This is a genomic window from Nocardia sp. alder85J, from assembly GCF_020176955.2.
Taxonomy (GTDB): domain Bacteria; phylum Actinomycetota; class Actinomycetes; order Mycobacteriales; family Mycobacteriaceae; genus Nocardia.
This window is the reverse complement of the sequence record NZ_JAIUCZ020000001.1, coordinates 170,576-227,978: the sequence shown is the minus strand read 5'-3', so window position 1 is coordinate 227,978 and position 57,403 is coordinate 170,576. Positions and strand designations below refer to the sequence as shown.

At 70.0% G+C, this 57,403-nt stretch carries 52 protein-coding genes (2 of these 52 cut by a window edge); 19 read left to right on the top strand and 33 right to left on the bottom strand.

All coding sequences use genetic code 11. The features are described from left to right. From LBW94_RS01020 to LBW94_RS00985, 8 genes are all read left to right on the top strand, one after another. On the top strand, window positions 1-2,571 hold the 3' portion of the coding sequence (locus tag LBW94_RS01020) for a hypothetical protein (RefSeq protein WP_225055858.1). The gene continues 54 nt to the left of window position 1, outside the view; the window shows 2,571 of its 2,625 coding nt (coding positions 55-2,625); its start codon lies beyond the left edge, outside the window; the stop codon is at window positions 2,569-2,571. A 12-nt stretch (window positions 2,572-2,583) separates the two neighbouring features. Continuing rightward, window positions 2,584-4,578, top strand: coding sequence for a hypothetical protein (locus tag LBW94_RS01015; RefSeq protein WP_225055859.1), 1,995 nt, complete (start codon window positions 2,584-2,586; stop codon window positions 4,576-4,578). A 1-nt stretch (window position 4,579) separates the two neighbouring features. Next, window positions 4,580-7,420 (top strand): hypothetical protein, encoded by a 2,841-nt coding sequence (locus LBW94_RS01010; RefSeq protein ID WP_225055860.1) that lies wholly within the window; start codon window positions 4,580-4,582, stop codon window positions 7,418-7,420. Next, window positions 7,417-8,391: a hypothetical protein gene (locus LBW94_RS01005; RefSeq protein WP_225055861.1), complete on the top strand. Its 975-nt coding sequence runs from the start codon at window positions 7,417-7,419 to the stop codon at window positions 8,389-8,391. The genes LBW94_RS01010 and LBW94_RS01005 overlap by 4 nt, the downstream gene beginning before the upstream one ends. Beyond that, window positions 8,388-9,548: a TRAFAC clade GTPase domain-containing protein gene (locus LBW94_RS01000; RefSeq protein ID WP_225055862.1), complete on the top strand. Its 1,161-nt coding sequence runs from the start codon at window positions 8,388-8,390 to the stop codon at window positions 9,546-9,548. The genes LBW94_RS01005 and LBW94_RS01000 overlap by 4 nt, the downstream gene beginning before the upstream one ends. Before the next feature lie 61 nt (window positions 9,549-9,609). Further along, the gene (locus tag LBW94_RS00995) at window positions 9,610-10,077 is read left to right on the top strand and encodes a hypothetical protein (RefSeq protein WP_225055863.1); all 468 of its coding nucleotides are present in this window, start codon (window positions 9,610-9,612) and stop codon (window positions 10,075-10,077) included. Window positions 10,078-10,094: 17 nt separating this feature from the next. Continuing rightward, window positions 10,095-10,733, top strand: coding sequence for a hypothetical protein (locus tag LBW94_RS00990; RefSeq protein ID WP_225055864.1), 639 nt, complete (start codon window positions 10,095-10,097; stop codon window positions 10,731-10,733). Between the two features lie 290 nt (window positions 10,734-11,023). Further along, window positions 11,024-11,296: a helix-turn-helix domain-containing protein gene (locus tag LBW94_RS00985; RefSeq protein WP_225055865.1), complete on the top strand. Its 273-nt coding sequence runs from the start codon at window positions 11,024-11,026 to the stop codon at window positions 11,294-11,296. A gap of 32 nt (window positions 11,297-11,328) precedes the next feature. On the opposite strand, the gene LBW94_RS00980 is transcribed toward LBW94_RS00985, so the two are convergent. After that, window positions 11,329-12,585 carry a TetR/AcrR family transcriptional regulator gene (locus tag LBW94_RS00980; RefSeq protein WP_225055866.1) on the bottom strand — a complete coding sequence of 419 codons (1,257 nt, stop codon included), beginning with the start codon at window positions 12,583-12,585 and terminating at the stop codon, window positions 11,329-11,331. A 266-nt stretch (window positions 12,586-12,851) separates the two neighbouring features. Here LBW94_RS00980 and LBW94_RS00975 point away from each other — a divergent pair, with 266 nt between their 5' ends. Beyond that, window positions 12,852-13,235: a hypothetical protein gene (locus tag LBW94_RS00975; protein WP_266269489.1), complete on the top strand. Its 384-nt coding sequence runs from the start codon at window positions 12,852-12,854 to the stop codon at window positions 13,233-13,235. Between the two features lie 6 nt (window positions 13,236-13,241). On the opposite strand, the gene LBW94_RS00970 is transcribed toward LBW94_RS00975, so the two are convergent. The 4 genes from LBW94_RS00970 to LBW94_RS00955 form a co-directional block, all read right to left on the bottom strand. Further along, complete coding sequence (locus LBW94_RS00970; RefSeq protein ID WP_225055868.1) at window positions 13,242-14,819, bottom strand: serine/threonine-protein kinase; 1,578 nt, start codon at window positions 14,817-14,819, stop codon at window positions 13,242-13,244. Window positions 14,820-14,975: 156 nt separating this feature from the next. Then, a complete protein-coding gene (locus LBW94_RS00965; RefSeq protein ID WP_225055869.1) occupies window positions 14,976-15,536 on the bottom strand; it encodes a YbhB/YbcL family Raf kinase inhibitor-like protein in 561 nt (186 codons plus the stop codon). After that, the gene (locus LBW94_RS00960; RefSeq protein ID WP_225055870.1) at window positions 15,533-16,441 is read right to left on the bottom strand and encodes an alpha/beta fold hydrolase; all 909 of its coding nucleotides are present in this window, start codon (window positions 16,439-16,441) and stop codon (window positions 15,533-15,535) included. The genes LBW94_RS00965 and LBW94_RS00960 overlap by 4 nt, the downstream gene beginning before the upstream one ends. After that, a complete protein-coding gene (locus LBW94_RS00955; RefSeq protein ID WP_225055871.1) occupies window positions 16,438-17,271 on the bottom strand; it encodes an SDR family oxidoreductase in 834 nt (277 codons plus the stop codon). The genes LBW94_RS00960 and LBW94_RS00955 overlap by 4 nt, the downstream gene beginning before the upstream one ends. 299 nt (window positions 17,272-17,570) lie before the next feature. Here LBW94_RS00955 and LBW94_RS00950 point away from each other — a divergent pair, with 299 nt between their 5' ends. Then, window positions 17,571-18,230 carry a class I SAM-dependent methyltransferase family protein gene (locus LBW94_RS00950; RefSeq protein ID WP_225055872.1) on the top strand — a complete coding sequence of 220 codons (660 nt, stop codon included), beginning with the start codon at window positions 17,571-17,573 and terminating at the stop codon, window positions 18,228-18,230. A gap of 61 nt (window positions 18,231-18,291) precedes the next feature. Here LBW94_RS00950 and LBW94_RS00945 read toward each other — a convergent pair whose 3' ends face one another. The 8 genes from LBW94_RS00945 to LBW94_RS00910 form a co-directional block, all read right to left on the bottom strand. Further along, window positions 18,292-21,120, bottom strand: coding sequence for a DUF5682 family protein (locus LBW94_RS00945; protein WP_225055873.1), 2,829 nt, complete (start codon window positions 21,118-21,120; stop codon window positions 18,292-18,294). After that, window positions 21,117-22,235 (bottom strand): ATP-binding protein, encoded by a 1,119-nt coding sequence (locus LBW94_RS00940; RefSeq protein ID WP_225055874.1) that lies wholly within the window; start codon window positions 22,233-22,235, stop codon window positions 21,117-21,119. The genes LBW94_RS00945 and LBW94_RS00940 overlap by 4 nt, the downstream gene beginning before the upstream one ends. A gap of 13 nt (window positions 22,236-22,248) precedes the next feature. After that, a complete protein-coding gene (locus tag LBW94_RS00935) occupies window positions 22,249-23,871 on the bottom strand; it encodes a vWA domain-containing protein (RefSeq protein ID WP_225055875.1) in 1,623 nt (540 codons plus the stop codon). After that, complete coding sequence (locus LBW94_RS00930; protein ID WP_225055877.1) at window positions 23,868-25,244, bottom strand: hypothetical protein; 1,377 nt, start codon at window positions 25,242-25,244, stop codon at window positions 23,868-23,870. Before LBW94_RS00930 ends, LBW94_RS00935 begins: the two co-directional genes overlap by 4 nt. Next, window positions 25,244-25,729, bottom strand: coding sequence for a hypothetical protein (locus tag LBW94_RS00925; protein WP_225055888.1), 486 nt, complete (start codon window positions 25,727-25,729; stop codon window positions 25,244-25,246). Before LBW94_RS00925 ends, LBW94_RS00930 begins: the two co-directional genes overlap by 1 nt. 544 nt (window positions 25,730-26,273) lie before the next feature. After that, entirely contained in the window at window positions 26,274-27,359 is a 1,086-nt protein-coding gene (locus LBW94_RS00920; RefSeq protein ID WP_225055890.1) for a glycosyltransferase, read from the bottom strand. Window positions 27,360-27,500: 141 nt separating this feature from the next. Further along, a complete protein-coding gene (locus LBW94_RS00915; RefSeq protein WP_225055891.1) occupies window positions 27,501-28,088 on the bottom strand; it encodes a glycosyltransferase in 588 nt (195 codons plus the stop codon). After that, on the bottom strand, window positions 28,034-29,680 hold the full coding sequence (locus LBW94_RS00910; protein ID WP_225055893.1) for a fatty acyl-AMP ligase: 1,647 nt from the start codon (window positions 29,678-29,680) through the stop codon (window positions 28,034-28,036). The genes LBW94_RS00915 and LBW94_RS00910 overlap by 55 nt, the downstream gene beginning before the upstream one ends. 185 nt (window positions 29,681-29,865) lie before the next feature. On the opposite strand from LBW94_RS00910, the gene LBW94_RS00905 reads away from it, so the two are divergent. After that, window positions 29,866-31,185 (top strand): cytochrome P450, encoded by a 1,320-nt coding sequence (locus LBW94_RS00905; RefSeq protein WP_225055894.1) that lies wholly within the window; start codon window positions 29,866-29,868, stop codon window positions 31,183-31,185. Between the two features lie 12 nt (window positions 31,186-31,197). Here LBW94_RS00905 and LBW94_RS00900 read toward each other — a convergent pair whose 3' ends face one another. After that, window positions 31,198-32,142 (bottom strand): quinone oxidoreductase family protein, encoded by a 945-nt coding sequence (locus tag LBW94_RS00900; RefSeq protein ID WP_225055896.1) that lies wholly within the window; start codon window positions 32,140-32,142, stop codon window positions 31,198-31,200. Window positions 32,143-32,241: 99 nt separating this feature from the next. Here LBW94_RS00900 and LBW94_RS00895 point away from each other — a divergent pair, with 99 nt between their 5' ends. Then, on the top strand, window positions 32,242-32,685 hold the full coding sequence (locus LBW94_RS00895; RefSeq protein WP_225055898.1) for a MarR family winged helix-turn-helix transcriptional regulator: 444 nt from the start codon (window positions 32,242-32,244) through the stop codon (window positions 32,683-32,685). A gap of 94 nt (window positions 32,686-32,779) precedes the next feature. After that, complete coding sequence (locus LBW94_RS00890) at window positions 32,780-33,781, top strand: DUF2804 family protein (RefSeq protein ID WP_225055899.1); 1,002 nt, start codon at window positions 32,780-32,782, stop codon at window positions 33,779-33,781. A gap of 1 nt (window position 33,782) precedes the next feature. On the opposite strand, the gene LBW94_RS00885 is transcribed toward LBW94_RS00890, so the two are convergent. The 7 genes from LBW94_RS00885 to LBW94_RS00855 all read right to left on the bottom strand — a co-directional run bounded on the left by LBW94_RS00885 (window position 33,783) and on the right by LBW94_RS00855 (window position 40,952). Beyond that, window positions 33,783-34,034: a hypothetical protein gene (locus tag LBW94_RS00885; RefSeq protein WP_225056202.1), complete on the bottom strand. Its 252-nt coding sequence runs from the start codon at window positions 34,032-34,034 to the stop codon at window positions 33,783-33,785. A gap of 176 nt (window positions 34,035-34,210) precedes the next feature. Further along, window positions 34,211-36,151, bottom strand: coding sequence for a sulfate adenylyltransferase subunit CysN (gene cysN, locus LBW94_RS00880; protein ID WP_225055901.1), 1,941 nt, complete (start codon window positions 36,149-36,151; stop codon window positions 34,211-34,213). Beyond that, on the bottom strand, window positions 36,151-37,074 hold the full coding sequence (gene cysD, locus LBW94_RS00875; protein WP_255633895.1) for a sulfate adenylyltransferase subunit CysD: 924 nt from the start codon (window positions 37,072-37,074) through the stop codon (window positions 36,151-36,153). The genes cysN and cysD overlap by 1 nt, the downstream gene beginning before the upstream one ends. Window positions 37,075-37,088: 14 nt before the next feature. Beyond that, on the bottom strand, window positions 37,089-37,859 hold the full coding sequence (locus tag LBW94_RS00870) for an SDR family NAD(P)-dependent oxidoreductase (RefSeq protein ID WP_225055904.1): 771 nt from the start codon (window positions 37,857-37,859) through the stop codon (window positions 37,089-37,091). A 2-nt stretch (window positions 37,860-37,861) separates the two neighbouring features. After that, window positions 37,862-38,932, bottom strand: coding sequence for a hypothetical protein (locus LBW94_RS00865; RefSeq protein WP_225055906.1), 1,071 nt, complete (start codon window positions 38,930-38,932; stop codon window positions 37,862-37,864). A gap of 19 nt (window positions 38,933-38,951) precedes the next feature. Continuing rightward, complete coding sequence (locus LBW94_RS00860; RefSeq protein WP_225055908.1) at window positions 38,952-40,076, bottom strand: sulfotransferase family protein; 1,125 nt, start codon at window positions 40,074-40,076, stop codon at window positions 38,952-38,954. A gap of 3 nt (window positions 40,077-40,079) precedes the next feature. Then, window positions 40,080-40,952 carry an SDR family NAD(P)-dependent oxidoreductase gene (locus tag LBW94_RS00855; RefSeq protein ID WP_225055910.1) on the bottom strand — a complete coding sequence of 291 codons (873 nt, stop codon included), beginning with the start codon at window positions 40,950-40,952 and terminating at the stop codon, window positions 40,080-40,082. Between the two features lie 172 nt (window positions 40,953-41,124). Here LBW94_RS00855 and LBW94_RS00850 point away from each other — a divergent pair, with 172 nt between their 5' ends. After that, window positions 41,125-42,078: a LysR family transcriptional regulator gene (locus tag LBW94_RS00850; protein WP_225055912.1), complete on the top strand. Its 954-nt coding sequence runs from the start codon at window positions 41,125-41,127 to the stop codon at window positions 42,076-42,078. Between the two features lie 154 nt (window positions 42,079-42,232). Here LBW94_RS00850 and LBW94_RS00845 read toward each other — a convergent pair whose 3' ends face one another. Beyond that, window positions 42,233-42,805, bottom strand: a complete 573-nt coding sequence (locus LBW94_RS00845; protein WP_225055914.1) for a dihydrofolate reductase family protein — start codon at window positions 42,803-42,805, stop codon at window positions 42,233-42,235. 174 nt (window positions 42,806-42,979) lie between these two features. Here LBW94_RS00845 and LBW94_RS00840 point away from each other — a divergent pair, with 174 nt between their 5' ends. Together LBW94_RS00840 and LBW94_RS00835 are read left to right on the top strand one after the other, a co-directional pair. Next, complete coding sequence (locus LBW94_RS00840; protein WP_225055915.1) at window positions 42,980-44,509, top strand: acyl-CoA synthetase; 1,530 nt, start codon at window positions 42,980-42,982, stop codon at window positions 44,507-44,509. Window positions 44,510-44,612: 103 nt separating this feature from the next. Then, on the top strand, window positions 44,613-45,332 hold the full coding sequence (locus tag LBW94_RS00835; protein ID WP_225055917.1) for a dienelactone hydrolase family protein: 720 nt from the start codon (window positions 44,613-44,615) through the stop codon (window positions 45,330-45,332). Between the two features lie 4 nt (window positions 45,333-45,336). Here the strand turns inward: LBW94_RS00835 and LBW94_RS00830 are convergent, their stop codons facing one another. The 10 genes from LBW94_RS00830 to LBW94_RS00785 are packed head-to-tail and all read right to left on the bottom strand — an operon-like array spanning window position 45,337 to window position 54,231. Continuing rightward, entirely contained in the window at window positions 45,337-45,969 is a 633-nt protein-coding gene (locus LBW94_RS00830) for a TetR/AcrR family transcriptional regulator (RefSeq protein WP_416276837.1), read from the bottom strand. Between the two features lie 20 nt (window positions 45,970-45,989). Beyond that, window positions 45,990-46,424, bottom strand: coding sequence for a nitroreductase family deazaflavin-dependent oxidoreductase (locus LBW94_RS00825; protein WP_225055919.1), 435 nt, complete (start codon window positions 46,422-46,424; stop codon window positions 45,990-45,992). Between the two features lie 28 nt (window positions 46,425-46,452). Then, window positions 46,453-47,691 carry a cytochrome P450 gene (locus LBW94_RS00820; protein WP_225055921.1) on the bottom strand — a complete coding sequence of 413 codons (1,239 nt, stop codon included), beginning with the start codon at window positions 47,689-47,691 and terminating at the stop codon, window positions 46,453-46,455. Then, window positions 47,688-48,470 carry an SDR family NAD(P)-dependent oxidoreductase gene (locus LBW94_RS00815; protein ID WP_225055923.1) on the bottom strand — a complete coding sequence of 261 codons (783 nt, stop codon included), beginning with the start codon at window positions 48,468-48,470 and terminating at the stop codon, window positions 47,688-47,690. The genes LBW94_RS00820 and LBW94_RS00815 overlap by 4 nt, the downstream gene beginning before the upstream one ends. Window positions 48,471-48,501: 31 nt before the next feature. Further along, complete coding sequence (locus LBW94_RS00810; RefSeq protein WP_225055925.1) at window positions 48,502-48,693, bottom strand: ferredoxin; 192 nt, start codon at window positions 48,691-48,693, stop codon at window positions 48,502-48,504. After that, entirely contained in the window at window positions 48,686-49,927 is a 1,242-nt protein-coding gene (locus tag LBW94_RS00805; RefSeq protein ID WP_225055926.1) for an amidohydrolase family protein, read from the bottom strand. The genes LBW94_RS00810 and LBW94_RS00805 overlap by 8 nt, the downstream gene beginning before the upstream one ends. Then, complete coding sequence (locus LBW94_RS00800) at window positions 49,924-51,393, bottom strand: aldehyde dehydrogenase family protein (protein WP_225055928.1); 1,470 nt, start codon at window positions 51,391-51,393, stop codon at window positions 49,924-49,926. Before LBW94_RS00800 ends, LBW94_RS00805 begins: the two co-directional genes overlap by 4 nt. 17 nt (window positions 51,394-51,410) lie before the next feature. Next, complete coding sequence (locus LBW94_RS00795; RefSeq protein WP_225055930.1) at window positions 51,411-52,610, bottom strand: thiolase C-terminal domain-containing protein; 1,200 nt, start codon at window positions 52,608-52,610, stop codon at window positions 51,411-51,413. Further along, the gene (locus LBW94_RS00790; protein ID WP_225055932.1) at window positions 52,607-53,023 is read right to left on the bottom strand and encodes a Zn-ribbon domain-containing OB-fold protein; all 417 of its coding nucleotides are present in this window, start codon (window positions 53,021-53,023) and stop codon (window positions 52,607-52,609) included. The genes LBW94_RS00795 and LBW94_RS00790 overlap by 4 nt, the downstream gene beginning before the upstream one ends. Then, window positions 53,020-54,231, bottom strand: a complete 1,212-nt coding sequence (locus LBW94_RS00785) for a CaiB/BaiF CoA transferase family protein (RefSeq protein WP_225055934.1) — start codon at window positions 54,229-54,231, stop codon at window positions 53,020-53,022. The genes LBW94_RS00790 and LBW94_RS00785 overlap by 4 nt, the downstream gene beginning before the upstream one ends. A gap of 215 nt (window positions 54,232-54,446) precedes the next feature. On the opposite strand from LBW94_RS00785, the gene LBW94_RS00780 reads away from it, so the two are divergent. The 3 genes from LBW94_RS00780 (at window position 54,447) to LBW94_RS00770 (ending at window position 56,920) form a co-directional block, all read left to right on the top strand. Beyond that, entirely contained in the window at window positions 54,447-55,511 is a 1,065-nt protein-coding gene (locus tag LBW94_RS00780) for a phosphotransferase family protein (protein WP_225055935.1), read from the top strand. Further along, on the top strand, window positions 55,511-56,551 hold the full coding sequence (locus LBW94_RS00775; protein WP_225055937.1) for a phosphotransferase: 1,041 nt from the start codon (window positions 55,511-55,513) through the stop codon (window positions 56,549-56,551). Before LBW94_RS00780 ends, LBW94_RS00775 begins: the two co-directional genes overlap by 1 nt. Before the next feature lie 147 nt (window positions 56,552-56,698). Beyond that, window positions 56,699-56,920, top strand: coding sequence for an ANTAR domain-containing protein (locus LBW94_RS00770; RefSeq protein WP_225055938.1), 222 nt, complete (start codon window positions 56,699-56,701; stop codon window positions 56,918-56,920). Window positions 56,921-56,939: 19 nt separating this feature from the next. Here the strand turns inward: LBW94_RS00770 and LBW94_RS00765 are convergent, their stop codons facing one another. Further along, on the bottom strand, window positions 56,940-57,403 hold the 3' portion of the coding sequence (locus tag LBW94_RS00765; protein WP_225055940.1) for an ABC transporter substrate-binding protein. The gene runs 451 nt beyond the window's last position; the window shows 464 of its 915 coding nt (coding positions 452-915); the start codon falls outside the window, past its right edge; the stop codon is at window positions 56,940-56,942.

The following is a 57,403-nucleotide window of genomic DNA, read 5'->3' as shown; positions in this document are numbered from 1 at the left end:
ACCGATCTGTCGGCGACCGGACTGGTCCGGGACGTGTTCTGGCTCGACCACGGCGAGATCGCGGCGCCGCCCGGCCGGACCCCGGTGCTGCGCCTGCGCGACGGCGCCGGCACCGCGATGCGGCTGGCCGACATGCTGGCCGGTCCCACCCCGGTCGCGCACGTCGCCATGTGTGTGCTGGTCACGACGATGCCCGGGGACGCAATCATCAGCCGGGCCGACGAACTGGCGTTGTCGGCCTACCTCGACGAGCATCGGAATCAGGACGCGGTGTTCGACCGGCTGCGGGTGCTCGTCGCCCACGCCGGCGCCGAACTGCCGCCCGGCGCGCAACCGGCCTTCGCGGGCCGGCACAACTTCGTCGTCGCGCCCGAGGACGCGCACGGCCCCGCGCTCGGGCACGAATCGCTGACGACCGACGATCCGGTGCTGGTGGCCCGGTATGCCACCCCGGTGCTGGTGGGCCTGTGCGGCCTGTGGTCGGTGGTCGACCACAGGCCGCTGGACGGCCTGGACCCCTTGCCCGGCGAGACGCTGCGGGTGGTGCGATCGTTCTATCGTCGGCTCGACTGCGGCGCCGTCTCCGGACAGTTGCGCGGGCGACTGCTCGACGTCAGCGGCCGGACACCGCTGCCGTACAACCGGATCGCTCCGGTGATCTACGTCGGCGACGTGGCCCTGGAGACGCACCGGATGGCCGAACAGCTGTGGGCGAAACACGCCTCGACACTGAAGGGCCCGCGACAGCAACCCGCCGGGCAGCACCGGCCGACGATGATCGGCTGGCGCGAGGTCCTGCGCATGTTCCTGTCCTTCGTCTGGGCGACCCTGCGCAACACCCCGAACGCCTGGCTGCGGCGCTTCGCCGACGAACGCGCCACCACCACCGCCCGGATCATCCAGAACCTCGTCCTCGGCAACGAATCCGCCTATCGGGTGGTCGTCGACGGCAAGACCGCGGACGGGCGCGCGGCGCGGTGGACCGCCTATGCTCCCGCGGCCCGGCAACTCGCCGACGCGCTCGGCGCATCCGGCATGCTGCCGACGGGCCCGATCCCGACATCGGATCTGTCCGCGCTGTGGCGGGATTACGCCTCCGCGGCCCTCACCCTCTGCGACGCCCAGGAACGCTCGGATCGGTTGCCGCCGGCGCAGATCGGGGTCAACCGGGCCATCGTGCCCACCACCGACGACGTGATCCGCGCACCGCAGCGCGCCTTCCGGGTGACCCCGGACGCGCTCGCGGCGGAGGCCGGCATCGCCTCGGTGTCCCCGGCCGACATCCCGGGGATCGTGGCGCTCGCCGAGCGGCTGCGCACCATGACCGTCGACCGCTCGCTCGAGACCGATGCGGCCGATTCCATTGCCGCCCTGGACAAATGGACGGCAAGCCTGCGCCGCACCTTCGGCTGGGCCTTCGGGCGGCGCCTGGACGACGAACTCGGCAACACGATCCTGGAGGTCCGCCGTCTGCTCGCCCGGATCGTCGCGGTGGCCGCCGGGGCCGGGCCGCGCATCGCGACCGGCCGGCAACGGTTGCTGGTCGCGCTGACCTGGTGTACGTCGGTACTGTTCGTCCTCGGGCTCACGGCCGACATCACCGTCGTCGCCACCGGCCGGCTGTCCCTGCGGCGGGGAGCGGAGATCGCGGCGGGCTCCACGATCGTCCTCACCCTGGTGATGCTGATCTCCTTCGTGCTCACCCAGCGGGAGCTGTTCCGGCTGATCAACCGGCTCCGGCAGGACGCCGGCGCCATCGACGTGGACAACCTGAACCTGTGTACCGCGCTGCGGGACGTCGAACGGCTCAGCCAGGCCACGGCCCAGTACCAGTCCTGGTCACAGGTGCTCGGCTCGTTCCTGGCCGACCCGCTCGGCTTCACCGGCGCCCCGGACGAGCGGGCGGCGCGGATCCGCTGGGGGCTGCCCCGCAGTACCGCGGTCGGATCGGCCTGGCCCGACGATCACGAGGTGGACGAGGTGGCCGCGGATCTGCGCGCCACGCTGTTCCGGGTCGGCTGGCTGTCGGCGCCGTGGGCCCGGATCGTCGGGTCGGTCGGCGAACAGCTCGGTCCGGTCGCGCGCGATGTCCGGCGCGATCCGGATCTGATCCAGTCGCTGCCCGGCGCCGGATCGGGCTCGATCCTCGACATCTGGGCACAGCGGATCACCGCCGACGGGGTGCCGGCCTGGGGTTCGGCGGCGATGTGGCGCGACGCGCTGCGCGAGCTCGGCGCCGGCCGCATTCGCGATCGGCTGATCCGTGCGGTCGAGTATTTCGAAAACGGTTCGGCACAACGTGTTTCGGTGGAGCACTTCCGCGCCGGCATCGGCGACGCCGGACCGGCCGCCGCCGGCCACTTCGACAGCGCGCTGTTCACCGACCCGGCCGTGGCCGGATGGCGGAACCGGGTCACCGCCGACTCCCCGTTTACCTTCACCGAGCCGGACCTGGGCTGGATCGCGGTGACCACGCAGTTCAGTGACGGCGTGTCGTTCGACGACCTGACTCTCGGCGGCGGCGAGTCCGCACCGCCGCCGCCTCCGCCCCCGCCGACCCCGATCTTCTGAAGGAGGACCGACGTGACACCCTCCGAGGGCACCATTCTCACCGCTCTCGTCGACTGGCGGGACCAGCAGATCCGCCAGCGCACGCTGGAATCCGGCGTGCTCAAGGACGCCCACCTCAACGGCATCGTGCGCTCCGGCGCGACCACCGTCGACGGTATCGCCACCGAGCTGCCGCAGTCGGCCCAATGGGCCGCGATACCGCTGGCCGATCTCATCGAGCGGTATCGCGGCGCGGCCACCGCACCGGCGCACCCGGTGCTGCCGGAGCCGGACGCCGCCGCGGCCACCGCCGTGGAGCCCGAGCCGGACCACAGCCTGGGTCTCGGGCCCGCCGATTTCCCGGACAACGAGGTCGCCGGGTCCGGGCCGGTCGGCGGGATCGAGATCACCGCGACCCGGGACGGCCAGCGATACCGTTGGGCGGCAACCGAATCCGAGTTCCGAGTGACGATCTACCGGGTCGGCTCCGGCGACGACCGCCGGCCCGAGCGCCCCGACCCGCAGCAGTGCGTCGCGGTCACCACCGCCACCGAGGTCGTCGACCGCGCGCCGCTCGACACGGCCGTGCGGTTCGTGGCGGTGTGGCGGCACGTCGGCGACACGGTCGAGAAGGCCCGCAGCGCTCGTCCGGAGCTGGTGGCGCGGGGGCAGCTCATCGCGCCGGTGCAGGACTTCGAGGTCGAGCCCGACCACGACGTGGTGATCGGGCGCTGGTCGGCGCCGCGGAAGACCACGCGGGTGCGGGTCTACCGTATCCCGCACACCGAACTGGCCGCCGCGGGCGAGAAGCACCGGATCTTCCGCGACGCCGCGAACCTGAACGGCTTCATCGACATCGACGCCGAACCCGGTGTCCGGTACCACTATCGGGCGATCAGCGAGGTCGACGCCGGCGACGGCATCATGCTGTCCGAGCCGGTGCAGACCGAACTCACGCTGGCCGGCGACCTGACCGCGATCGGCGACCTGAGCGCGTCGGCCCGGCACTCCGAGGTCCGATCGGTCCTCGATCTGACCTGGACGACCCCGCCCGGGGGCGAGGTGCACATCTATCGGACCGCGGGCCAACCGCCGCCGGTCCTGCGCGAGAAGGTGCTGCCCGTCGAGAGTCTGGCCAGCGCGACCATCGCCGAGGACGCCCGGCTGTCGGTCACCAACCGGGTCCGCAACCCGATCATGCCCGGCCCGACGGCCACCACGTCGCAGATGTCCACGGTCGTCTGGCCATCGGACTGGATCTTCGTCTATCTCACGCCGGTCACCGTGCGCGACGGCCAAGCCTGCGTCGGCGCCACGGTGACCGCCGTGCGCGGCCCGAAGCTGATGGAGCACGTCCGCGTGATCGAACGCTGCGACGAGCAGGTGGTGACGATGGCGTGGCCGGCCGCGGCCGACGAGATCGAGGTGTACGTGGCGGGCAAGCACATTCCGGTCGACACGGTGCTGACCCAGCGCCCGGCCGGAACCATCGACCGCGACATCTACGTCCGCGACGGCGGGCTGCATCTGCCCGAACCGCTGCCGGCACTGGGCTGCCGGGTCCATCTGGTACCTGTGACCTTCGCCGGCGGTCACCGCATCCTCGGCACGGTGACCAGCGTGGACTATCCCGGACTGCTGCGGGTGGGGTACCGGCTGGAGATCGTCACCATCAAGCGGCGCGAACGCTGGTTGCACATCCAGCTGCTCCCCGAATTCGATCTGCCCTCGGCGCCACCGTTCGCGCTGATCCACCACCCGGACCGCTTGCCGCTGAGCATCGAGGACGGCCGGTGCGTCGAAAGCTATCACTACCTGGGAAATCCGGGCGCCGCACCGGTCCGGCGCATCCATCCCGATCATTTGCAGCGCACCGACCCGCATCTGGTCTGGCGCACACCGCTCGGTGATCTCGGCGGCTTCGTCCGCCTGTTCGCCGATATCCGGCCGGAGGATCGCGGCAGGCTCGCGATCGTCGATCCGCCGGTGCGCACCCTGCGGCTGTCCGGATTCGCCGGGGTGAAATGACATGACGGCCCCGAAGAATCGGCTGGGCCGCCCGGCCGAACCGCACCCGAATCGTTTCGTCCAGCTGACCTACACCTCCTACCAGGCGCCGGCGGCGCCCGGCGCGGTGGGCCGCAGCGGCTGGCAGGTCAAGCAGCAGTCGCCGGACATCACCGAGTCCGAGCGGGCGATGCTCATCGGCTGGGTGGCGACGACGGTGAATCCGGTACAGCCGATCCCGCCGTTGCCGACCGCCGCCGACATCGCCGCACTGCCGCGGCGGTTGTGCTACACCCGGCTCGACGACCGGCGGGCCGTGTACTCGCACGCCGCGCCGGCCGGGACCGATCCCGCCGGACGGCCGGGAAATGTCTTCGCGCACATCGTGTTCGACCGCGCGATCGAGTCGGGGCAGCAGGCGACCGAGCCCGGACCGGAACCCGGTGCACGGCCGATCGACCGGTGGCGTTCACCGGACTGGCTGACGCCGTTCGGTCAGGGCGACATAGCGAATGCCAGGCTCGGCGCGCCGGACCTGCCGCCCCGCCGCGGCGAATTCATCGATCGCGCCGCGGTGCTGCGCTTCCTGCTCGGACCGCAGACCTGGCGGATCCGGGTGCTGCGGGTGCTGCTGGACGCGGTCGAGCAGTCCCTGCGACAGGGTCCCCGCGTGGTGCTCGGGGTCGAGGATCCCGACCGGGCCGCACTGTGGATCGGCGCCGTCAGCTACTTCATGGCCGGAACCACGGCGGCCGCGCTGAACTGGACGACGTTCGAGCGGGCGGCCTCGGTGCCCGCCGCCGTCCGCGGCGGGCAGCACATCATCGCAGTCCCGGTGCAGGATCTGCCCGCGATCGAGGACGACGACCGGCTGATCGTCCTGGACGCGACGTGCGCGGTCGAACCCGGTGAGTACGACCGGACCCCGCACTACACGCAGCGCCGCGTTCCCGTCCCGGTCTCCGAATGGTCGGTGCTCGCCGACACCGTCCTGATGGACTACGACACCGCCGAGGAGGCCCTGCGCTGGATCGATGAGCTCGCGGTCCGCCTGAACCGGCTGGAACTCACGCCGAGCTGGCCGCTGGCGATGGTGGTCGCCGAACGGCTGAAACTGCCCGACGCCGAGGCGGAGGCCAAGCGGGTCGTCGCGCGGGACTGCCCGCAGGCCTTCCAGGACGATCCGAATCTGCTGCGCTCGATTCTCGACATCCTGGTGCCCGATCTCGGCACGTCGGCCGAGGACGCGTGGACCGCGCTGGCCGATCCGGATCTCGTCGGTGCGGCCCGGGACGTGGTCCGCAAGAAATTCGTCGAACGCGCGCTGCGCGAACCGGATTGGCTCGGGCAGCAACAGCGGGTGCTGGATCCGCGATTGGCCGGGACCGTCGGCCACGGGGCCACCGATCTGGGCCGCGCGGCGGTGCGGTGCCTGCGCGAGCTCGCCGAGCGGGCCCCGGTGGACCTCGCCGAGGCGGCGGCCGTGTCCCGCGCGGCGGTGCGCACGGCGGAACTGCTGGTGCACGAGGGTCTGCTCGACGGCGAAACCGATACCGGGACAGCGCGTCTGCTGTCCGAAGTGCTCGATCGCGCCCTGACATCGTTGCTGCGCGATCCCGTCGGCGGTCCCGCCTTCGTCTCGGCCGTCGGGCCGGTCACCGACCACGTGCACATCCGTTATCTGCTGCCCGCCGCGGTACCGAACACGCCGACGGACCGCCCACTCGGACAACGGTTCACCGCCGAGGTGGCCGACTGGCTGCGGAGAAAGGCGACGGTCCGCGTCGAGGATCTGTGGGCGAATCGGGCCCTGATCGAATCGCCGGTGTATCACCTGGTGGCCGACGCGGTCTTCCGGGACATCCGCGCCGACGACGGACGCACCGGGCCGAGGTCCGCCTCGCACACGGTGATCGCGCTGTGCCGGGCACTGTACGAGGAGCAGTCCGGGATCGACTGGGCCGCAGCGGATATCGGCGCCCTGTTCCGTGCGGGGCCGTGGGATGCGGGCACCCTGCTGACAGTGGATCAGCGCTGGCCCGTGCTGCCCACCCGCTTCTTCCTGCCGGCCCTGCTGGCGGCGCGCTCGGAGAGCGAGCTGACCGCGATCGCCACCGTGATCAGGAACCGCGCGGCGAGCGGCGGGCCGGCGCCGCTGCGCGCGACCCCACCGGACGACGTGGCCGACGGCCTCGCCCGGTTGTGGGCGGTACTGGCCACAATCAACTGGTCGCTGGTCGAACCCGAGGACGTCGAGCACCTGCGGCAACTGCTCGACGACTACGGCCGGCGGCCGGAGGTCCACCTGCCCTCGCCGCTGGACACCAACCTGGCGATCACCTATATCTTGTTGCGCGCGGGGGAATTCGACCTCGCGGAGCCGGGCGGTCCCCGGCGGCGCCGGCAGCTTCCGGACGATTCGAGCTACGGCAAGATCCTGGCCGGCGCCGTGTCGAAGGACCCACGGCGGGTCGTCTCGGTGGTACTCACCCTGGTCGGCCACAACCTGCTCGAGGCCTACGAGCTGTGCGCGACGGCCGTGCTGGCCGCGCGCGGACCGCACCAACCCGCGGCGCTGTCCTTCGACGATCCGCTGCGATCGATGCAGATCGACGGCGGCACAACCATTGTGGAACATATCGCGAAACATGTCCTGCGCGACCCGCACTACTGGGGCGCGCCCGCGAATCCGAACGAGCTCGCCGATGCCGTCCGGGACCTGTCGACGGCCCGGCAGCCCGGCGCGGACCCCTACCTCTGGGAGGCCGCCGAGCAGTTCGCCCGGACCTGGCATCCGCAGGCCGGGGATCGGCATGCCGAGTACCGCAGGACATCCGAGACGACGAGGGCGGTGTCCTGGTGACGACCAAGTACTTTCTCGACCGCGGTGGCCGGATCATCCTGCCGCCCGGCCCGTTACGGGTCCGGGCGGAGAGCACCGAGGGTGGCGCCCGGATCGACCTGGTGCGGTCGGACCACACCGCGACCGCGACGGTGACGGTCCGGCCGGGTCAGCTCGACATCCCGGTGATCGATGCGCGGAGTGTGATCGCCACCTTCCCCGTGGCCGGCGCACCGGTGTTCCGCGCGGGTGCGGCGGTCCGGTTGTTCCTCGAAACGGCCGCCGAACCGAACCGCGCCGACGGGCTCCAGGTCGAGGTGGTGCAACAGGATGTCGCCGGACTGTATCGCGCCGAACTCGTCCGGCTCGATCCGTCCGGCGGCGGCATCGAGGTGAGCGTGCACCTGCCGGACGAGCTGAGCCCGGCGGCCCGCACGGCCTGCCACCTCGCCCACGAGATACTGGGCGGCACACCGGGACAGCGGGTGCGGGCGGAGACCGTGGAGGTGGCGATCGATGCCACCGCCTCCATGGCGCCGCGACTGGCCGACGGTTCGGTCGCGACGCTGGTCGATCTGCTCACCGGCGTGGTCAGGGCCGTCGACGGTGAGGTACATCGGGTCCGGATCATCGGCCCCGCAGCGGTATTCGTGCCGACCCGGCCGGTCGCGGAACTCGCCGGCCGGATCGGCGCCCGGATGCGCGAGCTCGGGATGGGGATCGGCCGCACCACCGGGGAGCTGTCGGCGGACCGGGATCGGGAGGTCGTCCTGCTGATCACCGACGCCCCACCCACCGACACCGCGAGGCGCGGACGCGGACTGCGCTACCTGACGCTCACCGCCACCGCCGGAACGGATTTCGCCACCACCACCCGCATCGACCCCGAGCAGCTGACCGCACTGCGCGACATCGGCGAGCCGACGCCCACCCTGCGGGAGATCGTGGATCGGCTGCTCGCCACGCTGACCGTAGAGGAGACCCGACCGTGAGCAAATGCCCGCTGTGTTTCCGGACGCTCCCGCCGGATCGCCTCACCTGGATGGCGACCAGCGGCGAAACCCGTCTCGACGAGATCGCCACCGGCTACTACGGCCCCGAACGGGAGGGGCGCCCGATGATCGAGTCGCGGTGGGACCGGAAGAGCAACGCCTTCATACCTTCCCGTGAGGTCGTGTCGACCCGGCTCGGCACGCCGGTCGAGGAGGTCTGCTCGCAGTGTCACTACCCGATCCCGGCGGGCTGGCGGGACAGCGGCACCACCTGTATCGCCCTGGCCGGTGCGCGCGAGACCGGAAAGACCGTCTACATCGCGGTTCTGGTGAAAACGCTGCAATTGTTCGGTGAGCGGATGAATTGTGTGGTGGAACCGAACGATCGGCGCACCGCCGACACCTATCGGGAGCACTACGAGAAGAAGCTGTATCAGGAACGCACCCTGCTGCCCCCGACCGCCAGCTTCGAGACCGACCGGGTTTTCCCGCGCGACCCGCTGGTCTTCCGGCTCGGCCACGTCGGCGGCCGGAAACAACTGCTGGTGATCCGTGACGTGGCCGGTGAGGACCTCCAGATGAAGGACCGCACCGGAACCGCCTGGGCGGAATTCTTCGGCCACGCCGACGGTGTGATCCACATGTTCGATCCGCTGAAGGTGCCGAGTGTGGCGCACCAGTTGCGTGGTCTCATTCCGCCGCAGGAGGAGCACGACGTGACGCCGCTCGAGGTGTTGCAGCGGGTGCTGGCGATGATCGGCCCGCGGCACGGTCCGAAGGTGGCGGTCGTGCTGTCCAAATTCGATGCCCTGCACGAACTACGGAAGGTGACCGGCACCGAATGGCATGCGATCATGGAGAATCCGGGCGCCGGATTCTCCCGTGACCCGGGTCTACGGCCGGGCTCCTACGACAACGACGACGGCGAATTGATCGACGCGGAAGTCCGCAGCCTGCTGTCGAAGTGCGGGGCCAAATCCATTGTGGACGCGGTCGACCGGCCGCACACCGGCGCGCGGTTGCCCGCGCGATTCTTCGCGGTGTCGGCGCTGGGCGCGCTCCCGTCCGGTCAGCAGGTGCACGCGGCCGGGATATCACCGTTCCGGTGTCTCGACCCCACCCGCTGGATCCTGAGCGGAGCGGGCATATGGAATTGACCGAACCGGCGCCGCGCATCGCCCGCGCCGACCGTGCCGACCGTGCCGACCGGAGGTGCCGGTGATCATCGACATTCTGTATCAGCTCGCCATGATCGCGCTCGTCGCGTGCGGCGGCGCGTTGATCGGCTACTGCCTGAAGCTGGTGCGGAGCGCGGACGAGCCGGCCGCGGAGGAGGATTCGACCGCGGACCGGTATTCGGCGGCCGAGCGCGCCGCCGGTCTCGCCGGCGATCGCGACGGCCTGATCAAGGCGATGATCCGCGCCTACGACCTGAGCGAGAACCCGCAGGCCCGGACCCACATCCAACGCGAATTGCGCAGCGTCGGAGTGGTGCCGATCGACATCCGCCCGCGCGGCCCCCTGGACGAGACCCGGCACATCCCCGTCTCATACCAGCCCACCGGTAACAGCGCCGACGCCGGTCTGATCGCGGTGGAGCACCGGATCGGCTGGCAGAACCACGACCACAAGGTGATCCGCCAGGCCGAGGTGGCGACCTGGGTCGCCGCCGACCACCACCGGTGAGAAACGAGGTAACCGCCATGAACCTGTCCACCCGGGGTATGTCCGGCCAGGCCCGGACGCTCCCGTCCCTCCGCGCCTCGAAACAGGTACGCGGCCGCTGGCCACGGCCCGACGATCTCCCGCTCCTGCCCATGCTCGGGATCGTGGCCGGGGGCGTGACCGTGCTGTCGGCGACCGTCGCGCTGCTGGCTCACACACCCGCCGAGGCCACCGTCGCGGCGCCCACGCTGTCGATCCAGGCTGTGCCGCCCTCGCCGCCGCCTGCCCAGCCTGCCGAGGACCCCACCCGCGGTGTCGATCTGCCGTTCGCGATGATCGACTCCGGCAGCTGCCGAGTGGATGCGGCACCGTCGGGGGCCAAGGCCGTGACCTGCCAAACCACCGACGGCAAGCAACTGACCGCCACCACGTACGCCGACACCGACGCTCTGACCTATGCGAAGCAGCAGAAGTACCCGAACGGCTGGTCGGCGGACACGCCTCCGTTCACCTACACCACCAGCAGCGGCAAGGATGCGAACGACAAACGGCCGGCGCTGCGCTGGACCCAGGACGGCACGACCACCCTCGTGGAGGTCCCGGGCTTTCCCGGACAATCGGAGGCACGCCAGTGGTTCCAGGCCAACGCCTCGAAACTTCAGCTGCAACGCCGATGAGCACAGCACCGCTCGGGCGATCGGAGAGCGAATCTCCGGTGACGAGTCGTCGCCGGGTCCCGGCCGTGCGACCCGCCGCCCTCCCGATCGCCGACCGACCGGTATCCGACGGCGGGACCGCGTCTTTCGGCCCGGCTCGCGAGTCAGCCGAGACTATCCCCTCTCATTCGAGAGCCACCGGTCCGCGTCCCGGAGTGACCCGGCAGACCGGCAGCGATTACATGGTGACCGTTCATGGATGGTTCGTGCGCGAGTTCGGGGCTCCGCATACGGGAGTGAGGGATCGAGTCATGGGGGTCGTCGGCGACCGCTACGGAGACATGCCGAACCGTTACGAGCACCCGGCGCTGAGCCGGCGTGAGACCGAGGTGCTGCTGGCCTGGATCCGCTGCGATTCGAAAACGGATGTGGCCGGGCAGCTGTACATTTCGCTCGGCACGGTGAACACCCACCTGGCCCGGGTGCGGGAGAAGTACGCGGCCGCGGGGCGGCCGGCACCCACCAAGGCGACACTGGTCGCTCGCGCGCTCCAGGACGGGTTGATCACCGTCGACGCGTTGTGAATGCCGGTAGCCGGCGGACGGAGGTCCGCCGGCTACCGGCTGCGCACACCGTCCAGCACCACCCGGGCCACGAAGGACGCGTGCTGCTCCGGCGTCGTCGCGGCGCCGGTGACACACCGCAGCAGCAGCGCGCCGGTCAGCATCGCCGCCACCTCGCCGACCGGCTGATCCGCGGCGAAAAGACCACCGCCGCGGCCTTTTTCGAGCACCGGGACGAGCAGCGCGGCGAAGTCGAGCTCGCGCTCGGGCGCGGCCGAGCCGTCCGGCTCGGCCGGCGCGTCGACCGCCACCAGCGCGGACATGAACGGACGTTGTTCCTCGACCAGCCGGGCGAGGCGTACGAGATGCCGCTCCACCACGGCGAGGGCGTCGTGGCCCAGGGTGATGTCGTCGGCGATGCCCTGGCCGAGCGCCTCGTGAGCGGACTTCAGGGCGCCGACGACCAGGTGCCTCTTGGTCGGGAAGATCCGCAGGGCCGCGTCCAGCGGCACGCCGGCCGCGGCGGCGATCGTATCGATCCCGGCCAGCAGGTAACCGCGCCTGGTGAATTCGTCCCGTCCGGCCGCGAGCAGGGCCGCGCGCGGCTCGCGCGGCAGCCGGGCCGCGGGTGCGGCCGGGGCGGCGATGGCGCTCAGCATGTCGTCGAGGTGCCCGTGCTGCTGCGCGCCGTCGATCGCGCCGCTGAGCACGGCCACCAGCGCATCGGCGACCAGTTCGGCGGTCACCGCCGCGGGCTCGGCCCGGTGGCGAATCACGAATCCGTCCAGCACCGCCGTCACGATCATGCAGAAACTCTTGCTGGTCAACGGCTTTCGCAGGGTGATCCCGCTGTGCTCGAACAGGGTCTCGAAAATCTGGCGGACGAGGTGATCACCACGCCGATAGGAATCGGTCAGGGCTCGCCCGGCCAGGGTATCGCTGGGGCCCAGCGCGGTGGCCAGCAGCCGCCGGGTCTCCAGCCGCGCGTCGAAGATCGCGTCGAACTGGTCCTGTACCAGGGCACGCAGTGCGCGCCGCCGATCACCGTGCACCAGGTGCAACGCGGTCCGCACCGTCTCCCGCAGGTCGGCCGGCGCCGGGGTGGGTGGATCGACGAGCTGCCGCAATACCGCGTCGAGGAAACGCGATTTGGTGGCGAATTTCCGATAGAACGTGGCATGCGAGGTCTCCGCCGCATTGATCACGTCCTCGCTGCGCAGGCCGCCGTCGAGCAACCGGCCCGGTTGTTCGATCATCAGTCGCAGTCCCGTCCGAATCAACTCGGATGTCGTGCGGTCGTCGGTGGACATCGCCTACCCCCGGTGACATATGCGCGAGTGCGCTCCGACCTTTTCGCCGGATACATCCGATGCCGACGGCGTGCCGTTACGTCCGCAGGCGTGAATCCGCCTGCGGGAGAACAGTTCACGAAGCACGCGTACGCGCAATCGGCCGAACGGACGACACGGAACAGGTTCGCCGTCGTGGACAATGGGTGTCCACAATCTCGTATTTCACAAATGCGACAACCGGAGCACAACTGATTATGGCCAAGCAGATCGGATCGTCTCTCACCGTGACCGCGCCGATACCGCGGATCGCGCTGGCGGTGCATCACGCTGTTCATCGGAAGCCGTCCTGGAAGGACCGGAAACTCAAGTACGCCTTGATCATGGGAATCGGCGAGTACTGGTCCAGTGAACGGCTCGCGCCCGCCGATACGCGGCGACTCGACGGCGGCGATCCGGCGCCGCTGTACGACCTGATCGATACGAAGCACGGTTCGGCCATTCATGTCGTCTACCGGGAGGAAGGCGGCGAGAGCCGGGCGGTTTTCGTCTGCCTCGGATTCGATCCGCCGAAGGCCGGGAACCTGTATTCGGAGAAGCTCGCGCGGCGGGTCGTGGATTTTCTCGGGGAGGCCGGCGCGTACGCCAGGGTGGAGCGTTTGAAGATCTGAAGCGGGTCAGCTCAAATGGTCGAGGTTCCGGGCGACGGCCGCCGCGAACTGGTCGGCCAGTTCGTAATCGGGGGCGGACGCGCTGACATAGATGGTCGCCAGCATGTTCCGTGTGCGGAACAGCACCATGGTGGGGTGCAGCGGGCTGTCGGAGGCGGGCTTGGTGTAGGCGAAGGACTCGTCGCCGACGGTGGTGTCGGTGCGGAGCGTGGTGCCGGGATAGCGGCGCGGCTCGTCGCGCATGTCCTGCTTCTCCATCGTGAAGGTGTCCTGCGCCTGGGTGAGGTTGACCAGGCGGATCAGGGTGACCGAGGCGTAGGTGCCGCCGTCGGGGGTGGACCACTGGCAGGCGCTGTGGGTCTGGAACTGGCTGTGCACGGTCGCGCCGAGGATCGTGCCGGCGGCGTCGTCGGTGAACATCGAGCAGGCTTCGGGGTCGGCCATGATGAGCGGGCCCGGGGCGGAGGTGTTGCCGGTCGGCGGCGGGGCTCCCGGGGTCGACGGGGTCGGCGCGGCGGTGTTGTGGTGCCGCGTCTGGATGAGCGCGACGGCGGCGCCGGCCAGCAGCAGTATCGCGACGGCGGCGACCGCGAGGACCGTGACGGCGGTGGTCCGGCGACTGCGCGGGTGCGCGGGGTGGCTGGGTGCCGGCGTCGGGTGGATCCGTGGTGGCATGGGGTGGATCGGCGGTGGTGGGCTGCCCGCGGTGAAGGATTGCAGGAACTCCCGGGCTCGGGGATCGGTCATGCGCTGGTGCGGATCCCGGTGCAGCAGGCCGGTCAGCAGCGGGGTGAGCGGTCCGGCCAGGCGCATCGGATCCGGGTCCGCGCTGATCGTGGCGACCAGGACGGCCAGCATCTCGTCACGCTGGTACGGCGGACGGCCCTCCACGGCATAGTAGAGGGTCGCCCCCAGCGACCACAGGTCCGAGGCAGCCTGCCCCTTCTCTCCGTCGAGGCGTTCCGGCGCGACGTAGCCGGGTGAGCCGGTGATCATGTCGGTGCGGGTCAGCGCCCTCTCACCGGCCATGGTGGCGATGCCGAAGTCGGTGAGGACGACCCGGCCGTCGTGGCACACCAGGACATTCGCCGGTTTGACGTCCCGGTGCAGCACCGCGCCCGCATGGGCCGCGGACAGCCCGTCCAGCAGCGCGAGGCCGATGGACGCGACCATGGGCACCGGCAGCGGACCCTGGTCGGCGACGATCCGGTCCAGGGACCGGCCGTCGACGAATTCCATGACGATCCAAGGGATGCCGTCCTCCACGACGACATCGTGAATGGTGACGATCGACGGATGCGAGCGCAGCCTGGCGGCGGCGCGCGCTTCGCGTAAGGTGCGCTCGTACAACAGCTTTGCCGCTTCGTCGTCGGCCTCCGGTGGGATGCGCACCTGCTTCACCGCGACGGTCTGGTGCAGCAGCAGATCGGTGGCCCGCCACACATCGCCCATGCCGCCGCTGCCCAGCAGCGCGTCGAGCCGATAGCGGCCGGCCAGCACCCGAGGTGACCGCGTCCCCGGCGCGGGCGTCAGGTCGCGAGCTACGAAGTCGTATGCCCGCTCGGGCGCCGAATCTGCTGCCATGGCTCCACTCCCAACTCGTGGCACCGGTGCGCGCCGATGCCATCCGCGCGAGTCTAACGGCACCTGGGTGTCCGCTGTGAAACCGCCGCACCGCTGTTCGCGGGGTGTTGTATCCGGCTGTGGCCCAGCGCTGTTCGCGGGCCTGTGCGCCGATTGTCAGGTGCGGCGGTGGACGCCGTCGAGGCGGCCGCGGGCGCGGACGTCCCGGGCGGCGGCGATGACCCTGCCCGGCGGGACGGCGTCCAGGGCGGTGCGAGGTGACGGGGCGGCGAGAGGGGTGGCCAGGGCGAAGAGTTGGAAGACGTATCGGTGTGGGCCGTGACTTTTCGGCGGCGCCATCCCGAAATAGCCGGTGCCGATGGTCGAGCGGAGCAGATGCACACCGGCGGTGCGGGTTTCGGTGTGCAGTGCGCCGTGGGCGAGGGTCGTCACCGCGGGGTCGAGCAGCGCCAGGCAGTGCACGAACGGGGTGGGCGTGGCAGCGTCCGGATCTTCGATGACCAGCAGCAGTTGCGCGGTGCCGGTCGGCGGCGCGGACCAGGTCAGAGCCGGGGACAGATTGTCGCCGCCGGCGCGGGTGGCGGCGTGCGGGATCGGGATGGTGTGCTCGTGGTCGAAGTCCGGGCTGCGCAGGGTGAGGGTTTCCGCGCCCGCGAGATTCGGGGCGTGCCAGGCGAGGCCGGGTCGGCCGGGTCGCCGGTTCCCGGGCGAAGTCATGCGGTCTCCTGTGCTGGTTCGCTGTCGGTGTGGCTGTGCTGGGTGTTTCGGCGGAGGTGTTCGAGGATCGCGGTGGCATAGGTGTCGTGGACGGCGGCCGGTAGCGAGTGGCCCATGCCGGGGATCTCCACGAGGCGGGCACCGGGGATCAGTCCGGCGAGGTGGCGGCCGTGCGGGGGTGGGTTGATCGGGTCGCGCATGCCCTGGATGACCAGGGCCGGAGTGGTGATGGCGGGCAGGTGCTCACCCCGGCCGTCGAAGCCGGCGCGGAGTTGGGAGTGTGGATGTACCTTTCGGGTATCCGGTTGTCCGGCATGGGTTTCCGCGCGCCGGGCCGCGGCGCGGAGCTCGGATTCGTCGTAGAAGTCCCCGGCCAGGGCGCGCTGGATGGCGTCGGCCGGCGGGGCGGGGCTCGTCGCCAGCCGGGTGAAGTCGGGGTCGGGGGTCGGCAGGCCGTCGAGGGTGGGTTCGCCGGTGAGCGCTCGCTGCCAGTTCCCGAAGAAGTCGATGCCCAGTGCGAAGCAGTTGCTCAGCGTGACCGTGCGCAGGCGTTGCGGGTGATCCAGGGCGAGAAGCTGGGCTGTGCCGCCGCCCATTCCGAAGCCGACCACGTGCGCGGCGTCGATGTCCCAGGTGTCGAGCACAGCGGTGGCGTCGGTGGCAAGGTCGTCGAAAGTGTAGGGGTGGCCGGCGAATTCACGCCGGGTCGAGCGGCCGGTGTCCCGGTAGTCGAGGCGGATCACCTGATATCCGGCGGCGGTGAACCGGTCCGTCAGCGGTTGCGGCCAGGCGGTGGCCGAGGCGGTGTCGCCCGCGAGCAGCAGTATCGCGGGGTCGGTGGGGGCGCCGTGACGGTCGGTCCAGATCTCGATGTCGTCGATGCGGGCGGTGCGCGCTGTGGTCACCGGGACGTCCCGCCGAAATCCGGCGCGTGGTCGGCGGCCCATTCGGTCAGCGGGCGGGCGGGACAGCCGGTGACGGCCGCGACCGTATCGGAGACCGATTCCGGGGTCGCGGTACTTTCCGACCAGATCTCCAGGAGGAAATCTCGGACGAAAGGCGGCACCGTATCGGCCTGCTCGCGGTGCCACTCGGCCGGAGTTATCTCCTGGAATGTCAGGTCGCGGCCGAGGGCGGTGGCGATCGCGGCCAGTTGCTGCGTTTTGGTGAGTGCGCGCGGGCCGGTCAGTGGATATTTCCGGCCCGCGTGGCCCGCGTCGAGCAGGGCGGCGGCGGCCACGTCGGCGATATCGGCTTCGTGGATCGGCGTCTGCGCCGCGGCCGCACAGGGTTCGCGGACGATGCCGGTGGCGCGGATCGCGGGAGCCCAGGTCAGCAGGTTCGTCGCGAACATGCCGGGCCTGAGGTGGGTCCAGGGGACGCCGACGGATTCCACCGCTCGTTCGACCGCGCGGTGGCCGGCGGCATCCGGCGGTTCGGTGTCGGCGCGAATGGACGACAGGGTGACGATGCGGCCTGTTCCGCAGCGCTGCGCCTGGCGGGCCACCGCGGTGGCGGTGGGCGGGTGGGACATCAGGAACAGCGCGTCGGCGCCGGTGAGTGCCGGTGTCAGCGATTCGGGCCGGTCCAGGTCGGCGATGACCACCTCGACGTCGGGCGGGAATTCGGCTGCGGGATTGCGGGTGACGGCTCGCACCCGCCGACCGGCGGCGAGCAATCGGCGCACCACCAACCGGCCGACCGTACCCGTCGCACCGGTCACGGCAATGGTCATCGGATCACCTCTCGATTGCACAGCGGAATCGGAATTGCGGAATCGGTCGCCTCCCAGGACCCGATCGCGATGTCGAAGGTACACGCGAATGCCGCGAAATCAAATAATCCGAAAAATTTGACAACTCGCGGCGAATTTGTTCTGCCGCAATTCTGCGGAGAATTCCGGACTTGACTTCTTCCCGGTTGTGCACTCTCGGCCGGGTGCGCGGAAGGTGTTCCGGCGCAGCATTGTCGGTGGTTCGGATCAGGCGGAGATCAAACATTCCGGGCGGGCGGCGCGGCCGATAGCCTGGCGGGGTGAGCGAACGTGATTGGCATGCGTGGCACGCGGAATACGATCAGCCGGGTAGCCGGCTGGCTCAGCGGCTGATCGCCGTGCAGACGCAGATCCGGGCGGCGCTCGATGCCGCGGCGCCGGGGCCGCTGCGACTGATCAGCCTGTGCGCGGGGCAGGGCCGGGATGTCATCGGGGTGCTGGCCGAGCATCCGCGACGCGGTGATGTCACAGCGCGGCTGGTCGAGCTCGATCCGCGAAATGCGTGGGTGGCACGCGAACTTGCGGCGCAGCACGGATTGGACCGGGTCGAGGTGATCGTGGGGGATGCCGCACTGATCGACCACTACGCCGCGCTGGCTCCGGCGGATCTGGTGATCGCGTGCGGGATCTTCGGCAACATCACCGATGCCGACGTAGCGCGGACCATCGGGTTCACCACCCAGCTGTGCGCCGAGGGCGGCACGGTGGTGTGGACGCGGGGCCGCCGCGAACCCGATCTGGTGCCGCAGGTCTGTGCGTGGTTCGCCGAACACGGTTTCGACCAGGTATGGGTTTCCGATCCGGGGACATCCTTCGCGGTCGGCGCGCATCGGTTCACCGGTACACCGGCGCCACTGGAGGCGGGCGCCACACTGTTCACCTTCGTGGGCTTCGACCGGCTCGACGGAGGAGCCCGGTAGCGATGTCGCCCGGCCCGGCCCCGCACCGGGACAGGTGGGAGGCCGGGCCGGGCGATGCGGGTCAGGGTGCGACGACGGTGGCCGCCAGGGCCGTTGCCGCTCGGGGGAACCGGTGCACGAGGGCCGTGACCGGCGTGTCCAGCGTGTCCGGCGCGGGAGTTGTGTGCTCCCACGTGGTTTCGTGACCCAGCAGGGTGGCCAGGGCGGTGCAGGTGGCCGGGTGGGCGGACAGCAGGGTGGTGACCGGGTCCCGAGGAGCGAGGGCTTCCGGGGCAGGGGGTGGGGCCGCGGCGAGCGACCAGGGTGGGATCCAGGTGTCCAGGGCGGACAGGGTCGCGGGGAAGGTGCGGGCGGCCTCGCGGATCAGGGGTGGGACCAGGTCGGGGGCTTGGCGGCGCAGGGCGGTGATCAGCCCGGGGAGCCACGGGAGCAGGACCGTGTCGGGGAGGGTGCCGAAGGCTTTCGACAGGACTTCCACCACGAAGGGTTTCAGGGTGGGGGCCGGGTCGATCGCTTGCACGAAACCGGTGATGTAGTCCGGGAAGGACGGCAGCACCAGCGGATTCGACAGCATGGCGTCGCAGCGGGCACGGAGGTCGGGCAGCGACAGCAACCCCAGTTGGAAGCGGGCCGCCCACAGCAGGGCCACCTTGGCGGGGGCCTCCGGATGGGATTGCTGCACAGCCAGTTCCAGCTGGGTGTGGTCGCAGCCCAGGGACAGCGCCAGGTTCTCCATGCCGAACAGGAAGCCCAGCATCGCGGTGACCTGCGCGGGGCCGGTGTCGTCGGCGACGAAGGCACTGGGCAGCAGGGTGCAGTAATGCGCGTAGCCGGCGGTGACGAAGCGGGCACACCAGTCCGGCAGACCCGTTGCGGTGGAACGGAAATAGTCCAGCAGACCGCGAATTCTGCGCAGCACCTCCGGGGCGTCGTCGACGCTGCGCTCGGCGGCGAGCAATTCGACCGCGCGCGAACCGAGTTCGTCGGCCAGGCGGACCGAACCCAGGAAGACCAGCGCGTCCTCCACCGCGGCCAGGGCCACGGCGGCCGTGGCGCCGGATTCGTTGACCTCGCGCCGGAGTCGCTGTTCGAGCACCTGCTCGATCGTCACACCCTCGTAGCCGAGTTCGACCAGCGACCGCTGATACTTGCCGAGGCCGAGATCCCAGCTCTCCTGGATCGACTTCTCCCCCAGGCCGCGCGAGCCCATGATCGGGCGGACCGCGTCGGACGGCAGCAGCCGGCGCAGCAGCCACAGCAGGTCCGAGCAGGATGACAAGTGCGGGTCCGAGCGCAGATCGAGCAGGGCCCGTTGCAGGGTGCGTTTCGACAAGTCGAGACCCAGCGGTTGCAGGCGGTCCAGCACATCGCGGGCCAGGGGTGGCAGCGCGGCGTAACCGACCTGGCCGATCCGGTCGCCGCCGAGCAGGATCTCGCACAACCGGCGGACATCGCGGCGGCCGGGCACCCGGTCCTTCTCGATGCAGGTGATCGCCGCGTCCTGGAAGTCGTAGGGCGTGGGGCGGGTGCGGTTGCGCATACCGGCGAGCAGGATCGAGGTCTCGAATACCGCGATGGCGTCGGCGGTGCTGGCCAGGTAGCCGTTGCGGCGGGCCAGCCGGGCGATGTCCACGGACCATTCCAGCAGTTCGGCCTCATCCAGCGGGTCCAGCAGCGGGGGCGTGGACAGGAAGCCGGACAGCCGGTCGGTGGCGGCCGGCGCCACCGGAGCCGGGACGACGGCCTTGGTCTTGGCCGGTTTCGCGCCGCCGGGCTGGCCTGCCAGCCGGAACGACTGGATCTTGCCGCGCCGCAAGCCCTTCGACCAGGTGGCGGCCGCGATCGAGACCGCGCCGCCGGCCAGGCCGAATTGATTCTCGATCGCGGAATGGCTCGACGGGATGAGGCCGTAGTGCCAGACCGTGGCGGTGCGCGGCGTGATCTCGAAGGCCGCCTCCGATTCCAGGCCGAACTGCTCGACCCGGCTGGCGGCGTGCGCCGCACCGCAGACGTACAGGCAACGGTCCGGATCGGTGCCGGTCGCGGCCAGGTGTTCGCGCATGCGGGTCCACATGTACCGCTCGCGGTTCTCGTCGACGGCGGTGCTGCCGCGCCGCAGCCGCCGGAACAGGCTGCCGATCATCACCATCACCTGGCGATAGGTGTCGTAGTCGGCCCCGGCCAGCGGCTGTTCGACGTACTGGTCCCACCACTCCGACCAGTGCCGGACCTTGCCGTGGTGCAGCAGATACTGTTCCAGCTCGTCGAAACGCGGTCGCAGATCACCGATCTCGATACCGACGGAGTCGCCGTGCAGGCCCGTCTCGGGTTCCGGCGCGCCCTCGGGGCGGTCGCCGGGTTCCGGCTGCCGGGCGGGCTCGTCGTCCTCGTCCGGTGACCACTGGAAGACGTGGTCGGTGGACCGGTCGACCAGGACCAGTTCCACGCCCGGCGTGTCCAGGGCGTAGGCGATCGCCTGATATTCCGCGGACGCCTCGGTGATCGGGGCGACGATCGACAGCGGCGCCCACTGCTTCGGGAACCCGTCGATCTCGCTGGCGAAGGCCTGCACCGCGACCGGGAGCGTGCAGTTGCGCAGCTCGTCCAGCAGCGGGCGCAGATCCTCGCACAACTCCAGGTAGATGACGGCGGGCCGCTTCTCGCGCAACCGCCGCACCATCGCCAGCCCGGAGGCGGGCGAATGATGGCACACCGGAAAGATTTCCAGCCGCTGCGACAGCGCCCGGTCGACATCGTCGACCATGCCGGTCAGGATGTCGCCCGCGACGCCGGTGGCGGCGAAGGCGGACGCCGCATCGGCCAATTGGTCGCGCAGCGCCGCGAAGGTGGGCGCCGCCGCGGGTGCGGTCACCTCGTCGGAGACGGTCACGACAACCTCGCGATCGCCGCCCGGCCGCCCTCGAGGAATTCCTTCCAGTCCGCGCCACCGGACTTGGTCTTGGTGCGCGGCTCCACCACACCGTGGAGGTATTTGTTCAGGATGGCCAGATCCTCGGGCTGCCGCCGGGCCAGCGACCCGACCAGCGATCCGGCCAGGGTCTCCGCCCGCAACTGCCGATCACCGAAGAACTGGCTGTGCAGGATGGCGTCCTCCAGCACGCCGATCTGCTCCGCGGTGGACAGGGCCGACTCCAGCTTGTCGTCGTCGGCGCTCGCGGCGGCCGCCGCGGCCCGCAGGTCGGCGAAGCTGTCCAGCAGGATGTCCAGCAGCGTCGGCGGCAGCTCCAGTTCGATGCTGTGCCGGCGCAACAGTTCCGAGGTGCGGAACCGCACGATCTCCGCCTCGCTGCGCTTGTTGGACACCACCGGGATGCGCACGAAGTTGAACCGGCGCTTCAGCGCCGAGGACAGATCGTTCACGCCGCGGTCGCGACTGTTGGCGGTCGCGATGATCGAGAAGCCGGGCTGCGCGAAGACGACGTTGTCGTCGTCCAGTTCCGGGATGGAGACGTACTTCTCCGACAGGATGGAGATCAGCGCGTCCTGGACGTCGCTGGTGGAACGGGTGAGCTCCTCGAAGCGGCCGATGACGCCCTGCTCCATCGCGGTCATGATCGGGGACGGGATCATCGACTCGCGCGACTGGCCCTTGGCGATGACCATCGAGATGTTCCACGAATACTTGATGTGGTCCTCGGTGGTGCCCGCGGTGCCCTGCACCACCAGCGTCGAGTTGCGGCTGATGGCCGCGGACAACAACTCCGCGAGCCAGCTCTTGCCGGTGCCGGGGTCGCCGATCAGCAGCAGGCCGCGGTCCGAGGCCAGGGTGACGATGCTGCGCTCGACGAAACTCCGGTCGCCGAACCACTTCTGCTCGACCGGGCGGTCCAGCCCGTCGGCGCGCTCGGAGCCGAGGACGAACAGCCGCACCATCTTCGGACTCAGCCGCCAGGCGAACGGCTTCGGGCCGTCGTCGACGGACTCCAGCCAGTCCAGTTCCTCGGCATACTTGACTTCGGCGGGGGCGCGCAGGATTTCGGTCATGATCGCTGGTCTCCTAGTCGAGAAAGTTCTTGAGTTCGTCCACGAGTTTCTGGATGCGCCCCGAGATGACGGGGGTGCCCAGGGCCTTGAACCGCTCGCGGAACCACGGGTTGACGCTCTGCTGGTTGGAGCTGTTGACCGAGCCGACCGGGATCAGCTTGACCCCGGACCGGTGCACCGCCTCCATGCTCTGGAACAGCGGTTGCGAGCGGTCGAACTCGTAGAAGTCCGAGATCCACACCAGCACGGTATTTCTCGGATCGGTGATCTTCGGCTGGGCCATGGCCATCGCGACCGGACCGTCGTTGCCGCCGCCCAGATTGGTGCGCAACAGCACCTCGAACGGGTCGTGCACCCACGGGGTGAGATCCAGGGCCCGGGTGTCGTAGGCGATGAGGTGCACGTCCACCTTGGGCAGGCCGGCGAAGATCGAGGCGAGGATCGTGCAGTTGACCATGGAATCGGTCATCGAGCCGGACTGGTCGACCACCACGATCATCCGGGCGGGCGTGGTGCGCTTCGCGGAATGCTTGTAGTACAGGCGGTCCACATAGAGGCGCTGGTCCTCCGGATTCCAGTTGGGCAGGTTCTTCCAGATCGTGCGGTCGGTGTCGAGGTTGCGCAGGATCCGCTTCGGCGGCACCGAACGGTCGACGGTACCCACGCTGGACTGTTGCACCTGGGTGCGCAGCACCTGCGCGACCTCCTCGACATAACGCCGGATCAGCGCCTTGGCGTTGGCCAGCGCCACGCCGGACAGATTGTGCTTGTCCCGCAACAACTGTTCGACCAGCGACATGCTCGGGGTCAGCTGGGCGGCCAGCCGCGGATCGGCCAGCACCTCGCGCAACCGCATCCGGCCGACCAGCCCGGATTCCAGCTCACCGAGGACGCCGCGCACCGCGCCGCAGCCCTCCGGGCCGAGCGCGCGCCGCAACCAGTTCGCGTCGGCCTGCCAGCCGGACAGCTGCTCGGCGCTCACCGCGCCGGAACCGGTGGCGAAGATGTTCAGCAGCAGCTTCGACGCCAGTGCGGCGGTGCGCACATCGCGCGCCTCCGCACCCGTGCGCGCCAGGTCGGATGAACTCGAATCATCGTGTTCGGCAATCGATTCCGGTAGGCCGGATGCGGAGCCACCGGAGTCCCGAGCGCCGGAATCGCGCTCGTCGGACTCTCCGGCATCGGCATCGTCGGACTCCACGGCACCCGAATATTGTTCGCCGGAGCCTCCCCCGACGGGAGCGGACGCACCGACGGCCGCAGCGACGTGACCGGATGTGTCGAGGTCAGCGCCGGAGTCGGGCTCGGCGGAGTCCGGATCGGCAGCGGAAGGCGTTGCCGTAGCGCCGGTTTCCGCTTGCTCCCCCTCGGGCTCGCCGGTCAGGTCGAGGCTCTCGAATTCGGCGGCGAGGTTCGGAAACCGTTGCACCACATTGTCGATCGAGACGCTCCGGTCGAGGACGACCAGCGGCAGGTCGATGTCCTTGACGATCGCGGCGCTCGCCGACTCCAGCGCCGGTTGCGGATCGTCGGCGAAGATACCGGCCAGCAGGCGCCAGTACAGCACCTGGCGGCGGGCCTCGTGGTTGGGCCCGTCGGGGCGCGCATCGGCGGGGGACGAAGAGACGGTACTCATTTGCGCAGCAGCCTTCCCGCTCGTTCCCGCAGCACGGTGATCGAGTCGCCCGATTTCGCTTGCGCCTTCGCCACTTTCGGGTCGGTGGGGCCCATCGCCCAGTCGCCGCCGTGAATGGTGACCAGATCGCCCTTGAGCTTGCGGCGCACCGCCAGCGGGCGCAGCGACCATTCGCCCGCATCCCAGCGCAGCAGCCCGAGGCAGGCGGCCGAGGTGGACACCGCCGCGGGCGTGAGCGGACCCGACGCGGGCAACCGGTCCAGTTCGAGCCGCAGGGAACGGTCGTCGAGCCGCAGGAAGCCGTCCGTGACGCGGTAGCCCTCCAGGAACACCGGCTCGGCGATGTGCACCGGATCGCGATCCAGCGGCGGGACCGCCGGGGCGACGGCCTGCGCGAGTTGCACGGCGGCGGTGGCGAAGGGGTCGGCCGGGGCGCCGGCACTCGCGCGGTCGTCGTGCCACCACAGGTCGCCACCGGCGGTGAGGGGCATATCGGTGATGTCGAGGGCGCGATGTTCGGCCAGCGCCGCCAGCAGGTGCGGATGGCCGCTGAGCAACTGCCAGACGGCCGGGCCGACGATGGTGTCGACCTTCGCCGCGCCGATACTGGCCCGCACCCGGCGGGGTGCGGCGCCCGCGGATTCCAGCACGGCATATACCTGCACCTGCACCGCGGTGCCGTGCTCGTGGACGTCCGCACCCAGGATCAGCAGCCGTCCGGATACCGGCTCGGCCTCGAATTCCGCACTGCGCCAGGACAACAGCAGCGCCCGAGACCAGAGATCGGCCCAGCGCCGGGCGGGCACCCGCGGCAGCGCGACGATCGGTTCGCAGGCCCGCAGCTCGGCGGCCAGCCCATCGAGCAGCACCGCGGGACGGCGCAGCGCCGGCACTGCCAGCAATGCCTCCACCGCGCGGTCCGCCGACGCCATCAGATCGTCGTCGACACCGCACCAGCCGGCGATGGCGACCTCGGCCAGCCAGGCCCGGCAGCCGTCGACCGCGGCGAGTTCGGCGGGACCCTCGTCCGGCCGCTCCCACCCGGCGCGGGTGCGGCCCAGCGCCGTGTCGAGCCGATCCAGCAGCGCATCGTGCACCGCGCCGTTGACCGCCGCCCGCGCGGCCGCCAGGGTCGTCAACCGCTCGCATCCCACCACACCGGTGCCGAGATCGGCCACGGCCGCGGCCACCGGAGCGCCCAGCGGCGAGCCGGCGACCGCCGCGGCCAGCGCGTGCAATGCCGCCGACTGCTGCTCCCCCACCCGGGCGAAACCGTCCACCAGGGCATCGTCGAAATCGGCGACCACCTGCTGCGCCTCGGTGATGCCTTCGGGCGCGCCGTCCAGCAGGGCGGCCAGTTGTACTCCCAGCATCAGCGACCCACCCCCGCCGGGAACCACTGCAACTCGGGAATCGGCGTGCTGGTGCCGGGCAGCTCCAGATACGTCAGATGCCGCAGGAACCGGGCGAACACCGCCGCGGCAGGAGCCGGGTCACGAGTTCCGTTGAGGCTCTGTGCGATTCCGCTGCCCTCGGGTACCTCGACCCGCAGGTACCGGGCGACCCGCTCCTGCCCGTACTGCAACACCGCCTCGTCGATCAGAGCGTGCAGATGTTTGCACCCGTAGCCGCCGGTGAGACCACCGCAGGGCCGGTTGTTGTTGGTGCTGCAACTCAATCCGTGCGCACCCGCCGTGATCGAGGCGACGTACACCCGGGCGATGTCGGACCCACTGGAGACCACCCCCTGTAGTCGGCCGTCGGCGAGCTCCACGAAGGGCACCTTCGCCAGTTTGCGCGGCGCGGCCGGCGCCACCATCGGCTGCGCGGCCACGCGCGCCGGATCAAGCGTATCCACTTGAGTGTCAATAGATTTCGAGACCACCTCTAGCCTCCCGTTCGGTCGCGATGGGAACAACATAGGTCATCGCACCGACAAGTTCGGCACGGGGTCGCACCGACCGGTCTCCCGGCGATCCGAGCAGCCCGAACGGCGCAGGTGGAACCACCGGGCGGACCGCACCGATTCCGGCAGCACTCGGTCACAGCGGCAGCGGCACGGCCGGATCACTTGTGCCGGGCCGCCGCAGCGCCGACGCACCAGAGTCCGTGACAGGACACTGCGATCACCGGCTCGACGACTACTCGACTTCCGCTACTCGACCCGACCGGATGGCCAACCGATTCGGAACTCGATCCGGGTCCGGCCGACCGGATGGAGACCTCAGCGCATCGAGCCGCACGAGCCGCGCCTGATCCAGCACCCTGTGTCCCGAGGGGCTGAACCGGACCGTGGCTGTGACCCCGGCGTCCGGCGCGCCGCCGCAGCAGGTGCTCACGGCAACCGCACACCGAACGCTCTGCCCGAGGCGGCAATCGCAGCATCCGAGGCGGCGGAACCGTCACTCCGCCGGTCGGCCGAGCGCCGCTCGGTAGACGCCGATCATGCGATTCAGATGCCGGGACTGGCGCGGCTCGTCCCGCAGCGGCGCCAGTTCCGCGCGGAGGGCGTCGATGCGCGGCCGGTCGCGCACCAGGTCCAGCAGGGCCACCGCGAAGGCCCCGATCGAGCGGTCGGACGCGCGGATACCGCCCGCCGGGACGGTTTCGGTGAGATCGGCGTCGCAATGGAGGACGGGCAGGCCCACGGCGAGGGCCTCCAGCAGCACCATGCCCTGGGTGTCGCAGTCCGAGGTGAGCAGCAGGTCGGCGGTGCGCATGGCGCGCAGGCAGTCGGCCTGGGTGACCTCGCCGTGCAGGCGGATGCGATCGGCGGCGCCGTGCCGGGCGATCAGCTCGCGGGCCCGGTCGAGCAGCGGGCCGGTGCCGTAGATGTCCAGGGTGCAGCCGGCGAGGCGCTGCACCAGTTCGATCGCCTCCAGCGGACGTTTCTCCGCGGACAACCGGCCGCACCAGACCAGGCGCAGGGGGCCGGGGCCGTTCGCCGGGCGCACCTCGCCGTCACCCAGGATGTCGTCCAGCATCCGGTCGTCGATACCGTTGGACACCACGTCGATCGGCGTGCGCACGCCGTGTTCGGACAGGCGCCGGGCGAAGTGCCGCGACGGCGCGACGACCCGGTCCGCCGCCGCCGCGTGCGCGAGCAGCGGTCGCCACGCGAGGCGAGTGGTCGGGCCGTCGGCGGCGGTGGGCGGCGCCGTGGGGCCGGACAGGTACCAGCCGTGCAGCAGGCGCATCGTGAGTGCACTGAGATACGGTGCGGGCGAGTACTTTTCGATGACGATATCGTCGCGGCTCTGCAAGGTCTGGACCAGCGGCAGGCCGTGTCGCGCGGCGGCGCGGACCCCGGCGATTCCGCAGCCGTAGGTGGTCAGCGCGTGGACGACGTCGACCGGGCCGTGAGCGGCGAACGCGGTGTCGATCGCGCGGCGGGTTCGACCGGGTCGGCAGCGCGATCGGCAAGCCGTTCGCCATCTTGAACGGACTCGCTTGCAGCACAATCGAATCCGAGTCGCCGGAAACGGCATACGGAGCGGGAGCGCTGAAGACGGTCACACGATGGCCCGCGCACCGCAGGCCGTCGCGCAGGGCGCGCAGGGCGGTCTGCGCGCCGCCGAGGGTGTCGGGGTGGAAGTCGCTGAACAGCGCGACGTGCACGGGTTCGGCGCTCACACCGACGACGCCACGACGAGCCGTTCGATCGCGTCGGCGGCGGCGTGCACACCGTTCTCGGTGGCGGCGCGATCACCCAATTCGCTTGCGCGGCGCAGGGATTCGGGGGCGAGTGCCCGGGTCAGCGCCGTGAACAGCCGGTCCTCGGTCAGCTTCGGGTAGGGGAAGTCGTCGCCGATGCCCAGTGCGGAAATCCGCCAGCCGTAGAAGAACTGGTCGCTGTGCACACCGATCACCACGGCGGGCAGGCCCGCTCGCAGCACGTCCTGGGTGTTGCCGCTGCCCCCGTGATGCACCACCGCGCGGCAGCGCGGCAGCACCCGGTCGTAGTCGAACGAGTTCACCAGGTACAGGCGGCGGTCGTGCCCGGCGCCCGGGGGCACCCCCTCGCCACGCATGGTGACCAGTGCCCGCGCGCCCAGCCGGGTACACACCGCGGCGATCAGGGCACAGCAGGCGGCCGGGTCGAGCACGGGCATTCCGGTCATGCAGAAGTAGATCGGCGCTTCGCCCTCGTCGAGCCAGGCCGTCAGCGCCGGGTCGACGGCCTGTTCGCCCCACGCCGCCCGCAACCGCTGCGGCATGACCGGCGCACCGACCACCGACGAACGTTCCGGCCAGTCCGCGGGTTTCGGCAACAGGATCGGACCGGTTCGGCCGCCACCTCCTCGCGCACCTCGGCCACCACGACCGGTTGTTCCCCGCCGACGCCGAAATCCACCGAGAACGCCGCCACACATCCGGCCCGGACCGCCGGATGCGCGGACTCGGCGGTCAGCTCGAGATCCTGCGGATAGTGGTTGCGGCCGTCGACGATCAGCAGATCCTTCTGCCGACCGGTGACGAAAAGCTCTCCACCGGACAGGAATCCGAGATCACCGGTGCGCAGGTAGCGGCGGTCGTCACCGGGCAGGGTGGCGCCGAAGGTCGCCGCGGTGGCCGCCTCGTCGCGGAAATAGCCCGCCGCGACGCTGTTTCCGGCCACCCAGATCTCGCCCTCCACGCCCTCGGCGCGGGCCGTGCCGTGCTCCGGGTCGGCGATCGCGACCGTGATGCCCGCCGGTGGCCGCCCGACGCCGACCAGTTCCGCGCTGCGCGCCCGGTCGCCGACGAGGTAGCGGCCGGGTATCTCGAGGCGGGTGGGCGCGGCCGTGGTGTCCGCGGCCGTCACCATCAGGGTCGCCTCGGCCAGTCCGTACACCGGTTGCATGGCGCGCGCGGCGAATCCGGCGGCGGCGAAGGTCTCGGTGAACCGCGCGATCGTGGTGGCGCGCACCGGTTCGGCGCCGTTGAACGCGACCTGCCAGCGGCTCAGGTCCAGGCCGTGCAGTTGCTCCGGCGCAATGCGGCGCAGGCACAGTTCGTAGGCGAAGTTCGGGCCGCCGCTGGTGTGCGCGCCGGAGGCCGCGATCGCCCGCAGCCAGCGCTCGGGCCGTTGCAGGAAGTGCAGCGGCGACATCAGCACCGAATGCCCGCCCAGGTACACCGTGTGCAGGACCGGTGCGATGAGACCCATGTCGTGGTACATCGGCAGCCAGCTCGCGAACAGGGCACCGTCGCGGGACTCGAGGACCGCCGGATCGTGGCCCAGCCCGGCGGCGATGACCGCCTGGTTGTGCAGCAGATTCGCGTGGGTGAGCTGCACCCCGCGCGGCGCGCTGGTGGAACCGGAGGTGTACTGGATGAACGCGACCGCGTCCGGCTCCGGATCGTGTGCGCGGAAGGATGTTTCGCGGTCGTCGGGAATCGTGTCGGTGGCCAGCCAGGCGACGCCGGCGAGTTCGGGCAGCTGGGTGCGCCAGGCCGCCGCCTCGTCCACCACCCGCCGCGGGGCCAGCACCAGCTGCACGTCGGCGTGTGTGACCAGCCGCCGCAACCGGTGCAGCGCGCGGCTCTCCCACTCCGGCACCGGCGCGGGCACCGCGACCACTCCGGCCGCCAGGCAGGCGAAGAACGCCTCGACGAACTCCAGACCGGCGGGATAGAGCAGCAGCGCGCGCTGCGGCGCGACCTCCTGGAGGGCGGCGGCCAGCGCGCGGGTGCGCCGGCCCAGCCGGGCGTAGGTCATCTCCTCGACCGGACCGTCCACCTCGCCGTCGGTCAGGAATCGGTAGGCCGTTGCGGCGGGCTGCGCCTGGACCCGAGCGAACAGCGTGTCGATCAACGTGCCGGCCATACAACAACTTCCCTCGCGCAAAGCCCGTCTCCGGCCGGTCGTCGCGCTCGGGCGGACCCGCGAACCTACCGACCGAACCGCGGGTGTTCGATCTGCTGAGGCAATATACCTGTGCGACAGCCGTTGCCAGCGCCGGTAATTCGAGGGGCATTGCCTGCCGCGACGGTATTCGCGAGGATGTCCGGGTGTCACCCACCGCGATCCCACTGCGGGAGCTGCCCCGAGTACGCCACCGCGACACCAAGCACCTCGGCGGCCTGATCCGCCCCGGCACGCACCGATCCCCGCTGGCGGCGCTCGGCGATCGCTTCGTGGTGGATCCGCCGGGCTTCCCGACCATGCTGGTGACCCGCGACCTGGACGATGTCTGGTCGTTGTTCGCTGCGCGCGAGGACTTTTCGCTGGGCAAGGTGCTGAGCCGGCTGTCCAGCCACGACGAACTGTTCGGCACCCGGACGCTGATCTTCCTCGACGGCGAGGATCATCGCCGCGAGCGGCGGTTGTTCGCGCCCGCATTCCAGCCGCAGGCGGTGCTGGCCTACGAAGACCTGATCGGCGAGGTGGTGGAGCGGGTACTGCCGAGCTGGCCGATCGGGCAGCCGTTCGAATTCCTCAGGGCTGGTTACGATCTCGCTATCGGCGTGTTGCTGGGTGTGGTGTTCGGCACGATGCCGCCGGCCCGGCTGGCCCGGCTGTGCACGGCCGTGGGGCACTGGTTCGAGGCGATCGAGAGTCGCGGCTTCCTCGCGGTCACCTTGCTCACCCCCTTTCTCGGCGGTTACACGCTGCCCTATCTCCCGCTGCGCCGCACGCAGGCGCACGTCGACGCCGTCGTGCTCGAGGAGATCGCCGACCGCCGGGCCACCGGCCGCACCGGCGCCGATGTGCTGTCGCGCTACGTGGGCACCGATTCGGATCGGCACGACGATGCGGGGCTGGCCCGCGACATGCGCGGAATCCTGTTGGGCGCCTATGAGACCACCGCGATGACGCTGGGCTGGATCGCCGCGTTGCTGGCGGGACATCCGGAGGTGATGGCCGAGGTGGACGCGGCCGCCGACGCGGGTGATACCGAACGGCTCGACACCTATCTGGATGCCGTGGTGGCCGAGTCGATGCGGGTGCGGCCCGCCAGTCCGTTCACCGCGCGGCGCGCGGTGCGCGACACGGTGGTCAACGGTGTCGAGATCCCGCGCGGCACCATGGTGATCGTGCCGATCCTGATGATTCACGAATCGCCGCAACACTATCCGGATCCGCTGGCCTTCCGGCCGGAACGCTTCCTCGCGGCGCGGCCGGAGACGCGGACCTGGCTGGCGTTCGGCGGCGGGGTGCATCGGTGCCTCGGAGCGCAGTTCGCACTGCTGGAGGCCCGCGTCATGTTCCGGGCCATCCTGCGGCATCGGCGCATCGATGTCACCCCGGGCTACGTGGAGCCGCCGCGGCGGCTGCACACCGGGATCAGCCCGGCCCACAATGCCCGGATCACCATGCGCCGCCGCTGAATTCGCGGACCGCTACGGGGTCAGCACCAGCCGTTGCGCGGTGTGCGGCGCCTCGGCCCAGGCTTGCTCGACCTCGGCCAGCGGAACCGGCCGGGCGTCGATGTCGAAGGTACCCGCGGTGATCGCCGCGGCGATCACCGGGAGTTCGGCGAGGATCTCGCGGGTGCCGACGGAGCCCTGGCCGCTACCGACCAGTTGCAGGTGCGAGGCCCGCAGTGCCGCCGAGGGAATCGAGGCGGTGGGGCCCGCGACGGAGCCGATCTGAACCCAGGACAACGGCTTTCCGCGATCGGGCCGCGCGGTGACGAGGGCGGCCATCGCGTCGGCGGTGGGTTGTCCCCACAGGTAGTCGAGGACCACGTCGACCTCGGCGGCGGCCGCGGCCAGGCGTTCGTCGTCGCCGAGGGGGACGGTGCCGGTGGCGCCGAGGGCCGGGAGTGCCGCGAGCAGATCGGCATTGCGCGCGGCGGCCACGATCCGGTCGGCGCCGAACATCTTCGCGACCTGGACCGCCATCCGGCCGGCGTTACCGGTGGCGCCCAGGACCAGCACGCTCTGCCCGGGCCGGAATTCGATGCGGCGGCGCAGCGCCACCCAGGACGACATGGCCGGATTCAGCGCCGCGGCGACCGCCACGCAATCGCTGCCCTCCGGCAGCACGACGCTGCGGCGGGTGTCGATGAGGGTCTGCTCGGCCATCGTGCCGAGGGTGGTGTCCGGCAGCAGGAAGTAGCGCAACTGCCCGTCGGCGCCGCGGCCGACGCCGTCGATGCCGGGTACCAGCGGCAACACGCCGGTGCTGGTGTAGTGCGAGCCGTCCGCCTGGGACCGCACCCGGGGGTGCAGTCCGGCGGCGAGCACGTCGACGACCTGTTCGGTGGCACCGGTGGCGATCGGCGCGGGGAAGTCCTGGTAGCGCGGCGGGGTGTGGAATGCGGAGACGACGACGGCCTTCATGGGAGTGCCCTTCGGTGGATACCGGCGAACCGGTCGATTTAGTTGGTACTGCGAACCAAAATAGTTGGCAGTACGAACCAAGTCAAGTAGGCTGGGGGCATGTTCGAACCACTTCCGGACGGCGCCGTCGAGCAGGACGAACTGGTCGACAGCCTGGTACAGGCGGCCTTCGTCACGATGGCGGTGCTGAACAGGGTCGCCGCGGAGCACGATCTGTCGCTGACCCAACTGCGCGTGCTGGGCATCCTGCGGGACCGCCGGGTCGGCGTCACCACGCTGGCCGGTTACCTCGGGCTGGAGAAGTCCACCATGACCGGCCTGGTCGCCCGCGCCGAGAAGCGCGGCCTGCTGCAACGCGCCCCGAACCCCGGCGACGGCCGCGCCGTCGACATCTTCCTCAGCCCGCAGGGCGCCGAACTGGTCGAGCGCGTGCACGGGCAGATCGTGCAGATCCTCGCGCCGCGGACCACCGACCTCACCCCGGCCGAGCAACGCCGGCTGCACTCGCTGCTGCGCCGCACCCTCGATGCCGGACCGTCCTGACCAGCACTCCCCGGCCGTCCTGAGCAGCGCCTGGCGGCCGTCCGCCGCCGCCGGCCCGGCCGATGTGACCGGTACGGGAATGTACAGTGCGGACATGTTCGAACCACACAGTTTGGTGGAAGACGGCGTCCGGCACTACGGGCGGCTGCCCGCGCGGCCGGTCTCGGTGAACCCGCTCGACGAGTTCCGCGGGGCGCGGCGGCTGCTGCGGCGCACCCGGCTCAAGGAGTGGGCCGGATTCACCGTGCTGCATCCGGACATGTACGCGTCGATGATCCTCCAGGACGCGAAATATCTCGCCAGCTCCGAGATCTACGTGCACGATCGGGCCGACGGCGCGCTCTACCAGCACGAGCAGGTGGCGGTGCCGGGTGCGGTGCGGATCGCGGAGCAGTTGATCGGGAGCTCGGTGGCCTTACGCCGCAAGGGATATGCGATCGGCTACGAGTTCGGGACGGATCGCCACCGCATCGAGATCGATATCGCCGCCACCGCCGAGGCGCCGGCGTTCAGCGGGCGGCTGGAACTGCTGCCGAAATCGGCCTCGCCCGCTCTGTCGGTGAGTTCCCGGCTGCCCGGCGGCACCATGTACACGAACAAGGCGCTGTTCCCGATCGAGGGCGCGCTGCGGGTCGGCGAGCGGGAGTTCGTCTTCCGCCCGGACCGCGACCTGGCGATCCTGGACGAGCACAAGTCCGCACTCCCCTACCGCACCACCTGGACCTGGGGCACCTTCGGCGCCTTCGCCGACGGCGTACCGGTGGGCGCGAACTTCGTCGATCGGCCCGAAATACCCGGGCAGCCCGAGGAATCCGGGATCTGGACCCCGGACGCCGCCGCACCGCTGACCGACGTGGATTTCGACTGGGATCCAGCGGCACCGTTGTCGCCGTGGCAGATTCGCTCCGCCGACCGGCGGCTGGACGTCACCTTCACCCCGGAGGGCCGCAAGACCGTGGATCTCCAGCTCGGCGTGCTGGCGATGGACTATTTCCAGGCCTACGGCACCTTCGCGGGCACCCTCGACATCGGTACCCGCACAGTCGATCTCGCCGATGTGCACGGGGTCTGCGAACAGATGCGGGCGCGGTTGTAGGTCAGGACTCGTCCAGCAGCGTGGCGGCCATCCGGCCGACGTAGCCGAGCAGGGTCGCCTCGTCGACGGCGACCGGTTCGCCGGTGCCGATCTTGTCCCGCAGGAAGCCGACCCCGGCGACCAGCGCGGCCAGCAGTTCGGCGCGCAGCGCCGCGTCGGGGCCGGGCAGCCGGGCGGCCAGGACGGTGCCGAAACTGTCCTCGATCCGGTCCCGGATGATCTCGCGCACCGTCTCGTCGTTGGCGGCGGCCAGGTAGCGGGTGATGGTGACTTACCCTGGGCCGGATTTGTCTCGGCGCGCGGCGTTCCGGCCCGCGCCGGTGCCCGGCTACCGCGACTGGCGAAGCCGAGCAGCTACATCCCGGTGGAGCAGATCCGGAAGTTCATGGGCGGCAACCTCGATCGCCGATCACCCGCGCGGCCCGAGCGCTATTGCGGCGGTTGCAGCACGCCGGCCTCCCGCAGGGCGGCGATCACCGAGTCCGCCAGTTCCTGCGGGGTCCGGGTGCCGCCGGAGTCGAGGTGCACCTCCGGCGCGGCCGGCGGCTCGTACGGCGAGTCGATCCCGGTGAAGTTCACCAGTTCGCCGCGACGGGCCTTGGCGTACAGGCCCTTCCGGTCGCGCGCCTCGACCACGGCCAGGGGCGCGTCCACATGCACCTCGAAGAACGTTGCGCCGCCGAGGCGTTCGCGGGCGCGGGCGCGCTCGGCCCGGAACGGCGCGATGAACGAGGCCAGCACGATCAGGCCCGCGTCGGACAGCAGCCGGGCCACCTCCACCACGCGGCGGATGTTCTCCACCCGGTCGGCGTCGGTGAAGCCCAGATCGGCGTTGAGGCCGTGCCGGACGTTGTCGCCGTCGAGCAGGTAGGTGTGGAAACCCTGTTCGTGCAACCGCTTCTCGACCAGGTTCGCGATGGTGGACTTGCCCGCGCCGGACAGTCCGGTGAACCACACCACCGCCGGGCGCTGGCCCTTGCTGCGGGCCCGCGCCTGCTGGTCGACCTCCACCGACTGCCAGTGGATGTTGTGGGCCCGCCGCAGCGCGAAGCGCAGCATGCCGGCCGCGACGGTGTCCTGGGTGAAGCGGTCCAGCAGGATGAAACCGCCGGTGTCGCGGTTGTCGGCGTACGGATCGAACGGGATCGGCCGGTCCAGATGCAGGGTGACCACGCCGATCTCGTTCAGCGCCAGCGTCCGGGCGGCGGTGCGCTCGAGGGTGTTGACGTTGACGGCGTACTTCGGCTGCGCCACCTGCGCGACGGCCGTCGCGGTGCCGAGCTTCAGCAGATAGGTGCGGCCGGGCAGCATCGGCTCCTCGCTCATCCACACCAGATGGGCCTCGAACTGGTCGGCCACCGCGGGTGCGGCCTCGGCGGCGGCGATGACATCGCCACGGCTGATGTCGATCTCATCGGTGAGGGTCAGCGTGACCGACTGATCGGCGACGGCCGCGTCCAGATCGCCGTCGGCGGTGACGATCCGGGCCACCGAACTCTCCCGGCCCGACGGCAGCACCCGCACCCGGTCACCGGGACGGAGGGTGCCACCGGCGATCTGGCCCGCGAAACCACGGAAGTCGAGGTTCGGGCGATTGACCCACTGCACCGGCAGCCGGAACGGGCCGGCGGCGCGGTCGTCGGTGATCGCGACCGTCTCCAGATGCCCGATCAGCGACGGGCCGGTGTACCAGGGGGTGTTCGGGCTCGGTTGCAGGATGTTGTCACCGCGCAGGGCCGACATCGGCACGGCGACAACATTGTTCAGGCCGATGCTCGCCGCGAAGTCGCGATACTCCGCGTCGATCTCGGCGAACCGTTCCCGTGAATAGTCCAGCAGGTCCAGCTTGTTCACCGCCAGCACGATGTGCCGGATGCCGAGCAGCGACACCAGATAGCTGTGGCGGCGGGTCTGGGTCAGCACGCCCTTGCGGGCGTCGACGAGGATCACCGCCAGATCGGCCGTCGACGCCCCGGTGACCATGTTGCGGGTGTACTGCTCGTGGCCCGGGGTGTCGGCCACGATGAACTTGCGCCGTTCGGTGGCGAAGAACCGGTACGCCACGTCGATGGTGATGCCCTGCTCGCGTTCGGCGGCCAGGCCGTCGACCAGCAGCGCGAAATCCAGTTCACCGCCCTGGGTTCCGACGGTTCTCGAATCGCGCTCCAGTTCGGCCAGGTGATCGGAGAACACCATCTTGGAGTCGTAGAGCAGCCGGCCGATCAGGGTGGATTTGCCGTCGTCGACGCTGCCGCAGGTGATGAAGCGCAGCATCGTCTTACGCTCGTGCCGACGCAGGTACTCCTCGATATCGGTCGCGACCAGGGGATCGGTGGCGAGATCCGCGGATTCGGGGGTGGGGTGCGTCATCAGAAGTACCCTTCCTGCTTCTTCTTCTCCATCGAGCCGGTGGAATCGCGGTCGATCACCCGGCCCTGACGCTCGGAACTGGTGGTCAGCAACATCTCCTGCACCACCGCGGGCAGCGTGGTCGCGGTGCTGGCCACCGCGCCGGACAGCGGATAACAACCGAGGGTCCGGAAGCGCACCATGCGCTGCTCCGGAATCTCCCCGGGCAGCAACGGCATTCGCTCGTCGTCGACCATGATCAGCGCGCCGTCGCGCTCCACCACCGGACGCGGTGCGGCGAAGTACAGCTCCACCAGCGGGATCCGCTCCAGGTGCAGGTACTGCCAGATGTCCAGCTCGGTCCAGTTCGACAACGGGAACACCCGCAGGCTCTCGCCGGGCCGCTTGCGGGTGTTGTACAGCCGCCACAGTTCCGGCCGCTGCCGCTTCGGATCCCAGCGGTGCTGCGCCGACCGCAGCGAGAACACCCGCTCCTTGGCGCGGGACTTCTCCTCGTCGCGGCGCGCGCCACCGAAGGCCAGGTCGAACTTGTGCAGATCGAGCGCCTGCTTGAGCCCCTCGGTCTTCCACATCTCGGTGTGCAGCGCCGAGCCGTGCTCGAACGGATTGATCCCGCGCGCCACGCATTCCGGATTCCGGTGCACGATCAGATCCAGATCGTCCGCCGCCGCGATCCGGTCCCGGAAGTCGTACATGGCCCGGAACTTCCACGTGGTGTCCACGTGCAGCAGCGGGAACGGCAGCCGGGACGGATGAAATGCCTTGCGCGCCAGGTGCAACAGCACCGAGCTGTCCTTGCCGATCGAATACAGCAGGACCGGTCGCTCGCTCTCGGCGACCGCCTCCCGCATGATCTGGATGCTCTCCGCCTCCAGCCGTTGCAGGTGGGTCAGGCCGCCGATGCTCGCCGGTGTCGTCGTCATGTCGTCCGTCCCACTCAGTTCCGCAGATGTGCGCCGCCGCCGATGAACCACACCTGTCCGTTGATCCATTCGGCCTCGTCGGACAGCAGGAACGACACCACCGAGGCCAGATCGTCCGGCACGCCGAGCCGGGTGGTGCGGGCCACGGTCAGGAACGACTCCTGTAGCGCCACATCGTTCTGGTGGCGGACCGTCTCCCCCATGACCAGACCCGGCATCACACCGTTGGCCCGAATACCGTTGCGGCCGTAGTTGATCGCAATGTGCCGGGTCAGCTGGTTCACTCCGGCCTTGGACACCCCGTAGGCGACCCGCGACGGGTCACCGCCGACCGAGGTACCCGAGGAGGTGTTCACGATGCCGCCGCCGCCGGCGGCCAGCAGATGCGGCAGCACCGCGCGGACGGTGCGGACGTAGCCGAGCAGGTTGACGTCCAGGGTGCGCTGCCAGATGTCGAACTCGGTGTCCAGCACGGTCTTGTCCCGGCCGATGTTGCCCGGCGACAGATCCGCGCCGACATTGAACAGTCCGTGCACGCCCCCGAATTCGGCGACCGTCCGGTCCACCATGGCCTGCACCGACTTGTCGTCGGCGAGGTCGAATTCCACCGCGATGGCACGGCCACCGGCATCCGCGATCCGCCCGGCGGTCGACTCCGCCCCGGCGATGTTGATGTCGCCGACGGTGACGAGGGCACCCTCCTCCGCCAGCCGGGCCGCCGCGGCGGCCCCGATCCCGGTCGCGCCGCCCGCGACCACGTACACCTTCTCCCGTAATCCGCGCACGGTCAGCCCCGCTCGATCTTGCGCAGCGGATTCGATCGCTCGAGCATCCCGTAGGTCCGCTCGCCGTCCCAGCGATAGCGGACGCCCGCCTGCTGGAGGGCCGGGAAGTCCGAATTCTCCTGCTTCAGCGACTTGATCGAATAGGTGTCGTCGTCGTGGTGCACATCGTGGGTCGACACGACCGTCTCGCCCTCGATCGGAATCACGGTGCCGTCGGGGGTTTCGAGCACCAGTGAGACGTCCTCGCCGAGCGCCTGCAACCGGGTCAGCCACGGCGCCCGCACCACCCGGGCCGGGATCAGCTCGCCGTCTCCGAAGAATACGAAACCCTCGTTGAAGGTCGGCTTTCCGTCGTCGCGGGGCGGATAGGCCATGTAGCCGAACGCTTTTCCGCTCGGGAACACCGCCGACTGCCAGCAGTGGCCCCAGAACTCGGCCAGCCGGCGCACGCCCTGGCGGCGGATCCGCAGCCCGCTGCCGGTGAACTCCTGCGGCGCACCGCCATCCACGGTCACCGAGCCGGCAGCGCGAAACAACTGCTCGTAGCGCGGCCCGCCCATGAGGTCGCCCTCGACCGAATTCTTCAGCCGATCACCGGCATCCGCGCGCAGCGCGCCCTGGGTCCACGGCGGCACCGCCATCGTCGCGGTCACCCGGAAGGTCAGATCGACCAGTGGGCCGCCGGTCCGCCCCGCGGCCAGATCGGCAGAGGTCGTACTGACGGCCTTGCCGTCATAGGACAGCTCCCAGGTGCGGAACGGCTCCACACACCGGAAGGCCAGCGGGCCCGCGCCCAGTACGGTGGGCCGGCCGTCGGGTCCCACGGGCGGCCGTGCCGGGCTGGTCTCGCGCAGCCGGAACGCGCGGCCGTCGGCGAAGGCGACGTTGACCTGGATGTCGTGCGAATCCCAGTTGGACGCGACGGCTTCCACGCCGATGCGGGGCAGCCCCAGCTCGCCGCGATCGTCGGACACCCAGAAGCTCACCGAGTCGCGCATCTCCGGATCGGCCGGGCGTTCGGCGAAGACGTACTCGCGGGCGGGATCGATACCGCCGGTCGTGTCGATGGTCATCGGATTGTTCTCCTTCCGATCAGTGCGCGGTCCAGCGCTCGGCGTGCGCGACGTAGTCCGCGAAAGCCGGTCGCACCCGGTCCAGGTCGATGTCGTAGGTCACCGGATCGGCCCTGTGGCCGGGCTCGCGCTCGGCGGCCGCGGTGGTCCACCAGCTCTGCATGCGGGTCTCGAACTCCTCGGACACCGGTTCGCCCAGCCATGCGTAGAGGCCCCGCACCTCGCCGAGCGGATCGGCCTGCATCGCGCGAAAGTCGATGTCGTAGAAGCGATCGTCGGCGCCGCCGGCCCGGAACGCGACGGTGCGGCGCATGCCCTCGGTCCAGTGCTCCACATTGAGCCGGCCGATATAGGGCAGGTCGATGTCGTCGGTGAACCGGCCGGTGATGTCGGCGTACAGTTCGGCCACCGACAGGATCACATCGGCCGGATCACGGTGTGTCATCACGAATTTCGCGTCCGGGAACGCGGTGTTCAGAGAGTCCAGGAACAGCACGTGCGAGGGGCACTTGAGCCGCCACGGCCGCTGCGGTTCACCCCACTGCATCAGTTTCAGCACCCGCCGCTGGTAGGCGAACGTCGAGGTGAGATCGGCGTCGAGCAGCCAGCTGGAATAGGACGGCACCTGCGCGTAGGCGTGGAAGATGTGCGACTTGAAGTCCAGCGCCATCAGGTCGTGACACTCCATCGGCCCGTGCTTGTCGACCGGTACGTGGTAGCGAGTGCCGACCATCTCACCCAGATCCGGCGGGATGCGCCGATCGACGCCCTCGACCGTGGACGCCGGTGGACAGGGCTGTGCGGATTCCCAGCGCCGGATGTACCGGACCGCCGGATCCTGGGCCAGCAGTACCGACAGCGCCGTGGAACCGGTGCGCGGCAAGCCGATTCCGATCAGCGGCGCGACGATCCGCTCCGCCTCGATCTCCGGATGGCGGCGATACCAGTCCTCCACCTGCAACCGCTGACCCAGGTGCAGCGTGATCCGGTCGTACAGGAACTTCTCGCCCGCGGCGTTCAGCCGCGCCTCGCGCTCCAGCGAATCCAGCAGGACCCCGAGCCCCCCGCGGAACGAGTCGTCGCCGAAGTCACGCAGATTCGTCTGCGCCACAGCGGCTTTCAGCATGTCATCGACAGTGGGCACCGGTCACCCCATCCACTGGCCGCCGGCGACGTCGATCGTCTGCCCGCACATGTAGCTCGCCGCCTCGGACGCCAGGAAGGCCACCACGTTGGCCACCTCTTCGGGCAGCGCGGCCCGGCCGAGTTGCACCCGCTCGGTGATCGACTCCGCGATCGCGTCGCGGCCGGCCCGCTCGGCGTCGTTGGCCGGATTCAGCAGGTACCGCTTCATATCGTCCTTGAGCATGATGCCCGGCCCCACCGCCATCACGCTGATCCCGCGCGAGGAGTACTCGTGCGCGAGATTGCGGGTGAAGCCGATGACCCCCGCCTTGCAGGCCGAATACACCGTCAGGCCGGACTGCTGCACCCGCCCGGCGATCGCGCCGATGTTGATGATCTTGCCCGAACCCTGCGGCAGCAGATGTTCCAGCGCGGCGTGCGCGCCGTACATCATCATGGTCAGGCTGCCGAGCACGGTCATGTCGATATCGGCCTTGGTGTGCCGGTCGAAGGCGCCGGCGGTGACCATGACCGGGTTGTTGATCATGATGTCGAAGCCGCCCAGCGCTTCCCGGCTCTCCGCCACCGCGCGGTGCACCTGGTCCCAGTCGGACATGTCCGCGCGGACCGGGACCGTGCGCACGCCCCAGCGCTGCTCGATCTCCTTCGCCCGGCGCTCCACCTTCTCGAAGGTGCGGCCGACCAGCGCGATATCCGCGCCGCAGCCCGCGAGCCGATTCGCGATCGCATGCCCCAGGCCGTCGCCACCGGCCCCGGTGACCACCGCTTTCCGGCCGCGCAGATCGAGCAGGTCACTGACCCGTTTGTCGACGATGTGATACGGAAGCCGGTCGAAACCCAATATCCGGGACCAGTCCTGTTCCTGAGTCTCCATCGGAAACTCCTCTCCCGCTCCGGCATTGGAGCGCATCCGGATCGTCGGGCGTCGCAGGCCCGGTCTGGAAGATCCTGTGCTGGAAGGTTAGGACTCGGCGCATTTCACCGGCCAATACCGATTTCGGCGGACAGTCATATCACCGTGTTATGGCACGTGTTACCGTGCGGCGATGGACACCCACCGGCTGAAGTACTTCCTGCGGATCGCCGAGGAGGGCTCCATGACCCGGGCCGCGGCCGTCCTCGGGGTCGCGCAGCCGGCGCTGAGCCGCCAGATCCGGCTGCTGGAGGAGGATCTCGGCATCACGTTGTTCCACCGCACCCGGCGGGGGGTGGAGCTGACCGAGGACGGGGAGCGGCTGCGCGCCTCCACCGCCGCCCCGCTACGGCAACTGGAGCTGGCGTTGCACTACGCCGGGTCGCCACTGGCCCGCATCGAGCGCGCCCTGCATCTCGGCATGGTGCCGACGGTCGCGCCGCTGCTGGCCGGGCCGCTGCTGACCGGCCTGCGCGCGGCGTTCCCCAAGGTCAGCGTGCACCTGACGGTCGCCGGGGCCGACACCCTGATCGAGGAGATGATGCGCGGCCGGATCGACTCGTCGGTGATCAACCAGGTGAGCGACGAGCGGCTGTTCGCCCGGGACCTGCTGGTGGAGGATCTGGTCGTGGTCGGCGGGCCGGAATCGGAGCTGCGGCCGGACCGGCCGATCAGCTTCACCCGGCTGGTCGGCATGCCGCTGGTGCTGCCCGCCTCGCCGATCGGCATCGCGAGCACCGTCGAGAATGCCGCGCTGCGGCTGATGCTGCGGGTGCAGGCGCCGATCACGACCGATTCGCTGCCGGTGCTGCTGGATCTGGTGGAGCGCGGCGAAGCCTGTGCGGTACTGCCGGTCTCCGCCTGCGGCGCGGAGATCGCGCGGGAGCGCATCCGCTACGCGCCGCTGACGGCGCCGGCCCTGACCCAGCACATCGTGGTGGCCTCCTCCGGCCGGATGGATCTGCCGCGCGAGTTCGCCTTCCGGGTCGGCGACGTGCTGCGCGAGGAGGTGGGCCGGATGACCAGGACCGGAATCTGGCCGGCCCGGTTCCTGGCGCCGCAACCGTGGAATCCGAACTGGGCCTGAGGGAATCGCGTCCTTGCCCGGACCTCCGGGCAAGATTATTATTCTCGCAGCAAGAAATACAATTCTCTGAATCGGTATTCGCGGGCGCGGGCCGCCGCAGGCAGTGCGGCGACCGTTCCCGCACTGCCTGCCATAACCGGAACTTATATCAGCGTCAGCGCACGGAATACCGCACGTACACCACGCCGGAATCGAACGAACGGGATTCCAGCAGTTCGAGATTCATCTGCGCCTTGTCGTGGAACAGCGGAGTGCCCGCGCCGAGCGTCACCGGATGGATCAGAATGCGGAATTCGTCGATCAATCCCATGTCGAGAAAGGAATGCACCAGTTTCGGGCTGGCGTAGATCGCGAGGGCGCCGCCCGCCTTCGCCTTGAGCGCCCGCACCTCCTGCGCCACGTCCGTGGCGATCAGCCGGGTGTTGTTCCACTCCGCCGACTCCAGCGTGGTGGAGAAGACCACCTTGTCCACGGCGTTGACCCATTCGGCGTGCGCCCGCTCCCCCGGGGTGCTCTCGGCGGTGGGCTGCGCCGACCAGTATCCGTACATGCCGAGATAGGTCTCGCGGCCGTACATCGCGGTGTCGAAATCGGCCTGGACCACGTCCCCGACGTACGCGGCCAGTTCCTCGCTGTAGCCGGGCCAGGTGAATTCGAATCCCAGGTCCTTGCCCGAGGAGGCGAAGCCGTCGAGGGTGATGTGCTCGAGTGCCACGACCTTGCGCATGGGGTTTCCTTTCCATGAATGAGCGGACCGTTCGGCCCGTACCCACTCCTCGAACGGGACGACCCGGAATCGACATGGCCGATCAAGATCATCCTTGACGGTGTACAACCCGGTGTCTACCGTCACAGGCACACGGAAACGTGTGTTCGCCGCCGCTGTCGAGTTGGGAGTCGCATGTATCCCGGTGCCTATGTTTCGAGATTTCCGGACAAGCCCGCAGCCGTCTCGGCGTCCACCGGCGAGGTGCTGACCTATCGCGAACTGGAGGAGAATTCCGCCCGGCTGGCCCGATTCCTGTACGAGGCCGGGCTGCGCCGCGGCGACCATCTCGCGCTGATCGCGGATAATCATCCGCGGGTCTTCGAAATCTATTGGGCGGCACTGCGATCCGGGTTGTACATCACCGCCGTCAACAACCATCTGAGCCCGGACGAGGCCGCCTACATCGTCGACGACTGCGGCGCCCGCGCGGTGGTGGTCAGCGCGACGCTGGCGACGCTGGCGGAGAAGATCGTCGACGCGACACCGCGGGCGGAAATCCGCCTGGCGTATCACGGTTCCGTCCCCGGATACCGGAGCTACGAACAGGCGCTGACGACGGTGTCGGCCGAGCCGCTACCGCAGCAGCCGCGCGGCTCCGACATGCTCTACTCCTCGGGAACCACGGGGCGCCCCAAGGGAATCAAGCAACCGCTGCCCGAGCGCGAGGTGCACGAGCCGGGCGATCCCTATGTGGCGATCTTCGGGCCGCGGTACGGCTTCGACACCGACACCGTCTACCTGTCCCCCGCGCCGATCTACCATGCCGCGCCACTGCGATTCGGCGGCGTGGTGCAGTCACTGGGTGGCACCGTGGTGCTGATGGACAAGTTCGACGCCGAGGGAGCGCTGGCCGCGATCGAACGGTTCCGGGTCACCCACAGCCAGTGGGTGCCGACGATGTTCATTCGAATGCTCAAGCTGGACAAGGAGATTCGCGAACGCTACGACCTGTCGAGCCTGCGCGTGGCGGTACACGCCGCCGCGCCGTGCCCGGTGGAGGTCAAGCAGGCGATGATCGACTGGTGGGGGCCGGTGCTGGAGGAGTACTACTCGTCCACCGAGAGCAACGGCGGCACCTTCATCTCCAGCGCGGAATGGCTGCGCCGGCCCGGCTCGGTCGGGCGGGCCGGGATCGGCATCCTGCACATCTGCGCCGACGACGGCGCCGAACTGCCCACCGGCGAGACCGGGCTGATCTACTTCGAGCGCGAGGACTGGCCGTTCGAGTATCACAACGCCCCGGAGAAGTCCGCCGAGTCCCGGCATCCGGAGCACCCGACCTGGACCACCACCGGCGATGTCGGCTACATGGACGCCGACGGCTATCTGTACCTGACCGACCGCAAGGCGTTCATGATCATCTCCGGCGGCGTGAACATCTATCCGCAGGAGATCGAGAACGCGCTGGCGCTGCATCCGGCGGTGCTCGACGTCGGCGTGATCGGCGTGCCCGATCCGGAGATGGGCGAATCGGTGCTCGCGGTGGTGGAACCCGCGCCGGGGGCCGAACCCGGACCGGAACTGGCCGAGCAGCTGCGCGACTACCTGCGCGACCACATCGCCCACTACAAGGTGCCGCGCCGGATCGAATTCACCCGCGACCTGCCCCGCACCCCGACCGGAAAACTGGTCAAGGGCAAGCTGCGCGAACGCTACCGCTGAACCGTCAGAGCCCCGATTCGTATTGAGATTCTCCGATTAGGAGAATTAGACTCTCGCTGGAGCTCGTGTGATCGAGCTCGCATGCGACAGAGGAGACGGATCGGTGACGGAATTCGCGGCAGTGCCGCTGCATCACGACGGAGCGGACCTGATCGGCGGGCTGGCCGTGCCGGACGGGCCCGGCCCGCATCCGGGCGTGCTCGTCGTGCACACCGCGCTCGGGCCGACGGACATGATGCGGGAGCGCGCGGCGCGGCTGGCCCGGCTCGGCTATGCCGCGCTGGTGGTCGACATGTACGGCGGCGGGCGGTCCTATCCGGTCGCCGAGGAGGCGGGGGCGCCGTTCGTCGCGCTGCTGGCCAAGCCGGAGCGGCTGCGCGAACGCATGGTGGCCTGGCACGACACCCTGGCCGCGCGGCCGGAGGTCGACGCGGACCGGACCGCGGCGATCGGCTTCTGCTTCGGCGGTCGCTGCACGCTGGAACTGGCCCGCAGCGGCGCCGAGGTGAAGGCCGTGGTCAGCTATCACGGCCTGCTGAGCACCGAGCAGCCCGCCGAACCGGGGGCGGTGCGGGCGCACGTGGCGGTGTACGCCGGCGCGCTGGACCCGTTCGCGCCGCGGGCCGACATCGATCGGCTGGAGAGCGAATTGTCCACCGCCGGTGCGGATTACACCCTCACCGTATTCCAGCGCGCGGCACACGGATTCACCGATCCGGACGCCGACGCCATGGGCCGCGACGGCATCTCCTACAACGCGGAGGCCGACGCGCTGTCCTGGGCCGCAACGGTGGCGCTGCTGGAGACCGCGTTGGCGCGGTGACCGCTCACGCGCCGCCCAGTGCGGTCAGGCAGAACGCCCACAGGTCGTCCGCCAGCGTGGCCGGGCGCACGGCGGCGTACGCGTAGTGGTGGTACACCGAGCGGATCAGCTCGTTGATGAACCAGGCGGCCCGCTCCGGATCGGCGGGCCGCAACTGGCCGGCCGCGATACCCTTCTGGATCTCGCCGAGCAGCAGCGTCGCGAACGGCCGCACCGCCTCGGCCATCTCCTCCGGGAAGTTCTGCTGCAACCGCCAGTGTGTGGACACGATGAACCGGGCGGTGGCGGCGTCGTGTCCCTCGGCGTCGAGCGAACCCAGCGTCGAGGTGATGAAGTAGCGCAGCCGGGCGATCGGATCCGGCAGATCCGCCGCCACCTCGGCCGAGCGGACGCAGGCGACCGCGATCATCTCCGCGAACACCGCCAGCAGCAGCTGATCCTTACTGGCGAAGTACCGGTAGAACGTCTGCAACGCCACCCCGGCCTCCTTCACCAGCTCCTGGGTGGTGAAGGCGTCGCCCTTCTGCAACACCAGCCGGTGGGCGGCGTCCAGGATCAGGCTCGCCTGCTGCATACTGCGACTACGGGTCCGGCGAACGACGGGCGACCGGTCCGCGGCTTTCTCGGCCCACGACATCCGAGATATGCTACTGGGCCTCATGTGGGGGCCAGCACCACGATCGGAATAGGGCGGTCGGTACGGGTCTGGTACGCGTCGTAATTCGGCCACAGCTCGGTCATGATCGCCCACAGCCGTGGCTTCTCGGCGGCGTCGGCGGTGCGGGCCAGCACGGGCAGGTGCCGGTCCTCGACCTGAATCTCGGCCTGCGGGTGGGCCAGCAGATTCCGGTACCACTCCGGATGGTCCGGCGCACCGCCCTTCGAGGCGACCACCAGATAGTCGTCACCGTCGCGGCCGAAGATCAGCGCCGAGGTGCGCGGCTGCCCGCTGCGGCGGCCGGTGGCGGTCAGCAGCAGGATCGGCACCCCGTTCCAGAGGTAGCCGCGAGCGCCGCCGGACTCCAGGTAGGCGCGCACGTGCTCGTCGCCGCGCAGGCTGAGATCCGGTGGGCTGTAAGGTGTTTCGGGCATGCTGCCTCCTGAGTGACGGAGCCGCGGTTCAACCGAACCGGACGGGGATGGCGGTGGCGCCGCGCTCGTACATGCCGATCAGCCGGGGCGCTTCGGCGTCCGGATCCAGCCGCAGTTCCGGCAGCCGATCCAGCAGCGCGCCGATTCCGGTGAGCATCTCGGCCCGCGCCACGTGCATGCCGAGGCAGGTGTGCGGGCCGCTGCCGAAGGCCAGTGACGGTTTCAACGGCCGGGTGATGTCGTAGTCGTCGGGGTGGTCCCAGCGGTCCGGGTCGCGATTGGCCGCCCCGATGCACAGATGCAGCACCGACCCGGCGGGCAGGTGGGTGCCGTGGAATTCGGTGTCGGCGATGACGAATCGGGAGAACATCGGATCGGTCGGCGCCCAGCGCAGCGCCTCCTCGACGGCCGGGCGCAGCAGCCGCCGGTCGTCGCGGACGGCCCGCAGCACCTCGGGACGTTGCAGCAGGGTGGTGAGCGTGATGCCCATCTGCTTCCAGGTGGTGCCCGATCCGGCGGTGAGCAGCAGGATCGAGAACGAGTAGATCTCGGTGTCCGACAGCCGGTGGGTGACGCCGTCGTCGTCGGTGTACTCGGCCTGGACCAGCACGCTGATCAGATCGTCGGCCGGCTGTGCGCGGCGGGCGGCGACGATCGGGGCGAGGATCTCCACCACCGCGCCGGTGTGGCGCAGTGCGGCCCGGATGTCGAGGGCCCGGGCGACCGGGACGCCGAAGCTGCCGGTGATGGTGAGCACCGGGATCGCGGCGCAGAAGTCGACGTTCAGCTCCGCGCGGCCCCGCCCGGCGAACTCGCCGATCAGCGCGTGCACCGTCTCCTCGATCCAATTGCGAATCCACCATTGGGCTTTCGCGGGGACGAAGGACGGCTGCACCAATCCACGATAGCGCCGATGCTGTGCGCCACCCATCGCCAGCATGCTGCTGTCGGTGCCGATCGCGCCGGCGGCGTCGACCGCGCCCGGGGCGGAGGCGAAGGTCGCCGGATCCCGGTAGGCCGAACTGCACACCTCGTAGCCGAAGGCGGAGAAGTGCGGCCGATCCGGATACGGAAGTCCGTGGAAGACCAGCGGTTCGGTGATCCCGGTGAGCTCGTGCACGGTGCCACGGTGCACCGGCGCCTGTTCCCGCAGCCGGTGCCAGGCCGGATAGGGATCGCCGGTGTAGCCGCCGCCGGTCTGGACCAGGAACGATCCGCGCAGGTCGAAAAGCTCACGCACGCGGGCGATGTCGAGGGTGGTGGTCATTTCGCGACATATCCCCCGTCGACCGGCAGCAGCACGCCGGTGATGTTGGCGGCGCGGTCGGACACCAGGAACACCGCCGCCTCCGCACAGTCCTCGGCGGTGATCGGGCGGCCCAGCGGATGCTGTGCGCCGACCCGCTCGGCCGCCGCGGCCAGGTGCGCCGGATCGGTGAGCGACAGGCCACCGGCGGCCATGAAACCGGTGTAGGGCATGCCCGCCGGGCAGATCGCGTTGGCGCGGATGCCGAACGGGGCGCCCTCGATGGCCACCGCGCGGGTGAGCTGATGCACCGCCCCCTTGGTGGCCCCGTACACCGAACCGCCCCAGGCCACCAGGCCCGCCACCGATCCGGTGTTCAGGATGGCACCGCCGCCGCCCTGCTGTTTGAATCGCAGCACCGCGTATTTGCAGCCCAGGAACACTCCGCCGAGGTTCACCGCCACGAGGCGCTGGAAATCCGCGAGGGAGTGGTCCTCCAGCGTCGCGCCCAGCCGCGGGGTGGGGATACCGACATTGTTGAACAGGATGTCCAGGCGGCCGAAATGCCCGACGGCGGTGTCGATCATCGCCCGCACCTGATCCTCGTCGGCGACATCGGCGCCGAACGGGACCGCGGTACCGCCGGCGGCCTCGATCAGGCCCGCGGTCTGCTTCGCGGCGTCGGCGTCGATGTCGGCGCAGACCACGCGCGCGCCCTCGGCGGCGAATCGCACCGCCGAGACTCGGCCGACACCGTTGCCGGCGCCGGTGACGATCGCCGATTTCTCTTGCAACAACATTGTTTTCACGCTTCCGATGAGTGCGCGGAGGTTACGGATCGAGCAGGCGCAGCGCGCCGGTGGGGCAGCCCTCGACGGCGTTGCGGATCGCGTCGGGTGCGTCGCCGGGCGGGGTGATCGGCACGGCTACGGAATCCTCGTCGTGTTCGAGACTGCCGGGGGCGTAGACGATGCAGACGCCGCTGCCGATGCACAGGGTCCGGTCGACGACGATCTCAGGCATGCGGCCGCGCCGGGGGCTGGGCCGGGGTGAACCGATACAGACGTTCGGCGTTGCCGCGCAACAACTTGTACTGGGTCTGCTCGGGCAGGTGCGCGATCCGGCGGCGCACCACGCCGATACAGTCCGGCCAGGTGGAATCCGAATGCGGGTAATCGGTTTCGCACATGATGTTGTCCTCGCCGATCGAATCGATGCTGGCGATGCCGTGCTCGTCGTCGATGAAACAACCGAAGATGTGCTCCCGGAAGGTCTTCCGGATGTCGAGGCGGTCCAGGTCGGCGCTGCCGCCACCGGCGTGGTCCATGAACCGAGCGCCCTTCGCGACCCAGTGCCGCTGCTTGTCCAGCACCTGCTCGGCGCGCTCCAGATAGTAGGGCATCCAGCCGATCTCGCCCTCGGACAACGCGATCTTCAGATTCGGATACTTCTCGAACATGTCGCTGAACAACCAGGACAGCATCGTGCCCGAGGTCCGCATCGCGCCCCAGGTGAGGTTGGCCATGAACGGGGTGTCCGGGGCGATCTTGGGCACCTGCGACGACGAGCCGACGTGCATCGAGGCCACCATGCCCAGGTCGGCGGCCGCCGACATCACCGGATCCCAGTAGCGGTCCTTGTCGTGGATGGTCGGCAGGCCCAGCGGGGCCGGATTCTCCGAGAACGCGAAGGTGGTGACGCCGCGCTCGGCCATCCGTTCCATCTCGGTGACGGCCAGCCTCGGATCCCACAGCGGGATCAGCATCAACGGGATGTAGCGGCCCGGCGCACTACCGCACCAGTCCTCCACCAGCCAATCGTTGTACGCCTTCAGGCAGACCAGCCCGAAATCACGATCCGAGGCCTCCATGAACAACTGCCCGCAGAACCGCGGCAGCGTCGGGAAGCACAGCGACGCCAGGATTCCCGCGCGGTTCATGTCCTCGATGCGGGCCTCGGGGTCGTAGCAGCCGGGCCGCATCTCGCTGTAGGGCAACGGTTCCGGGCTGAACTCCTCCTTGGACCTGCCCACCACCGCCGACAGGCCCGAGGTCGGGAACCGCTTGCCGTCGTAGACCCAGATCTCCCGGCCGTCCGCGTCGGCCTCCATGTGCGGGGCCCGATCCCGGTCCTTCGCCGCGACCCGGTCGATCCACAGGTTCGGCGGCTCCAGGATGTGATCGTCGACGGAGATCAGCCAGTCCAGATCGACGGCACCCGACGTGGTTGTGGTGGTGGGGTTTTCGAGGGTGGTCATCTCGTCAGTTCTCCGATCGCCATGTGCTTGACTTCCTGGAAGGCCCGGATGCCGTCCGGGCCGCGTTCACGGCCGAGGCCGCTGTGCTTGTAGCCGCCGCTGGGGGCGTAGGCGCTGAACACGGCGGTGTTGACGTTCACCGCGCCGGTGCGCAACCGCCGCGCGACACCCACCGCCGCCGCGGTGTCCGCGCCGTACACCTGTGCCGACAGGCCGTAGTCCGAATCGTTGGCCAGGGCCACCGCGTGGTCGAGATCGCGGTAGCCGATCACCGCGAGCACGGGACCGAAGATCTCCTCGCGCGCCGCGGGATTCGCGGTGTCGGGCAGATCCAGCACGGTCGGCTCGAAGTAGTAGCCCCGGTCCGGGAAGGCGGGTCGCTTGCCGCCGAAAGCGACGGCGCCGCCGTGCTTCTCGGCGAGTCCGACATAGCGTTCGCAGCGTTCCCGGGCGGCCGCGTCGATGACCGGTCCCATGGTGGCGGCCGGGTCGGTGGGGGCGCCGACAGTGATGGACCGGTAGGCGGCCGACACCGCGTCGAGCACCTCGGCCTTGTGCTCCTCGGGGACCAGCATCCGGGTGGCGGCCACACAGGCCTGCCCGGCGGTGGCCGCCACCACCATCACCGCGCCGACGGCGGCCCGGCCGACGGCGTCGGGCAGGTAGATCTGCGCCGATTTGCCGCCTAGTTCCAGGGCCACCCGCTTCACCGTCGGGGCGGCCTGGGCCAGGATGCGCCGGCCCACGGCGGTGGAGCCGGTGAACGACACCATGTCCACGGCCGCGTGACTGGTGAGCAGTTCTGCTGCGGCGGAACCGCTTTCGGCGACCACGCTGAGCACCCCCGGCGGCAGTTCCGCGGCGTCGGCGGCGGCGCCGAAGATCAGCGACGAGATCGGGGTGAGCGGGCTGGGCCGCAGGATCACCGAATTCCCGGCCAGCAGCGCGGGAATCAGCTTCTGGAAGGCCATGATCAGCGCGGCGTTGTAGGGCGTGACGGCGGCGACCACACCCACCGGCTCGTGCCGGCGGATGCTCAGCGCCACCCGGCCGCGGACCAGTTCGTCCACCGGGACCGGGGCGGCCTGCTCGTGGGTCATCGACGTGTACAGGGTGATGGTCTCCCGGGCGATGGCCAGACCCGCACGGAATTGGCTCATCTCGGCGAACCGGACCGGTTGCCCGGCCTCGGCGACCAGGGTGGGTACCAGGGTGTCGTGCGCGGCCTCGATGTGGTCGAGCAGCCGGTGCAGCACGCGGGCCCGGTCGGCGGCCGGGCGGTCGGACCACACGCCGGCGTCGAAACTGGTGCGCGCCTCGATGATCGCGCGCTCCACCTCCGGGCCCGGTGTCGCGGTGAGGGCGCCGACCGGTTGTTCGTCGGCGGGATTCTCGACGGCGACGGGTTCGTCACCGGATACCCATCGCCCGGCGATGTAGGTGCGGTCTTCGCGGAGCAGATCCACGGTGGTACTCCCAACGCTCACAACGGATTCGAGGTATAGACGACGGCCCCGCCGAAATGCGGGGAGGAATGGCAGGCGACGCCGACGGTCGCGGCGCGCTGCCGGTCGCCGGCGCGGCCGGACAGTTGCAGATAGCACTCCAGCATCTGCGGCACACCGTGCATGCGCCCGTTGCCCAGCGCTCCCCCACCGGACAACGCGGGCAGCGCACCCGGTCGGTCACTGTCGATCCCGCCGTCGGCGACGAACCGGTGCGCCTCCCCGCGCGGGCAGAAACCGAGCACCTCCAGCCAGAACCACACGAACGGCGAGAACCCGTCGTACACCTGCGGCAGATCGACTGCCCCCGGGCCGATCCCGGCGTGCTCCCACAACCGGCGCGCGGTCTCGGCGCCACCGTCGAGAATGTCGTCCAGTGGCCAATGCTGTGGTAGCCGCCGCCGCGTCGGCGCACCCGAGGCATACCCCGACACGTACACCGGCGGGTGCGGCAGATCCGCGGCCCGTTCGGCGGAGGTGAGCACGAAGACCGCGACACCGTCGACGGGGATGTCGCAGTCGAATGTGCAGACCGGATCGAACAGCTGCGGCGCGGCGAGATACTCCTCGGTGGCCAACGGCTTTCCGGCCCAATAGGACCAGGGCAGCCGCGAACCGTTCTTACGCGCTTCCGTCACCACCGCGGCCATGGATTCGCGCTTCGCGCCGTACCGTTGCAGATATTCCTGGTACGGCAGCGCGATCGTGGCCAGCGGCCCGAAGAAGCCCTGCGGCGCGGTCCACTGCTGCGCCCCGGCCACCGCACGGATCGGATTCCCGTGGTACCGGCCACCGGGATTGTGCAGAGCCCGATGCAGCACAACGTAATCCGCCGCACCGGAGGCGATCGCGTTGACCGCCATCGCCACCGACCCGGTCAACTGCCCGATCCCGTCGAATCCGGCGGCATAGTGCGGATCGACGCCGAGGTGCTGGGCCAGCCAGTTCGGCGACACGATACTCACCCCGTCCTGCCGGGCATGGTCACCGGCACTGGGCAACAACGCCGACCCGACGAACCCGTCCACCTGCCCGACCTCGAGCCCGGCATCGGCGATCGCCGCCCGCGCGGTCTCCACCGCCAGCACCCCCAGCGGCCGATCCGCCTGCCGCCGCACCGCACTGTGCGCGTACCCCACGATCGCGACCCGATCCCGCGCGGCGAACCGGGCGCTCATGAGGCCAACTCGAAGGCGGGGACGGCGATGTCGGTGGTGAGGTGTTCGAAGGCGGCGCGGACCGGGGCGCCGAGGCGCAGGGGTGCGTCCGGGCCGTCGAGCAGGCGGCCGATCAGGCGCAGCTCGGACTGTTCCGCGAGTTCCACGTCGACCAGGACGAAGGGCAGGTCGGTGTCGAAGCCGGGGAGGAAGGACTGCCGCACCACCGTCCAGGAGCGGACCGTGCCCCGGCCGCTGACCGGGGTGAAGGTGAATTCCGGTGTAGTGGAACCGCAGTGCGGGCAGACCAGGTCCGGGGGTGCGGTGTACCGGGTACAGGCGGAGCAGCGGGCCACCGTGAGCACGCCGGTCGCGGCGGCGGTCCAGAACGGGGCCGACTGCGCATCCGGTACCGGGAGTGGGCGGTTCGTCACGGCACCACTCCGGCGGTCTTCAACGCGGTGATCCGGTCCCAGTCGTAGCCGAGTTCCAGCAGCACGCTCTCGGTGTGCTCGCCGTGTTCGGGGGCCCGGCGCAGCACCGGTGGTTGTTCGTCGAATTGCACCGGCACCGTGGGGAATCGGTAGGTGTTGCCGTCCTCGAGTTCGACCTCGCCGACGTAGCCGTTGGCGAGCACCTGCGGGTCGGCGGTGAGTTCGGCGATGGACTGCACCGGCGCCCAGGGAGCGTCCAGGCCGGACAGCAGCTGTTTCCACTCGGCGAAGGTGCGGCCGGCGAATTCGTCGTCCAGGGCCGCGATGCAGGCGGCGCTGTGGGTGCGGCGGGCCGCGAGATCGGCGAAGCGCTCGTCGGTGATCCACTCCGGGCGGCCGATCAGCGCGCAGAAGTCCGCCCAGTAGCGGTCGCCCTGGAGGAACATCAGCTGGATGTGCCGGCCGTCGGCGGTGCGGTAGCTGGACGTCAGCGGATTCACCTGCGGCCCACGGCCGTTCACCGGCTCGGGGGCGGGGCCGTTGAGGGCCACCAGCAGATCCGACGACAGGGTCGACAGCGCGGTGGCCAGCAGCGAGACGTCGACCACCGAGCCGACGCCGGTGCGGGTGCGTTTCAGCAGCGCCGAGGCGATCCCGAAGGCCAGGGCGACGGCGCCGTTGCGATCGCCCATCGCACCGCGCTGCGAGATCGGGTGGTCACGCTCGCCGGGGGTGAGGATGTAGGCCAGCCCGCCCCGCGACCAGAAAGCCGAACTGTCGTAACCGGGCTGGTCCGCATCCGGTCCGCGCACGCCGAAACCGTGGCCGCGGGCGTAGATCAGGCCCGGATAGCGGTCACGCAGGGCCTGCGGATCCAGTCCCAGCCGGGCCAGTGCACCGGGGCGCAGGCTGGTCAGCAGGACGTCGGCGGTCGCCAGCAGTTCGTCCAGGACCGCGCGGCCCTCGGGCGCGCGCAGATCCACCGCGACCGAGCGTTTGCCCCGATTCGCCAGCGCCACCGAGAGATTCGGGCCGCCGCGGTCGGTGCCGATGCCCTGGGTGGCCAGCCCGCGATAGGGGTCGCCGTCCAGTCGCTCGATCCTGATCACGTCGGCGCCCCAGTCCGCCAGCAACGCGCCGGCCACCGGAACGAATACCCACTGTGCCAACTCGACGACGCGCACTCCGTCGAACGCGCCCTGTTCCATACCGCCTCCTCAACCTGGTTCGGATTGCACTGCATCACAAGACTTTTCGCCGGTCACCCCCCGGCGTCACGATCCGTCCACACCCCGTGAGCGTAACAAGGTTCTCGCAATTTGGGATCATAGTTCTACTTTGATCATGAGTTTTTTGATTTCAACCCGAGGATCAGAGTGCTGTTCTAGCCTCAGGTGGCACGATGATCCGAAAGGCGAGAGCAATGAAGCAGGCGCCTGTCTTCTCCAAGGGTCGTGATCTCGACGCCACCGCGACCGCCCTGCGGGCGTGGCTGGCCGCCCGGCTGGATGTCCCGGCCGTCGAGATCGATCGACTCGACTACCCACGCGGCGCGGGAATCTCCAACGAGACCATCCTGATTCGAGTCCGGCACGGCGGGACCGCCGAGGAGTTGGTGCTGCGCATCGCACCCGCCCCGGAGTTCCAGATGTTCTTCGAACCGAAGTTCCGGATCCAGTACGACATCCTGGTCGCGTTACGACAGCACGGCGATGTCCGGGTCCCCGAGGCCCTGTGGTTCGAGGAGGACCCCGGCCCGCTCGGCCGGCCCTTCTACCTGATGCGGCGGATGACGGGCCGGGTGCCGGTCAGCATGCCGGTCTACAACCGCGAGGGCTGGCTCGCCGACGCCACACCCGAACAGCGAAGAGTGTTGTGGGACAGCGCCGTCGAGCAACTCGCGGCGGTCACCCGGGTGCCGGTGGCGGCGGTGCCGTTCGTGGACCGGCCCGAGCACGGCCCGACCGGCGACGAGCAGCAGCTGACCTACTGGCAGCGGTACATCGCCTGGGCGCTCGGCGACGACGTCCCGGCCACGGTGCGGACCCTGATGGGATGGCTGACCGAGAACCGGCCGGCCGGCGGCACGACCGTCCTGTCCTGGGGCGACGCCCGGATGGGAAACATCATGTTCGGCGACGACTTCCGCGTGGTCGGCGTGATGGACTGGGAACAGGCCGCGCTCACCGATCCGGCGGCCGATCTGGCCTGGTGGTTGCTGTTCGACGAGATGCACAGCACCGCACAGGATGTCGCACGTCTGCCGGGGCTCGGCACCCGCGCCGAGACCATCGACCGCTGGCAGCGCCTGACCGGGTTGCGAGCGGACAATCTGCTGTGGCACGAGGTCTTCGCGGGCCTGAAGGCGGGCCTGCTGAGCCTGCACACCGGCCGCTCGCTGCGGCTGCCGTCGGTGAAACCGCGCCGCGGGCCCTACATTCCGCACGTCTGCCGCCTGCTCGGCCTGCCCGATCCGGAGGATCTGTGATGACCCCCACCGAGGGGCCCGCCCCCTGCGACGAGGCCGTGGTGCTGTCACCGCGATGGCTCACTCCCGTCCTGGCACAACGGTATCCGGATGCCGTGCCGGTGCGTACGGAGGTGACCGAGCGGCTGCGCACCGTCGCCACCAAGCTGCGCTTCCGGGTCGAGTACCGCGACCGGACCGCCGCCCCACCGGCGTTGTGCGCCAAGGGATATTTCGATCCGGCCACCCGTGGCCGCGCCACCCGCGCCGAGGCCGATTTCTATCACCTCGCCGCCGGGCGGCTGCCGATCCGGACACCGCCCTGTGTCCACGCCGCCGTCGATCCGGACAGCGGCCACGCGCTGGTGCTGATGCACGATCTGGTCGCGGCGGGCGCGCGATTCCTGGACCCGCTGGTCGGTTACAGCGCGGACCAGGCCACCGGCACCCTGGACCAACTCGCCGCCCTGCACGCCGCGACCTGGGGGAACACCAAAAGTGAACTCCAGCAGCACTTCCCGCCCCGGCTGGCCGGCCTGTCGCGGGTGCTGCCCGCCGAGGTGCTGCAACAACTGCTCGACGACGGCCGCGCCGGGGACGTCCCCGCGCCGGCGCGCCGGGCCGACCGCCTGCTGGCCGCCATGGCGGCCATGGACACCCTGCGCGCCGGCCATCCGGGCTGTCTGGTGCACGGCGACCTGCACACCGGCAACATCTACGAACTCGCCGACGGCCGGCCGGGACTCATCGACTGGCAGGTGGTGCAGCGCGGCATCTGGGCGCTCGACGTCGGCTACCACCTCGCCACCGTCCTCGACCCGGACGACCTCGCCGCCACCGAACGCGACCTGCTCGACCACTATCTGGATCGGCTCGCCGCACACGGGGCCACACCGCCGCAGCGGGAGCAGGCGTGGTGGCTGTACCGCGCCTACCTGCCCTACGGCCTGTACCTGTGGGGTATCACCCGCGCGGTCGCCCGCCCGATCATCGAGCGCCTCACCGGCCGGCTGGCCGCCGCGGTCGCCCGGCACGACAGCCTGGGCCTGCTCGGCGTGTGAGCCGGCCACCGCCCGCACGCCACAGCCGGTTATCGCCGTTCCTCCGAACGACACGTTGGACGGACGGCCGCAGTGGGTATTCGTCCGGGACCACCCTGACCGAACGGTCGCTTGCGACAGTCGGCTTGTCGAACGGATGTGATTCTCATGCTGGACGCGATGATGGAACAGCACCGGCAGGTCCTCGGAGCGGAGCAGATACGGACCGCGCTGCGGTCGGGCTCGGCGACCGATCGGGCGCTGGGAGTCGTGATGGCGCAACGACACTGCGACCGGGCCACCGCCCTCGGCATCCTCCGTGAGATCGCGGCCCGGCGGCGCGTCGCGTTGGCCGTGGTGGCCGCGGAGATCGGCGGCGCCGCCGGGTGACCGCCGCCGAGCGGCGGATTCAGCGGTTCGCCACCTCCCGGACCAGCGCGCCCAGTTCGGGCAGCACCGCGTCGGCGACCCGGATCCGCCGCTGGATCAGGCCGTTGCCGAAGAACAGGTCGGCGGCGTGCTGCTGTTCGGCGACGAAGTCGGCCTCGATCGGCAGCAGGCCCCACGGCCGGGTGCGCAGCGCGTGCTCCCAGTCCGTGACCGGGCGGCCGTCGTCGGCGGCGAACAGCGCGGCGGCCTCGGCGGGATGGTCCCGGATCCACTCGTCGGCCGCCTGCAACGCCGCCACGATCGCCGCCAGTTCGGCGGGTCGGGCGGTCGCGAACGCGCGGCTGGTGAACCACAGCGAGCGGTGACTGAACAGGCCGTCGGTGGGGATCACCTCGCGCAACGACGCCTGCCGCTCGACCCCGGTGAGGAACGGGTACGACCCCACCCAGGCATCCACCTCGCGGTCCAGGAACCGTTGCGCCG

Excerpts from the sequence above, each read along its gene's own strand:
- LBW94_RS01010 (WP_225055860.1), top strand. The coding sequence starts at position 4,580 with ATGACGGCCCCGAAGAATCGGCTGGGCCGCCCGGCCGAACCGCACCCG.
- LBW94_RS00990 (WP_225055864.1), top strand. The coding sequence starts at position 10,095 with ATGAACCTGTCCACCCGGGGTATGTCCGGCCAGGCCCGGACGCTCCCG.
- LBW94_RS00985 (WP_225055865.1), top strand. The coding sequence starts at position 11,024 with ATGGGGGTCGTCGGCGACCGCTACGGAGACATGCCGAACCGTTACGAG.
- LBW94_RS00980 (WP_225055866.1), bottom strand. The coding sequence starts at position 12,585 with ATGTCCACCGACGACCGCACGACATCCGAGTTGATTCGGACGGGACTG.
- LBW94_RS00970 (WP_225055868.1), bottom strand. The coding sequence starts at position 14,819 with ATGGCAGCAGATTCGGCGCCCGAGCGGGCATACGACTTCGTAGCTCGC.
- LBW94_RS00965 (WP_225055869.1), bottom strand. The coding sequence starts at position 15,536 with ATGACTTCGCCCGGGAACCGGCGACCCGGCCGACCCGGCCTCGCCTGG.
- LBW94_RS00955 (WP_225055871.1), bottom strand. The coding sequence starts at position 17,271 with ATGACCATTGCCGTGACCGGTGCGACGGGTACGGTCGGCCGGTTGGTG.
- LBW94_RS00940 (WP_225055874.1), bottom strand. The coding sequence starts at position 22,235 with ATGACCGAAATCCTGCGCGCCCCCGCCGAAGTCAAGTATGCCGAGGAA.
- LBW94_RS00935 (WP_225055875.1), bottom strand. The coding sequence starts at position 23,871 with ATGAGTACCGTCTCTTCGTCCCCCGCCGATGCGCGCCCCGACGGGCCC.
- LBW94_RS00930 (WP_225055877.1), bottom strand. The coding sequence starts at position 25,244 with ATGCTGGGAGTACAACTGGCCGCCCTGCTGGACGGCGCGCCCGAAGGC.
- LBW94_RS00920 (WP_225055890.1), bottom strand. The coding sequence starts at position 27,359 with ATGCCGTTTCCGGCGACTCGGATTCGATTGTGCTGCAAGCGAGTCCGT.
- LBW94_RS00915 (WP_225055891.1), bottom strand. The coding sequence starts at position 28,088 with ATGCCGCAGCGGTTGCGGGCGGCGTGGGGCGAACAGGCCGTCGACCCG.
- LBW94_RS00910 (WP_225055893.1), bottom strand. The coding sequence starts at position 29,680 with ATGGCCGGCACGTTGATCGACACGCTGTTCGCTCGGGTCCAGGCGCAG.
- LBW94_RS00900 (WP_225055896.1), bottom strand. The coding sequence starts at position 32,142 with ATGAAGGCCGTCGTCGTCTCCGCATTCCACACCCCGCCGCGCTACCAG.
- LBW94_RS00895 (WP_225055898.1), top strand. The coding sequence starts at position 32,242 with ATGTTCGAACCACTTCCGGACGGCGCCGTCGAGCAGGACGAACTGGTC.
- LBW94_RS00890 (WP_225055899.1), top strand. The coding sequence starts at position 32,780 with ATGTTCGAACCACACAGTTTGGTGGAAGACGGCGTCCGGCACTACGGG.
- cysN (WP_225055901.1), bottom strand. The coding sequence starts at position 36,151 with ATGACGCACCCCACCCCCGAATCCGCGGATCTCGCCACCGATCCCCTG.
- cysD (WP_255633895.1), bottom strand. The coding sequence starts at position 37,074 with ATGACGACGACACCGGCGAGCATCGGCGGCCTGACCCACCTGCAACGG.
- LBW94_RS00865 (WP_225055906.1), bottom strand. The coding sequence starts at position 38,932 with ATGACCATCGACACGACCGGCGGTATCGATCCCGCCCGCGAGTACGTC.
- LBW94_RS00855 (WP_225055910.1), bottom strand. The coding sequence starts at position 40,952 with ATGGAGACTCAGGAACAGGACTGGTCCCGGATATTGGGTTTCGACCGG.
- LBW94_RS00850 (WP_225055912.1), top strand. The coding sequence starts at position 41,125 with ATGGACACCCACCGGCTGAAGTACTTCCTGCGGATCGCCGAGGAGGGC.
- LBW94_RS00845 (WP_225055914.1), bottom strand. The coding sequence starts at position 42,805 with ATGCGCAAGGTCGTGGCACTCGAGCACATCACCCTCGACGGCTTCGCC.
- LBW94_RS00840 (WP_225055915.1), top strand. The coding sequence starts at position 42,980 with ATGTATCCCGGTGCCTATGTTTCGAGATTTCCGGACAAGCCCGCAGCC.
- LBW94_RS00830 (WP_416276837.1), bottom strand. The coding sequence starts at position 45,969 with ATGTCGTGGGCCGAGAAAGCCGCGGACCGGTCGCCCGTCGTTCGCCGG.
- LBW94_RS00825 (WP_225055919.1), bottom strand. The coding sequence starts at position 46,424 with ATGCCCGAAACACCTTACAGCCCACCGGATCTCAGCCTGCGCGGCGAC.
- LBW94_RS00820 (WP_225055921.1), bottom strand. The coding sequence starts at position 47,691 with ATGACCACCACCCTCGACATCGCCCGCGTGCGTGAGCTTTTCGACCTG.
- LBW94_RS00815 (WP_225055923.1), bottom strand. The coding sequence starts at position 48,470 with ATGTTGTTGCAAGAGAAATCGGCGATCGTCACCGGCGCCGGCAACGGT.
- LBW94_RS00810 (WP_225055925.1), bottom strand. The coding sequence starts at position 48,693 with ATGCCTGAGATCGTCGTCGACCGGACCCTGTGCATCGGCAGCGGCGTC.
- LBW94_RS00805 (WP_225055926.1), bottom strand. The coding sequence starts at position 49,927 with ATGACCACCCTCGAAAACCCCACCACCACAACCACGTCGGGTGCCGTC.
- LBW94_RS00795 (WP_225055930.1), bottom strand. The coding sequence starts at position 52,610 with ATGAGCGCCCGGTTCGCCGCGCGGGATCGGGTCGCGATCGTGGGGTAC.
- LBW94_RS00785 (WP_225055934.1), bottom strand. The coding sequence starts at position 54,231 with ATGGAACAGGGCGCGTTCGACGGAGTGCGCGTCGTCGAGTTGGCACAG.
- LBW94_RS00780 (WP_225055935.1), top strand. The coding sequence starts at position 54,447 with ATGAAGCAGGCGCCTGTCTTCTCCAAGGGTCGTGATCTCGACGCCACC.
- LBW94_RS00775 (WP_225055937.1), top strand. The coding sequence starts at position 55,511 with ATGACCCCCACCGAGGGGCCCGCCCCCTGCGACGAGGCCGTGGTGCTG.
- LBW94_RS00770 (WP_225055938.1), top strand. The coding sequence starts at position 56,699 with ATGCTGGACGCGATGATGGAACAGCACCGGCAGGTCCTCGGAGCGGAG.